The sequence below is a fragment of the Sphingobium sp. KKT206 genome (assembly GCF_055640555.1).
In genome coordinates, this window is sequence record NZ_CM145764.1 from 3,627,198 (window position 1) to 3,681,063 (window position 53,866).

The 53,866-nt window shown below is 63.8% G+C and carries 57 protein-coding genes and 1 tRNA gene (2 of these 58 only partly in view); 34 read left to right on the forward strand and 24 right to left on the reverse strand.

Annotated elements, in window-relative coordinates:
* The 19 genes from ACZ2HM_RS17595 to queE form a co-directional block, all read left to right on the forward strand.
* Positions 1-328, forward strand: the 3' portion of a protein-coding gene (locus ACZ2HM_RS17595; protein WP_037474048.1) for a hypothetical protein. Its footprint begins 98 nt before the window's first position; only the last 328 of its 426 coding nucleotides appear in the window; its start codon lies beyond the left edge, outside the window; it ends in the stop codon at positions 326-328.
* Position 329: 1 nt separating this feature from the next.
* Positions 330-2,522: a hypothetical protein gene (locus tag ACZ2HM_RS17600; RefSeq protein ID WP_470425829.1), complete on the forward strand. Its 2,193-nt coding sequence runs from the start codon at positions 330-332 to the stop codon at positions 2,520-2,522.
* Positions 2,523-2,550: 28 nt separating this feature from the next.
* The gene (locus tag ACZ2HM_RS17605; protein ID WP_470425830.1) at positions 2,551-3,171 is read left to right on the forward strand and encodes a flagellar basal body-associated FliL family protein; all 621 of its coding nucleotides are present in this window, start codon (positions 2,551-2,553) and stop codon (positions 3,169-3,171) included.
* A gap of 51 nt (positions 3,172-3,222) precedes the next feature.
* Positions 3,223-4,107: a flagellar motor switch protein FliM gene (locus ACZ2HM_RS17610; RefSeq protein WP_470425831.1), complete on the forward strand. Its 885-nt coding sequence runs from the start codon at positions 3,223-3,225 to the stop codon at positions 4,105-4,107.
* Positions 4,104-4,439, forward strand: a complete 336-nt coding sequence (fliN, locus tag ACZ2HM_RS17615) for a flagellar motor switch protein FliN (protein WP_037476210.1) — start codon at positions 4,104-4,106, stop codon at positions 4,437-4,439. The genes ACZ2HM_RS17610 and fliN overlap by 4 nt, the downstream gene beginning before the upstream one ends.
* 88 nt (positions 4,440-4,527) lie before the next feature.
* Complete coding sequence (locus ACZ2HM_RS17620) at positions 4,528-4,791, forward strand: FliO/MopB family protein (protein ID WP_069065221.1); 264 nt, start codon at positions 4,528-4,530, stop codon at positions 4,789-4,791.
* 94 nt (positions 4,792-4,885) lie between these two features.
* Positions 4,886-5,647, forward strand: coding sequence for a flagellar type III secretion system pore protein FliP (fliP, locus tag ACZ2HM_RS17625; RefSeq protein ID WP_470425832.1), 762 nt, complete (start codon positions 4,886-4,888; stop codon positions 5,645-5,647).
* 106 nt (positions 5,648-5,753) lie between these two features.
* Positions 5,754-6,026 carry a flagellar biosynthesis protein FliQ gene (gene fliQ / locus ACZ2HM_RS17630; protein WP_037476216.1) on the forward strand — a complete coding sequence of 91 codons (273 nt, stop codon included), beginning with the start codon at positions 5,754-5,756 and terminating at the stop codon, positions 6,024-6,026.
* Positions 6,023-6,805: a flagellar biosynthetic protein FliR gene (gene fliR, locus ACZ2HM_RS17635; RefSeq protein WP_037476218.1), complete on the forward strand. Its 783-nt coding sequence runs from the start codon at positions 6,023-6,025 to the stop codon at positions 6,803-6,805. The genes fliQ and fliR overlap by 4 nt, the downstream gene beginning before the upstream one ends.
* 2 nt (positions 6,806-6,807) lie before the next feature.
* Entirely contained in the window at positions 6,808-7,944 is a 1,137-nt protein-coding gene (gene flhB / locus ACZ2HM_RS17640; RefSeq protein ID WP_470425833.1) for a flagellar type III secretion system protein FlhB, read from the forward strand.
* Positions 7,945-8,021: 77 nt separating this feature from the next.
* Complete coding sequence (locus ACZ2HM_RS17645) at positions 8,022-8,474, forward strand: hypothetical protein (protein WP_470425834.1); 453 nt, start codon at positions 8,022-8,024, stop codon at positions 8,472-8,474.
* Positions 8,475-8,545: 71 nt separating this feature from the next.
* Positions 8,546-9,949, forward strand: a complete 1,404-nt coding sequence (gene fliD / locus ACZ2HM_RS17650; protein ID WP_470425835.1) for a flagellar filament capping protein FliD — start codon at positions 8,546-8,548, stop codon at positions 9,947-9,949.
* 17 nt (positions 9,950-9,966) lie between these two features.
* Positions 9,967-10,362 carry a flagellar export chaperone FliS gene (locus ACZ2HM_RS17655; RefSeq protein WP_037476222.1) on the forward strand — a complete coding sequence of 132 codons (396 nt, stop codon included), beginning with the start codon at positions 9,967-9,969 and terminating at the stop codon, positions 10,360-10,362.
* 156 nt (positions 10,363-10,518) lie between these two features.
* Entirely contained in the window at positions 10,519-11,715 is a 1,197-nt protein-coding gene (locus ACZ2HM_RS17660) for an aspartate aminotransferase family protein (RefSeq protein ID WP_037476223.1), read from the forward strand.
* A 104-nt stretch (positions 11,716-11,819) separates the two neighbouring features.
* A complete protein-coding gene (gene argF, locus ACZ2HM_RS17665) occupies positions 11,820-12,749 on the forward strand; it encodes an ornithine carbamoyltransferase (protein WP_470425836.1) in 930 nt (309 codons plus the stop codon).
* A 46-nt stretch (positions 12,750-12,795) separates the two neighbouring features.
* Positions 12,796-13,749 (forward strand): Hsp33 family molecular chaperone HslO, encoded by a 954-nt coding sequence (gene hslO, locus ACZ2HM_RS17670; protein WP_470425837.1) that lies wholly within the window; start codon positions 12,796-12,798, stop codon positions 13,747-13,749.
* Positions 13,750-13,890: 141 nt separating this feature from the next.
* Complete coding sequence (locus tag ACZ2HM_RS17675; protein WP_037476227.1) at positions 13,891-14,295, forward strand: DUF3617 domain-containing protein; 405 nt, start codon at positions 13,891-13,893, stop codon at positions 14,293-14,295.
* A 49-nt stretch (positions 14,296-14,344) separates the two neighbouring features.
* Positions 14,345-15,037 carry a 7-cyano-7-deazaguanine synthase QueC gene (gene queC / locus ACZ2HM_RS17680; protein ID WP_037476229.1) on the forward strand — a complete coding sequence of 231 codons (693 nt, stop codon included), beginning with the start codon at positions 14,345-14,347 and terminating at the stop codon, positions 15,035-15,037.
* Between the two features lie 11 nt (positions 15,038-15,048).
* Positions 15,049-15,696 (forward strand): 7-carboxy-7-deazaguanine synthase, encoded by a 648-nt coding sequence (gene queE / locus ACZ2HM_RS17685; RefSeq protein WP_037476232.1) that lies wholly within the window; start codon positions 15,049-15,051, stop codon positions 15,694-15,696.
* Between the two features lie 6 nt (positions 15,697-15,702).
* Here queE and ACZ2HM_RS17690 read toward each other — a convergent pair whose 3' ends face one another.
* The 3 genes from ACZ2HM_RS17690 to lipB all read right to left on the reverse strand — a co-directional run bounded on the left by ACZ2HM_RS17690 (position 15,703) and on the right by lipB (position 17,506).
* Positions 15,703-16,386: a hypothetical protein gene (locus ACZ2HM_RS17690; RefSeq protein WP_037476233.1), complete on the reverse strand. Its 684-nt coding sequence runs from the start codon at positions 16,384-16,386 to the stop codon at positions 15,703-15,705.
* A 95-nt stretch (positions 16,387-16,481) separates the two neighbouring features.
* Positions 16,482-16,751 (reverse strand): hypothetical protein, encoded by a 270-nt coding sequence (locus tag ACZ2HM_RS17695; RefSeq protein ID WP_470425838.1) that lies wholly within the window; start codon positions 16,749-16,751, stop codon positions 16,482-16,484.
* 59 nt (positions 16,752-16,810) lie between these two features.
* A complete protein-coding gene (gene lipB / locus ACZ2HM_RS17700) occupies positions 16,811-17,506 on the reverse strand; it encodes a lipoyl(octanoyl) transferase LipB (RefSeq protein ID WP_470425839.1) in 696 nt (231 codons plus the stop codon).
* Between the two features lie 77 nt (positions 17,507-17,583).
* Between lipB and ACZ2HM_RS17705 the strand changes: the two genes are divergently transcribed.
* The gene (locus ACZ2HM_RS17705; protein WP_470425840.1) at positions 17,584-18,378 is read left to right on the forward strand and encodes a DUF7847 domain-containing protein; all 795 of its coding nucleotides are present in this window, start codon (positions 17,584-17,586) and stop codon (positions 18,376-18,378) included.
* Here ACZ2HM_RS17705 and ACZ2HM_RS17710 read toward each other — a convergent pair.
* Genes ACZ2HM_RS17710 through ACZ2HM_RS17720 form a run of 3 tightly spaced genes read right to left on the reverse strand, consistent with a single transcriptional unit; the run spans position 18,360 to position 20,306 of the window.
* Positions 18,360-18,959, reverse strand: a complete 600-nt coding sequence (locus ACZ2HM_RS17710; protein WP_470425841.1) for a GNAT family N-acetyltransferase — start codon at positions 18,957-18,959, stop codon at positions 18,360-18,362. The genes ACZ2HM_RS17705 and ACZ2HM_RS17710 overlap by 19 nt on opposite strands.
* Before the next feature lie 4 nt (positions 18,960-18,963).
* Positions 18,964-19,851 carry an oxygen-dependent coproporphyrinogen oxidase gene (hemF, locus tag ACZ2HM_RS17715; protein WP_470425842.1) on the reverse strand — a complete coding sequence of 296 codons (888 nt, stop codon included), beginning with the start codon at positions 19,849-19,851 and terminating at the stop codon, positions 18,964-18,966.
* Positions 19,848-20,306 carry a tRNA (cytidine(34)-2'-O)-methyltransferase gene (locus tag ACZ2HM_RS17720; RefSeq protein ID WP_470425843.1) on the reverse strand — a complete coding sequence of 153 codons (459 nt, stop codon included), beginning with the start codon at positions 20,304-20,306 and terminating at the stop codon, positions 19,848-19,850. Before ACZ2HM_RS17720 ends, hemF begins: the two co-directional genes overlap by 4 nt.
* 208 nt (positions 20,307-20,514) lie before the next feature.
* Between ACZ2HM_RS17720 and petA the strand changes: the two genes are divergently transcribed.
* From petA to ACZ2HM_RS17740, 4 genes are all read left to right on the forward strand, one after another.
* Complete coding sequence (gene petA, locus ACZ2HM_RS17725; protein ID WP_037476238.1) at positions 20,515-21,081, forward strand: ubiquinol-cytochrome c reductase iron-sulfur subunit; 567 nt, start codon at positions 20,515-20,517, stop codon at positions 21,079-21,081.
* An 11-nt stretch (positions 21,082-21,092) separates the two neighbouring features.
* The gene (locus tag ACZ2HM_RS17730; protein ID WP_037476240.1) at positions 21,093-22,385 is read left to right on the forward strand and encodes a cytochrome b; all 1,293 of its coding nucleotides are present in this window, start codon (positions 21,093-21,095) and stop codon (positions 22,383-22,385) included.
* Positions 22,386-22,399: 14 nt separating this feature from the next.
* On the forward strand, positions 22,400-23,248 hold the full coding sequence (locus ACZ2HM_RS17735; RefSeq protein ID WP_470425844.1) for a cytochrome c1: 849 nt from the start codon (positions 22,400-22,402) through the stop codon (positions 23,246-23,248).
* Between the two features lie 82 nt (positions 23,249-23,330).
* Complete coding sequence (locus ACZ2HM_RS17740; protein WP_470425845.1) at positions 23,331-23,867, forward strand: adenine phosphoribosyltransferase; 537 nt, start codon at positions 23,331-23,333, stop codon at positions 23,865-23,867.
* Here ACZ2HM_RS17740 and ACZ2HM_RS17745 read toward each other — a convergent pair.
* Both ACZ2HM_RS17745 and ACZ2HM_RS17750 read right to left on the reverse strand, forming a co-directional pair.
* Entirely contained in the window at positions 23,864-24,487 is a 624-nt protein-coding gene (locus ACZ2HM_RS17745; RefSeq protein WP_470425846.1) for a 5'-methylthioadenosine/S-adenosylhomocysteine nucleosidase, read from the reverse strand. The two genes, ACZ2HM_RS17740 and ACZ2HM_RS17745, sit on opposite strands and share 4 nt — an antisense overlap.
* 102 nt (positions 24,488-24,589) lie before the next feature.
* Positions 24,590-24,664, reverse strand: a tRNA-Val gene (locus ACZ2HM_RS17750).
* Between the two features lie 128 nt (positions 24,665-24,792).
* On the opposite strand from ACZ2HM_RS17750, the gene ACZ2HM_RS17755 reads away from it, so the two are divergent.
* On the forward strand, positions 24,793-26,124 hold the full coding sequence (locus tag ACZ2HM_RS17755) for a dicarboxylate/amino acid:cation symporter (protein WP_069065202.1): 1,332 nt from the start codon (positions 24,793-24,795) through the stop codon (positions 26,122-26,124).
* A gap of 4 nt (positions 26,125-26,128) precedes the next feature.
* On the opposite strand, the gene cpdR is transcribed toward ACZ2HM_RS17755, so the two are convergent.
* Complete coding sequence (gene cpdR / locus ACZ2HM_RS17760; protein WP_037476250.1) at positions 26,129-26,506, reverse strand: cell cycle two-component system response regulator CpdR; 378 nt, start codon at positions 26,504-26,506, stop codon at positions 26,129-26,131.
* Positions 26,507-26,629: 123 nt separating this feature from the next.
* Here cpdR and ACZ2HM_RS17765 point away from each other — a divergent pair, with 123 nt between their 5' ends.
* Positions 26,630-27,523: an N-formylglutamate amidohydrolase gene (locus ACZ2HM_RS17765; protein ID WP_470425847.1), complete on the forward strand. Its 894-nt coding sequence runs from the start codon at positions 26,630-26,632 to the stop codon at positions 27,521-27,523.
* On the opposite strand, the gene ACZ2HM_RS17770 is transcribed toward ACZ2HM_RS17765, so the two are convergent.
* From ACZ2HM_RS17770 to ACZ2HM_RS17780, 3 genes are all read right to left on the reverse strand, one after another.
* On the reverse strand, positions 27,524-29,365 hold the full coding sequence (locus ACZ2HM_RS17770; protein WP_470425848.1) for an acyltransferase family protein: 1,842 nt from the start codon (positions 29,363-29,365) through the stop codon (positions 27,524-27,526).
* Positions 29,366-29,739: 374 nt separating this feature from the next.
* A complete protein-coding gene (locus tag ACZ2HM_RS17775; protein ID WP_069065199.1) occupies positions 29,740-30,756 on the reverse strand; it encodes a class 1 fructose-bisphosphatase in 1,017 nt (338 codons plus the stop codon).
* A gap of 106 nt (positions 30,757-30,862) precedes the next feature.
* The gene (locus tag ACZ2HM_RS17780; protein ID WP_470425849.1) at positions 30,863-31,780 is read right to left on the reverse strand and encodes a tetratricopeptide repeat protein; all 918 of its coding nucleotides are present in this window, start codon (positions 31,778-31,780) and stop codon (positions 30,863-30,865) included.
* Positions 31,781-31,923: 143 nt separating this feature from the next.
* On the opposite strand from ACZ2HM_RS17780, the gene ACZ2HM_RS17785 reads away from it, so the two are divergent.
* Positions 31,924-32,709, forward strand: coding sequence for a TerC family protein (locus ACZ2HM_RS17785; RefSeq protein WP_076605509.1), 786 nt, complete (start codon positions 31,924-31,926; stop codon positions 32,707-32,709).
* A gap of 315 nt (positions 32,710-33,024) precedes the next feature.
* On the opposite strand, the gene ACZ2HM_RS17790 is transcribed toward ACZ2HM_RS17785, so the two are convergent.
* From ACZ2HM_RS17790 to hemN, 5 genes are all read right to left on the reverse strand, one after another.
* Entirely contained in the window at positions 33,025-33,273 is a 249-nt protein-coding gene (locus ACZ2HM_RS17790; RefSeq protein ID WP_470425850.1) for a hypothetical protein, read from the reverse strand.
* Positions 33,274-33,757: 484 nt separating this feature from the next.
* A complete protein-coding gene (locus ACZ2HM_RS17795) occupies positions 33,758-35,128 on the reverse strand; it encodes a class II 3-deoxy-7-phosphoheptulonate synthase (RefSeq protein WP_037476258.1) in 1,371 nt (456 codons plus the stop codon).
* Positions 35,129-35,255: 127 nt separating this feature from the next.
* The gene (locus ACZ2HM_RS17800) at positions 35,256-35,618 is read right to left on the reverse strand and encodes a Rap1a/Tai family immunity protein (protein WP_037476260.1); all 363 of its coding nucleotides are present in this window, start codon (positions 35,616-35,618) and stop codon (positions 35,256-35,258) included.
* Positions 35,619-35,718: 100 nt separating this feature from the next.
* Complete coding sequence (locus ACZ2HM_RS17805) at positions 35,719-35,934, reverse strand: hypothetical protein (protein WP_037476261.1); 216 nt, start codon at positions 35,932-35,934, stop codon at positions 35,719-35,721.
* Positions 35,924-37,231 (reverse strand): oxygen-independent coproporphyrinogen III oxidase, encoded by a 1,308-nt coding sequence (hemN, locus tag ACZ2HM_RS17810; protein ID WP_470426883.1) that lies wholly within the window; start codon positions 37,229-37,231, stop codon positions 35,924-35,926. The genes ACZ2HM_RS17805 and hemN overlap by 11 nt, the downstream gene beginning before the upstream one ends.
* A gap of 126 nt (positions 37,232-37,357) precedes the next feature.
* Between hemN and ACZ2HM_RS17815 the strand changes: the two genes are divergently transcribed.
* Positions 37,358-38,020, forward strand: coding sequence for an OmpW/AlkL family protein (locus ACZ2HM_RS17815; RefSeq protein WP_470425851.1), 663 nt, complete (start codon positions 37,358-37,360; stop codon positions 38,018-38,020).
* 118 nt (positions 38,021-38,138) lie between these two features.
* Here the strand turns inward: ACZ2HM_RS17815 and ACZ2HM_RS17820 are convergent, their stop codons facing one another.
* The 3 genes from ACZ2HM_RS17820 to ACZ2HM_RS17830 all read right to left on the reverse strand — a co-directional run bounded on the left by ACZ2HM_RS17820 (position 38,139) and on the right by ACZ2HM_RS17830 (position 43,300).
* Positions 38,139-39,365, reverse strand: coding sequence for a YceI family protein (locus ACZ2HM_RS17820; protein WP_470425852.1), 1,227 nt, complete (start codon positions 39,363-39,365; stop codon positions 38,139-38,141).
* 86 nt (positions 39,366-39,451) lie between these two features.
* Positions 39,452-40,795 (reverse strand): alkaline phosphatase family protein, encoded by a 1,344-nt coding sequence (locus ACZ2HM_RS17825; protein ID WP_470426884.1) that lies wholly within the window; start codon positions 40,793-40,795, stop codon positions 39,452-39,454.
* 198 nt (positions 40,796-40,993) lie between these two features.
* The gene (locus ACZ2HM_RS17830; protein ID WP_470425853.1) at positions 40,994-43,300 is read right to left on the reverse strand and encodes a TonB-dependent receptor; all 2,307 of its coding nucleotides are present in this window, start codon (positions 43,298-43,300) and stop codon (positions 40,994-40,996) included.
* Between the two features lie 258 nt (positions 43,301-43,558).
* Here ACZ2HM_RS17830 and ACZ2HM_RS17835 point away from each other — a divergent pair, with 258 nt between their 5' ends.
* Positions 43,559-43,996, forward strand: coding sequence for an acyl-CoA thioesterase (locus ACZ2HM_RS17835; RefSeq protein WP_069065189.1), 438 nt, complete (start codon positions 43,559-43,561; stop codon positions 43,994-43,996).
* A 96-nt stretch (positions 43,997-44,092) separates the two neighbouring features.
* Here the strand turns inward: ACZ2HM_RS17835 and ACZ2HM_RS17840 are convergent, their stop codons facing one another.
* Entirely contained in the window at positions 44,093-44,488 is a 396-nt protein-coding gene (locus ACZ2HM_RS17840; protein ID WP_310221945.1) for a DUF983 domain-containing protein, read from the reverse strand.
* 94 nt (positions 44,489-44,582) lie between these two features.
* On the opposite strand from ACZ2HM_RS17840, the gene pabB reads away from it, so the two are divergent.
* The 5 genes from pabB (at position 44,583) to msrA (ending at position 49,048) form a co-directional block, all read left to right on the forward strand.
* Positions 44,583-45,758, forward strand: a complete 1,176-nt coding sequence (gene pabB, locus ACZ2HM_RS17845) for an aminodeoxychorismate synthase component I (RefSeq protein ID WP_470425854.1) — start codon at positions 44,583-44,585, stop codon at positions 45,756-45,758.
* Positions 45,759-45,805: 47 nt separating this feature from the next.
* Complete coding sequence (locus tag ACZ2HM_RS17850) at positions 45,806-46,429, forward strand: aminotransferase class IV (protein WP_069065187.1); 624 nt, start codon at positions 45,806-45,808, stop codon at positions 46,427-46,429.
* A 186-nt stretch (positions 46,430-46,615) separates the two neighbouring features.
* On the forward strand, positions 46,616-47,818 hold the full coding sequence (locus tag ACZ2HM_RS17855) for a pyridoxal phosphate-dependent aminotransferase (protein ID WP_069065186.1): 1,203 nt from the start codon (positions 46,616-46,618) through the stop codon (positions 47,816-47,818).
* Positions 47,819-48,237: 419 nt separating this feature from the next.
* Complete coding sequence (locus ACZ2HM_RS17860; protein WP_470425855.1) at positions 48,238-48,390, forward strand: hypothetical protein; 153 nt, start codon at positions 48,238-48,240, stop codon at positions 48,388-48,390.
* Positions 48,377-49,048, forward strand: a complete 672-nt coding sequence (gene msrA / locus ACZ2HM_RS17865) for a peptide-methionine (S)-S-oxide reductase MsrA (RefSeq protein ID WP_470425856.1) — start codon at positions 48,377-48,379, stop codon at positions 49,046-49,048. Before ACZ2HM_RS17860 ends, msrA begins: the two co-directional genes overlap by 14 nt.
* A gap of 33 nt (positions 49,049-49,081) precedes the next feature.
* On the opposite strand, the gene ACZ2HM_RS17870 is transcribed toward msrA, so the two are convergent.
* From ACZ2HM_RS17870 to thrS, 3 genes are all read right to left on the reverse strand, one after another.
* A complete protein-coding gene (locus tag ACZ2HM_RS17870; RefSeq protein ID WP_202807691.1) occupies positions 49,082-51,157 on the reverse strand; it encodes a TonB-dependent receptor domain-containing protein in 2,076 nt (691 codons plus the stop codon).
* Positions 51,158-51,413: 256 nt separating this feature from the next.
* Positions 51,414-51,947: a translation initiation factor IF-3 gene (gene infC / locus ACZ2HM_RS17875; RefSeq protein WP_037479690.1), complete on the reverse strand. Its 534-nt coding sequence runs from the start codon at positions 51,945-51,947 to the stop codon at positions 51,414-51,416.
* Positions 51,948-52,076: 129 nt separating this feature from the next.
* Positions 52,077-53,866: the 3' portion of a threonine--tRNA ligase gene (gene thrS, locus ACZ2HM_RS17880; RefSeq protein WP_470426885.1), read on the reverse strand. 220 nt of this gene lie beyond the right edge of the window; only the last 1,790 of its 2,010 coding nucleotides appear in the window; the start codon falls outside the window, past its right edge; its stop codon occupies positions 52,077-52,079.

A 53,866-nucleotide genomic window follows, 5' to 3' on the forward strand; every position in this document is an offset into this window, starting at 1 on the left:
CGATGGCCTGGCGCGCAATATCGAGCGGCTCAACAAGGTCCGCTACGAACTGTTCGAAACGCAAGGGGCCGCCACCGGCGCGTCTTTCGCCGCGATGCAGGAACTCGCCACCCGGCTGGAACAGGCGGGCCGCCAGCTCGACGGCGCGCTCTACGACGCGCGGCGCAAGGTGGAGAGCAAGGAAGGCGTGACGCTCGCCGCCAACCGCGAAAAGGAAATCGCCACCCGCCTCAAGGACCGCGCCCGCGCGAACCTGGAAGAATGGCGCGAAAACAAGCTGGCGGCCTTGCCGCGCTATCGCCGCATGCAGCGGACGGGGGATGCCTGACATGACGATGCTCGCCTCTATCAAGGCCTTGCTCTTCCCGACACCCGCCGGAGTGGCAGGGAAGGGCACAGGCGTCGCGCCGATGCCCGGCACCCCCGACTTCGCGCAGATGCTCGACGCAGCGACCGCAGCGCCGGGGGCGTCATCTTCGACGCCAAGCGCCGTAATTGCAGCGCCCAGCGGACAGAGCCTAGCGTCGGGAGCAGCGTCTGCGACGCCCAGTGCCGTCATCTCGGTGCCAGGCACACCGGTCTTGGTGGCAGAAGCCGTGCCTGCCCCGCCCCGCGCCGCGCCTTCGGTTCCAGACGCTACGACCCCTGCGCCTGCCGCTGCGTTTGCGGCGACGCCCGTTCAACCGCCCCGGCCTCAGCAGAGCGGACAGTCTCCATCCGCACCTGTCCAGCCTGAACAGCCGCAATCGGCTAAGCCGACCATGGCGCATTCCAGCCCTATGGCGCCAGCCTTGCCCGGCGTCCCCGCCAAAGATTCGCGTATCACACCGGCACCGGCAGCGACGGACACACGGCCCCAGGAAACGCAAGGCGCGTCCGTCGCGCCGCAGCCTGAGGCCGCGCCCGTCGCGGCACGACCTGACGCCGCGCCCGCACGTCCATCGCCGGTCGATCGAACGCCGATCGAGGCGACGGCGGACAGCCCTTCGATGGTCACAACGCCCGCGTCGCCTGCGATCCAGTCGGCCACCGCACCCAATGCCGCCGCGCCCGCTTCGCCCGTAAGGGCGGGCGCGGCGCCAGTCCGCACACCGATAACGGATAGCGAAACGGACAAAGAGTCGGACGCGGCCGCCGGGCCTGAAAAGGCCGAACCTTTGTCCGCTTCGCTGTCCGTTTCCGACGCGGCAGAACCGTTGCAGAACGCGGCAATCCCTTTCACGACGCCGGTCCGGCCATCCCCTCAAGCCCCGATCCGATCGACCGAACCGGTCCGGCAAACCAGTCCCGTCCCGCCCGCGCAACCGGACGGCGCTGCGCCGCTGGCCGATGCCAGCGCGGATCGCCCGTTGCCTAAGGACGTCGTGGCCGAACAGCCCGCTGATCCTCTGCCGCTGCCGGACCCGATGGCCGCCCCGACCGGCATGGCTACACCGCCGACTATCGTTGCAGACGCCTTGCCTGCGGACGCCAAGGCTTCGGCACCCCTCGCAGCGCGCATCACGACCGCTACGCCCGCGCAACCGACCACTCCAATGGAAGCTGGTGCCGCACCGGCACCGGCACCGGCGATGGCACCCGCCGCACCAGAGGCGGTGCAGTCCGTACCCGTGCCTCCCGCTACACCCGCTTCAACGATGACGGTCAGCGATCCAGGCCCGGCTCCGGTCGCCAGCCCCGTCGCGTCCACCGCACCGCAGAGCATCGCGACCACTGACGTTGCCGCCGCTCCGCTACCGACACTGACCCCCGCTGCCCAGCCACCGGTGCAAGCCCCCGTCAAAGCCGAGGCAGTATCGCTGCTGCAACTGGTGCGCGATCATATGACTGGCCGGGCCGCGTCTCCGCAACCGACGGAAGCCGTGCAGCGCCCGGACACCGATCGGGATACCATGGCTCTGCTGTCGAGCATGCCGCGCGCCGACACTGCAGCCGTGCCGACGCCGATCACGCTCCAACCCGTCGCACTCGCCCCGGTCCTGCCCACGGCACCCGTCGCCGACCTGTCCGCCAGCCTTGGCGCGCAAATGGTGGACATGGGGGTGTCGGGCCAGTGGATCGACAGTCTGGCCCGCGACATTGCGGGCCTGTCGGCCAATGGCGCGCAGGGCCGGTTTCAGATCAACGCCGACACGCTCGGCCCGATCCAGGTCGACATCCAGCAGGGCGACAAGGGCGCAATCGTCGCCCTGACCGTCGCCTCCGACCTTGCCGAACAGGCGCTGCGCCAGGATGGCGACCGCCTGCGCCTCGATGCAGGGCTTGCCGCCGTGAAGATCAGCGAAGTGAAGATCGAACGTGCGCCCGCCGCCACGGACGCTGCCCGACCCGATCCGTCGGGACAGAATGCGCCGAGCCAGCAGCAGGCAGGCCAGCCCGCCTTTCAGGGCCAGGGCCAGGGCCGCTGGCAGGCGCGCGAAAATATCGCGCAATCGCATAAAGCAGCCGACGACGCGGCCGTTCTTAACCATGCGGAGGCGGGCGACAACACCCGCGATGCCGTTCGCGCGCGCTACGCATGATCGGCCTTGAGCCTGGGGGACAGGAAGAATGAGCGACGAACCAAAGGCGAAGAAGAAAAAGGGCGGGGGCATGAAGATGATCCTGCTGGTCGTCATCGCCATGCTGATCGGCGGCGCGGGCGCGGCAGGCGGTCTCTATGCCGCCGGTTTCTTCAGCCCCAAGGATGAAGGGCCAAAGGAAGATCCCAGCAAGCCCGTTCTGGTGCTGGCCGGCGAAAGCGCCGAAGAGATCGCCAAGGCGCATGCCGTGCCCCATGGCGATGCGGCATCGGCCCATGGCGGCGCGCATGGCAAGGGCATTGATCTGCCCCCGCCAGCCAACCCCACCGCCTATCAGGCGACCTATTTCCAGTTGCAGACGCCCTTCACGTCCAACATGACGGACACCGACGCTTTTGCCCAGATTTCGCTGGCGGTATCGACCTATTATGACCTGCGGGTGATCGACGCGATCAAGACGCACGAGATGGCGATCCGCAGCCAGGTGCTGATGATGCTCGCCCAGCAACCCGAAGAGATGCTGGCGACGCCCAAGGGCAAGCAAGCCCTCCAGGCGAAGATCAAGGTGATAATTAACGATATTTTGAAGCAAAAAACCGGTTATGGCGGCGTCGATAACGTTTATTTTACCAATTTCGTTATTCAATAGCACTGTCCAAACGGCCGGGAAGTCCCCCGGCCCGCAGGGCAGGGGACAAAGATGGACGACGTTCAAACCTACGCCTTCGGGCGGGGGGATTCACAGGCACCGGTGATGCTGTCGGGGCTGGACCGGCTGGGCGACAAGCTCGCCCGGCGCATGCGCACGCTCATCGAACCGATATCGGGCACGCGCCCCCACGTCGCCGCGCATGAGACGCAGCTGATGGACATGGGCGCCTGGTCGGCTGCCATGCCCGCCTTTGCCAGCCTGTCCGTCTATCGCCTGCTCCCGCTCAAGGGGCAGGTGTTGCTGCATATGCACGCCGCTATGATCTCGACGCTGGTCGATTGCTTCTATGGTGGTCTTGGCAACCGGCCCTTGCCCTCGCGCGGCGAGTTCACACCCACCGAAGACCGGCTGATCGTCCGCCTGGCCGACGCCATCATCGCGCGCGTCGTCGAGACCTGGAACGATGTGCTGCCGCTCGATGCCAGCCTCGTCATGCGCGAAACCGGCGTCGGCTTCACCGCCAGCGCCCAGCCCGGTGACCAGATGGTCGTTCAGCGTTTCACCGTCAGCCTGACCCGTGAGCAGGAATGGCCGATCGACCTCGTCTTTCCGCTGTCCGCCCTGCGCGCGGTCGAAGCGCTGATGGGGTCGAAGCTTCCTACCGATGCCGAACAATGCGATCCCGTTTGGCAAGGGCGCATCGCCCGGCGGATGCGCGACATTCGCCTGCCCGCGCGCACCGTGCTGGCCCGGCCCCATCTTTCCGTCTCCGACCTCATGGAATTGAAGGTCGGCGATGTCATTCCCGTCACGATCGGCCGCTCGCTGCCGCTGATCGTGGGCAACCGCATTGTCGCCCATGGCAGCATCGGCGAACAGGATGGCCGCGCCGCCTTCCAGATTGAAAAACTCGTACAAGGATCCGACCAATGAGCGACATGAGCGAAGCCCCCCGGATGGAGCGCGCCGAAGATCCCGTCAGCCGCATGACGAATAATCGTCATTTCAAGCTGCTGGCCGACATTCCGGTCCGCATGTCGGTCGAGGTCGGATCGACTTCGCTGCGCCTCGCCGAAGTCATGGACCTTGCCGAAGGCAGCATCGTGGAACTGGATCGCCAGGCCGACGACCTGCTCGACATCATGGTCAATGGCGCGCTGATCGCCAAGGGCGAGGTGGTGACGGTCAATGGCCGCTATGGCATCCGCATCGTCGATATCGCGGCGACCGAAACCCGGCTTGCGGGCATCGAACGGCGCGGCTGATCGCACCGCATCGATTTTGCGCTTGCCTTGCGGATCGAAACTGCGGATCGCTTGGGCCAATTAACCATGAAGCGCGGGCGGCTCCATCATGTTCTGGTATTTCGTTAAACTGCTGATCCTCCTGCCGCTGGTCGGTGGCATGGCCTTTGGTGCGCTGTGGCTGTGGCGCAAATATCAGCCGGGCATGATGGGCCAGCAGGGCGACCGTTCGCTCAAGCTGCTCGAAGCCCTGCCGATGGGTGCCTTCGGCAAGCTCGCGGTGGTCGAATTCGAGGGCAAGAAGATATTGCTGTCGGTCACCCGCGGCCGCATTGAAAAGATCGCGGAAGGCGACGCTGTTCGTGTTCGCTAACCCTTTATCCGTCATCCCCGCGCAGGCGGGGATCCATCTCCCGACGTTTGCCACCAGATGCAAGGTTGGGAGATGGATTCCCGCCTTCGCGGGAATGACGTTGTTGGTTGTGCTGGCGTTGCTCTTTGTCAGCAACCCCGCCTTCGCCCAGGCGGCGCCTGCCGTCCCCGCCGACAATGGCGGCGCGCTGGGCCGGGCCATGGGCCAGATTTCGGGCGACGGCCGCTCGCTCTCGCTCTCCCTGCAAATTCTGATCCTCATGAGCCTGCTGACGGTGTTGCCGTCGCTCGTGCTGATGATGACCAGCTTCACCCGTATCATCATCGTCCTGTCGCTGCTGCGCCAGGCGCTGGGCCTGCAACAGACGCCGCCCAACCAGGTGCTGGTCGGCCTTGCCCTCTTCCTGTCGCTGTTCGTGATGCGTCCGGCGATCGACCAGATTAACGGCCTCGCCTTCGATCCCTATGGCAAGGGCCAGATCACGATCGAGGAAGCGGTCGGCCGGTCGGGCAAGGTGCTGCACGGTTTCATGACCAAGCAGACCCGCGAGAGCGACCTCAAACTGTTCGCCAACCTCGCCGAAGCCCCCGCCTTCCGCACGCCCGCCGACATTCCTTTCACCATCCTGCTGCCCGCCTTCGTCACCAGCGAACTCAAGACCGCCTTCCAGATCGGCTTCATGATCTTCCTGCCCTTCCTCATCATCGATCTGGTCGTGGCCTCCACGCTGATGGCGCTTGGCATGATGATGTTGTCCCCGACCATCATCTCCATGCCGTTCAAACTCTTGCTGTTCGTGCTGGTCGATGGCTGGGCGCTGACGATGGGCAGCCTGGCAGGCTCGTTCGCGACATGACCGTGGGTCGTCACCTGTTTCCGTTCGGTTCGAGCGAAGTCGAGAACCGTTCGCGCAATCGCTTCTCGACACGCTCGAAGCGAACGGGGCGGGGGTTCTAGTCCCGATGGACAACGCCGATTTTTTCATGGGCCTCGCCCAACAGGCGCTGTGGATCACCGCACTCGCCGCGGCACCCATCCTGCTGCCCGCACTGATCGCGGGTCTGATCATCGGCATGGTGCAGGCCGCGACCTCGATCAACGAACAGACATTGAGCTTCATCCCCAAGATTCTGGTGGTCGGGGCCATGCTCGCCTTGTTCGGCGGTTCGATCATGGTGCTGATCGCCGATTTCACCCGCGAGATATTCGATCGCATCCCGGACCTGTTGCAATGATAGCCCCCGGCTTTGCGGGGGTGGAGGCGCAGCTGTGGGTTTGGCTGATCGCGATGATCCGCCCCGGCGCGGCCTTCATCGCCGCGCCCGTCTTCGGCGCGCCCGCCGTGCCGCTCCAGCTTCGCCTGATCCTCGCGCTCGCGCTCGGCCTCGCAGCGCTCAACAGCGTCACCATCACCCTGCCGCAGGATGGCGTCGCCAGTTTCGAAGGCGTGATGATGGTCGCGGGCGAAGTGATGGCGGGTCTTGCGCTCGGCTTTGCGGTCCAGATCGGCTATGCCGCCGCCTTCGTCGCGGGGGAGACGATCGGCAATGCGATGGGCCTCAACTTCGCGGCGATGGTCGATCCTTCGTCGGGCCAGTCGACCCAGGTGCTGGGCACCTTCCTCTCCATCCTCGCCACCTTCCTGCTGCTCGGCATGGACGGGCATCTGCTGCTCGCCAGCTTCGTGGTGCAAAGCTATCAGGCCATCCCGCCGGGCGCGGCGATGCTGTCCAACGATACGATCTGGCGGATGATCGAATTTGGCGGAGCATTACTGGGCGCGGGCGTCACCGTCGCCCTGCCAGTCGCCTTTGCGCTGGTGCTGGTGCAGATTGTCATGGGCATGTTGGCGCGCGCTGCCCCCTCGCTCAACCTGTTCGCCGTCGGCATGCCGGTCGCGATGATGGCGGGCCTCATCCTCCTCGCCATGGCCGTGCCCATCATGGCCGAAGGCATGACCGCCTCGATCAAGGCGGGACTTGAACAGGCCCGCATGATCGCGGAGGGGCAATAGCCATGGCGGGCGGCAATGAGGGCGGTGAAAAGACCGAGAAACCGACCCAGAAGAAGCTGGATGATGCCGCCAAGAAGGGCGACATTCTCCAGTCGCGCGAACTGGGCACCGCAATGGTGGTCATGGCGGGCATCGGCTGGCTGGCGGTCACCGGTCCATCGCTGATCGACTCCCTGTCCGACATGCTGGTCGAAGCGCTGCGCTTCCGGCGCGAGGACATTACCGATTTCTCCCCGGCACAACGCGGGCTGGACCTGCTGACCGGCATCGCGCTGCCGGTGGCGGGCGTGATGCTGGCGACCTTCCTGGCCGCGATCGCCGCCCCGGCCTTGCTGGGGTCGCTCGGCTTCCGCCCCGGCGCCTTCGCGCCCAAGGCGTCGAAGATGAACCCGGCATCGGGCCTCAAGCGCATGTTCGGCGCGCAGGGATTGATCGAATTGGTGAAGTCCATCGCCAAGATCGGCCTGCTCGGCGCGATCGGCATCTGGATGGTCTGGGACCGGCTGACCGAAATTACGGGGCTGGGCAAGATGGGCATCGGTCCTGCCATCGCCGACCTTGGCAATATGTTCATCCTCACCTGCCTGGTCATGGCGGGCGGCCTGTTCCTGATCGCGGGGATCGATGTCCCGGCGCAGATCATGCAGCGCGCCAAGCGCCTGGGCATGTCGAAACAGGATGTGAAGGACGAGCATAAGGAAAGCGAAGGCTCGCCCGAACTCAAAGGGCAAATCCGCCGCCGCCAGTTCGAGGTGCTGAACGGATCGACACGCCAGGCGGTGGCCGAAGCCAGCGTCATCATCACCAACCCGACCCATTTCGCGGTCGCGCTGCGCTACAAGCCGGGCGTCGATGCCGCGCCGGTCGTGGTCGCGCGCGGCAATGATGCGATTGCGGCCGCCATCCGCGAACTGGCGGAGCAGAATGGCGTCACCATCCTGCAATATCCGGACCTCGCCCGCGCCATCTATTTCACCTCACGCGCCGGGCAGGTCGTCAATGAAGGCCTCTACATGGCCGTCGCCACCGTCCTCGCTTTCGTCTTCCGTGTCGAAAATCGCATGGCGAGTGAAATGGATCGCCCCTTCATCACCGTACCCGACGATCTGCGCTTCGATGCCGATGGTCGCAAGCCGTGACGAAAGCGTAATGGTGAATTAAAGTTTAGCCGCGCTCGTCCGTATTCTCTTCATGGGGACGCATTAGGATATGCGTCATGAGCGACTATTTTACCCGTATCGAGTTGCCGCCGGTCGATCGGACCGCGCCACGCGTCATCTCGTCAGTGCAGGCCGTTCAGCCGATTGCAGCAGGGCGATCCGCCCCATCACCCGATCGCGACACCCGTGCGTCCATGCCACAGGTCGATGTGGCCGGCGTGGACGAGGATGTCGCCAGCGCTGCCGAATATGTCGAAATCCATGCCCGCATCGCCGATATATTGGCGGACCTCGACAGCGGCACGTCGGTCGATGGCGCGGCGCAATCCATCGACGCGATGCTGGCCCGGCCCATCATCCTGGTGCCGCTGCCCCCTGCCAGCAAGGAAGCGATCGAACATGCCGCCGTGATCGCCCGTCGCATGGTCGATCGTGCCGCCTACAGCCATGCCGCGCAGGCTCATGTTTCGCGTGGTGTCGTCGATCAGATCGTCGCTTCCGCCAACTGATCGGCTTCCTCGCAAATCATTCCTAAAGGTCTTCGCGCTAGCGCCGTTCTCTCCTCTGAAAGGACGACGCAATGGCATCGGTCAGCAGCAGCATTACCACGGCGCTCGGCGTCGGATCGGGTATCGACACCAAGGCGCTGGTCACCAGCCTGGTCGCTGCGACGCGTGATCCCAAGCAGGAGGTCATCACCAACCGTCAGAGCCTGAACAGCGCGCGCATCTCCGCGCTCGCCTCGGCCTCCAGTTCGATCGACACCTTCGCCGATGCGCTCAACAGCTTGCTGGCCGGCACCGGCTATGCCGGTACGCCTACGTCCAATGACCCCAGCGTCGCGACGGTCGCGCTGCTTCCGGGCGGCGTACCCAAGGGGCTGCCTGCGCAGCTAGAGGTCAAGCAACTCGCATCGGCCCGCACATTGGCATCGACCCCGGTCGTGGGCGCAACCGCGGCGACGGCGGTGGGTGAGGGCGAAATGACGCTGACCGTGGGTGGCCAGACCGCCACGATCAGCATCACCGCCGATAATAATAGCTATTCCGGCCTTGCCGCCGCGATCAACGCATCGGGCCTGGGCGTTACCGCCTCGGTCGTCACCGATACGCAGGGCACGCGGCTTGTCATGAAGGGTGCGACTGGCGCGGCCAATGATTTCTCACTGGCTTCGGTTAGCGGCGCGGAGCTTGCGCAATTCGCTTGGGAAGGCACGGACAGCGCGACCATGGCGTCCATGGCGACGCCCAAGGATGCGATCATCAGCCTCGATGGCGTGGAGCAGCGCTATGCCAGCAACACGATCGACACGGCGATCGCCCATCTGCGCATCGACCTGAACAAGGCTGCGCCGGGCACGCTGGTCACGCTCGCCTCGACCGAGCCGACGACCACCATGCGCGACCTGATGGTCGAATTCGTCGATGCCTATAATACGCTGATGAAGGCGCTCAACACATCGACCAGCACGGGCGCGGATTCCGCCTCGTCCGGTGTCCTGAACGGCGAAGCGTCGATCCGGGACATGAAGCGGCAATTGTCACAGATGACCTCCACCGCGCTGACCAGCAGCGGCACCTATCGCACCTTGTCGGACATCGGCGTCGCCACCAATCGCGATGGCACGCTCAAGCTCGACACCGACGTCCTCGACAAGGCGATTGCCGCCGATCCGTCAGCGATCACCCAGATGCTCAATCCGGCGGTCGCGACCGCGACCAATCCAGGCCTCGCCGGGATGATGGATGCGGTGCGCGACCGGGTGCAGGTCAAGGACGGTGCGCTGGCGCAGGCGCAGGTCAAATATGAGGCGCTGGCCAAATCCTTGAGTGAACAGCTCGAAAAGCTCGACACGCAGATGACCAGTTACGAAGCGCAGCTCACGACCGTCTATTCCAAGATGGAAACGCGCCTGACGGCGCTCAAAGCTACGCAAAGCTATCTCGAACAGCAGATCGAGATGTGGAACAACAGCGACAGTTAACGGGGACGAACGGGACCATGTTCTACAATCAGGGTTATGCAGGGGCCAGCGCCGCGCGCCGCTATGCAGCGGTGCATTCGGGCAGCCGGACCGAAGGGGCAACGCCGCATGCGTTGGTCAGGATATTGTTCGACGAACTGCTGTTGGCGCTGGATGCTGCTGCGCTCGCCGAACGGCAGGCCGACCGGATGCAGGTGTCGGACAAGCAGGCGCGTGCCATGTCGATCCTCTTCGCGCTCGAATCGAGCCTGGACCATGACAAGGGCGGCGACGTCGCGCTGGGCCTCGCGCAAATTTATCGCGAGGCGCGCCGCCTGTTGCTGGTGGGGGCCAAGGAACGGACGGCAGAACCGGTCGATCAGGCCCGCGCCATGATCGCCGAGATTGCCGACGCCTGGAACCAGATCGGCTAAGGCCAGCGCGATCGGAGTGGCCCGGTTGCGGGGTTGCACCCCTTCCAAGCCGCCTGTATAGGCGATGCTCGCAGAGGGCGGCCCGGCGGGGTCGCCTTTTTGCGTTATATCTCCTGCGCCCAGGACGCGCAGCATCAAGCCAGAAAGGGAAGGCTCATGTCGATTACGCCGCTCATGCCCGTTTACCCCCGGTGCGATGTCCGTCCGGTGCGAGGCGAAGGCTGCTATCTGATCGGTGAACGCGGCGAACGCTATCTCGATTTCGCGAGCGGCATCGCGGTCAACCTGCTGGGCCATGGTCACCCCAAGCTGGTCAAGACGATCGCTGATCAGGCCGCGACGCTGATGCATGTGTCGAACCTCTACGGCATGCCGCTGGGGGAGAAGCTGGCGCAGAAGCTGGTCGACAACACATTCGCCGACACCGTCTTCTTCACCAATTCGGGTGCGGAAGCGGTCGAGTGCGCGATCAAGACCGCGCGTCGCTATCATTATGCCAATGGCAACGCCCATCGGCATAACATCATTAGCTTCGACAATGCCTTTCACGGGCGGACGCTGGGGACGATCTCGGCCACCAGCCAGCCCAAGATGCGCGATGGATTCGAACCGTTGCTGCCCGGCTTTTCCGTCGTGCCGTTCAATGATCTCGACGCAGCGCTGGCGCAGATCGATGACAACACGGCCGGTTTCCTGCTGGAGCCGGTGCAGGGCGAAGGCGGCGTGACGCCAGCGACCAAGGAATTCCTGGTCGGCTTGCGCAAGGCGTGCGACGAGCATGGCCTGTTGCTGATTCTGGACGAGGTCCAGTGCGGCTATGCCCGCACCGGCACCTTCTTCGCGCATGAACAGTTCGGCATCACGCCGGATATCATGGCCGTCGCCAAGGGCATTGGCGCGGGCTTCCCGCTGGGTGCCTGCCTCGCCACCGAGGACGCGGCCAAGGGCATGGTGTTCGGCACCCACGGCACCACCTATGGCGGCAATCCGCTCGCCATGGCGGTGGGCCTGACGGTGATCGAGGAAGTGCTGACCGACGGGTTTCTGGACCATGTCACCGCGATGGGGGCACGTCTGCGCGCCGCGCTGGAACAACTCATCCCCAATCATGACGACATGTTCGAGGATGTGCGCGGCATGGGGCTGATGCTGGGCGTAAAGCTCAAGGACAGCCATGACGCCCGCAGCTTCGTGGGGCATCTGCGCGACCATCATGGCCTGCTGACCGTGTCGGCGGGGCAGAATGTGCTGCGCATCCTGCCGCCCCTCGTCATTGAGGAAAGCCACATCGCCGAAGCCATCGAGAAAATCTCCGCCGGTGCGCGGACATTTGTCGAAGCCAAGGCGGCTTAAGACTGACCTCCGTTCGCCCTGAGCTTGTCGAAGGGCTGCACTTGTCTTTTAGGAAAGTGCAGGGCTTCGACAGGCTCAGCCCGAACGGCTGATGGGTGTTTACCATGACCAAGCATTTTCTGAATCTCTCCGACGCAGGCGGCGATGCCATTGCCGCCATGATCGCTGACGCCATCGACCGGAAGGCTGCGCGAGCGTCCTGGCCCAAGGGGCGCGTCGATGCCGATGCACCGCTCGCGGGTCATACACTGGCGATGATCTTCGAGAAGAATTCGACCCGTACCCGCGTATCCTTCGACATGGCGATCCGCCAGTTGGGCGGCACGTCGCTGATCCTCGATTCGGCCACGACGCAGCTTGGCCGTGGTGAGACGATCGCCGATACGGCGCGCGTCCTGTCGCGCATGTGCGACGCCATCATGATCCGCACTGACGATCATGCCAAGATTGAGGAAATGGCGCATCATGCGACCGTCCCCGTCATCAACGGCCTGACCGACCTGTCTCACCCCTGCCAGATCGTCGCCGACCTGCTCACCGTGGTCGAACATGGCGTGGCCTTGCCCGGCAGCCAATGGGCGTGGCTGGGCGATGGCAATAATGTGCTGCACTCGATCATCGAAGCGGCGGGGCTGCTCAAGTTCGACGTGCGCGTTGCCGTGCCGGAGGGCTATGAACCCGACGCATCTTTCGCGGCGGCGGCGCAGGCGCTGGGTGCGCGCATCAGCCTGACCCGCGATGCGGCAGAGGCGGTCGCAGGCGCGGACATCGTCGTCACCGATACCTGGATCTCGATGGGGCAGGCCCATGCCGAGGAAAAACTGGCTGCGATGATGCCCTATCAAGTGACACCCGCGCTGATGACCGGCGCGAAGCCGCAGGCCAAATTCCTCCACTGCCTACCTGCCCATCGCGGCGAGGAAGTGACCGCCGACGTGATCGACGGCCCGCAATCGCTGATCTGGGACGAGGCGGAAAACCGCATTCATGCCCAGAAATCGGTACTGCTCTGGGCCATGGGGCATCTTGGTTGAGTTTACGGGCGGGCTTCCTATCTAGGCGGCTCGCCCGCATCGTCCGATGCGGCCTTACGCCCCGCGCCATCGCCTGCGGGATCACCGGAGCCTTGATGTGACTATCGCCCCCCATGTCGACCATGCCATCGGCTTCACCATAGCCTCGCGCCATGCGCGCGGTCGTCTCGTGCGGCTCGGCCCGGTGCTGGACGAGGTGCTGGCCGCCCATGCCTATCCCCCGGCGATCGAGCGGCTGCTGGCGTCGGCGCTGGTGCTGGCGGCGCTGCTCGGCGCGACGCTCAAGCAGGCCGACGGGCAATTGACGATGCAGGCGCAGACCGAACATGGCGTCGTCCGCCTGCTGGTCGCCGATTACAAGAATGGCGATCTGCGCGGCTATGCCAAATTCGATGCCGACCGGCTCGCAGAACTTGGCCCCGACCCGACCTTGTTCGGCCTCTTTGGCAAGGGCTATCTCGCCATCACCTTCGACCAGTCCGTCACCGGCGAGCGCTATCAGGGCATCGTGCCGCTGGACGGCGAATCGCTGGGTGCGGCGGCCGAACATTATTTCTTCCAGTCCGAGCAGATCCCAAGCGTCATCCGCATCGCTACCCGGCACGAACCGGGCGAGGGTTGCTATGCCGCCGGATTGTTGCTTCAGCATCTGCCCGAAGGCGAAGTCGGCCGCGAACGGCTGCACGTCCGCCATGATCACCCCGAATGGGAGCATGTGCAGGCGCTCGCGGTGACGCTCAAGGACGAGGAACTGACGGACACGTCGCTCCCCTTGAGCGACATCGTCTGGCGGCTGTTCCATGAGGAAGAGGAAGTCCGCGCAACCGATCCCACGCCGCTGGCCAAGGGATGTCGCTGCGACCTGTCGCATATCCGCGACGTCATCGGCCGCTTCTCGCCCGATGATCGCGCCGAAATGGCCGACGAGCAGGGCATTATCGGCGTCGATTGCGCCTTCTGCTCACGGCTCTTCCCGCTTCGGGTCGACAGCTTCGCCTGACGCGGTGTCGTTACGCTAACGATATTTGTAATTTGGGCAGCGCAGCCGGTTCGCGCTATCAAAATGCCGTAATCCTACGGCATGGCGGACAGGGATGGTTGCGGCCCAGATGGCGCGTGACCCTTGATGGGAATATAGATCATGGGAAAGGCGGTTTGGCGCACGCTCGCAATAGCGGCAGCGATGACGGCAGCAAGCTGGGCCGGTGCGGCGGATGCGCCAAAACTCGCGGCGCTCCAGACGCTGGAACCGGGCGAATGGGAATTGCGCGGCCGGGGCAAGGGCGCGGAGACCCGCAAGCTGTGCGTATCGGACGTGCGCCAATTGCTGCAGATACGCCATGCCCGCGCCTCCTGCCGCAGCTTCGTGGTGAGCGATGAAGCCCAGGCCGCCAGCATCACCTATGATTGCGCGGCGGCGGGCAATGGCCGCACCGACCTGCGCGTCGAAACCGCGCGGCTGATACAGATCAGCTCGCAAGGTGTGGCCGATGGCGCGCCCTTCGTCTTCGTGGCGGAGGGGCGCCGCATTGGCGCCTGCCGCTAAGCGCAGCGCCATGCTTGCGCTGGCGCGATTGGGGCAGTAGCGCGAAACCATGGTTGCCAATCAAGGAAAATTCGCCGTCGTCCTGCTTTCGGGCGGACTGGATTCGATGGTCGCGGGTGCATTGGCGCGCGAGGCGGGCTATCGTCTGCTCGCCTTGTCGATCGATTATAATCAGCGGCATCGCGTGGAACTGCAGGCTGCGTCGCGCGTCGCGAAGTCCTTGAACGCGATGCGTCACATCGTCCTGCCGCTTGATCTGACTGCGTTCGGCGGTTCGGCGCTGACCGCCGACATCGCCGTGCCCAAAAGCGGGGTCGGCGACGACATTCCCATCACCTATGTCCCGGCGCGCAACACCATCTTCCTGTCGCTGACCCTGGGGCTGGCCGAAGTTGCCGGGGCCAGTGACATCTTCATCGGCGTCAACGCGCTGGATTATTCGGGCTATCCCGATTGCCGCCCTGAGTTCATCGACGCCTTCCAGACGATGGCGGCGCTGGCGACTAAGGCGGGGGTGGAAGGCCACCCGATCCGCATCAACGCTCCGCTCCAGCATATGAGCAAGGCCGACATCGTGCGGGAGGCGGATCGGCTGGGGCTCGACACCGGGATCAGTTGGTCCTGCTATGACCCGACGCCGGACGGCAAGCATTGCGGCCTGTGCGACAGTTGCCGCCTGCGGTCAAAGGGGTATCAGGAAGCGGGCCTTCCCGATCCCACCCTCTACGCCGCGCGGCCCTGAAAGGGCGTGCGATGAGCTATGCGGTCAAGGAAATGTTCCTCACGCTCCAGGGCGAGGGCGTGCAGGCCGGGCGGCGCGCGGTGTTCCTGCGCTTTGCCGGATGCAATTTGTGGAGCGGGCGCGAGCAGGACCGGGCTACCGCCATCTGCCGCTTTTGCGATACGGATTTCGTCGGCACCGATGGCGATGGCGGCAGCAAGTTCGCCGATGCCGATGCACTGGCCGATGCCGCGCTTGCCTTTTGGGGCACGGCCGAGGCGGGCCACTATATCGTTCTGACCGGCGGCGAGCCGATGTTGCAGGTGGATGATGCGCTGGTCGAGGCGCTCCACGCGCGCGGATTCACGATCGCGATCGAAAGCAATGGCACGCTGCCCGTCCATCCCGCTATCGATTGGGTCTGTATCAGCCCCAAGGCGGGGAGCGAGGTCGTGCAGACGTCAGGCGATGAGTTGAAGCTCGTCTGGCCGCAACCGGGCGGCGGGCACAGCGTCGCCGATGTCGCGGCGATGGAGCTTTGGGCCTTCACCCATCATCTGCTCCAGCCGCTCGATGATCCCCAGGCCCAGGATAATGCCCGCGCCTGTATCGCACTGGTCATGGATCGGCCGCGCTGGCGCTTGACGGTGCAGGCCCATAAATATCTGGGCCTGCGCTGATCCGTTTTAAGGTTTCGCAACCCCGATCTTGTCGTTCCACGCCTGATGGCAGACGGGTTGCAGCACGCCCTTTTTCCAGCATTTGGGATCGAAGGAGGGCAGGGCGGTCACATAGTCATAGCCCGGCGTGCCATAATATTGCTCGCCCGCGGCAACCAGCGACTTTTTGATCGAAGCCAGACCGCTGCGCGCTACCTCATGCAACTTGCCCCGATCGGCGAAGATCGCCTTGCGCCCGACCTCGGCCGTCGCCAGGCAAAAGCCCTTTTGCGCCTGTACGGTCGAATAGCCCGAATAGATGCGCGTACCATATTGGTCGGACGCGGCCTGCCCCGGCCGTCCCTTGCCCACGGTGCGCTGGAAATAGCTCAATATACCGGCCTGCGCCGCATCCAGTTCGGCGTCATGATGCGCGATCATCGCGTTATAGTTGCCGATGGCGAGCAATGTGGGTTCGAACTGGCATTGCAGCGCTGCGACATTGAGCGCCGCGCGCAGGTTCCACACCAGCCCGGCCTTAATCTCTGCCTCCGTAGCCCCCGGCAGGCCAAGCGCGGTAGCGGCGGCCGAATCGGTCAGGGGCGGGGCGGACAGGTCAGGTGGCGACCAGAAAAATTGGGCGGCGGCGGGTTGCGCCAGCATCGGCGCAACGGCCAGGGCAAGGCCAGTCAGCGCGGTACGGAACGTCATGCAATAAGGGCCTTTTACGAACGGGTGCGATGAATGGGCATCGCCCGAATATGTGTCTAAGCCGACTGTATCAGGGCTGAATGATTGCGCCAGCCCTATTGGTCGGAGAGGACTTCCGCTTCCGCCCCGGCTGGTTCGGCGGCGGGTTGTGCCGCGCTGCTGGCATTGGCAGCCGCGTTGCCGGGCGAGGCGATCGCCGTGCCTTCGCTCTGCACTCCGTCCAGGTCGGTCATGGCGTCGCTGGTGGTGCCATCGACAACTTCCATGTCCTTCATCTCGACCTTGGTCTCGGTCTTGTCCGCGCCGCCGCACGCGGCCAGCGGCAGCAGCGACAGGGTCAGGGCGGCAAGTATGTGGCGGCGCATCCGGGTCTCCTTGCGATCATCGATGCCCGGCAATCCCCCGCCCGGCGAAAGGCGTGACCCTAGCGACCGGCTTCGCATTGCTCAAGTCCCGTGCCGCACCGCGACAAGCGGTTGAGAAAGGCAGGGAAATGCGCCTTGAGCGCGGCGTCGAGCGCGGCCATGGAAGCGTCGCCCCCCAGCGCTACGACGCTGGTCACGGGATAGTCGCTGATCCCGCATGGCACGATGCCGGTAAAATGGCTGAGGTCAGGATCGACATTGATCGCGAAGCCATGGAGCGTCACCCAGCGGCGTACCCGGATGCCCAGCGCGCCGATCTTGGCCTCCCGCCCTTGCGCGTCATCGGTCCAGATACCGATCCGACCGTCCGCGCGCCGTGCCGCTATGCCCAGATCGCCAAGCGCCGCGATCATCCAGCCTTCGAGATGATGCACGAAATTGCGGACATCCTTGCCGCGTTCGCCGAGGTTGATGTTGAGATAGCCGATCCGCTGCCCCGGCCCATGATAGGTGTAGCGGCCGCCGCGCCCGGCATCATAGACCGGAAAGCGCGCGTCAATCAGTTCGGCCGGGTCTGCGCTGGTTCCAGCGGTGTAGAGCGGCGCATGCTCCAGCAGCCACACCCGTTCGCGCGCCTCGCCAGCGTAGATCGCGGCAGCGCGTGCCTCCATCTCGGCCAGGGCTGCAGGATAATCGACAGGCGCGGTTTCGGTGCGCCACTCGACGCTGTCGGGGAAGGGAAGGGGAGCCGTCATGACGCTTCCTTGACTTGGAGACAGCGAGCGATCAAGTCTCCGCGATATTTTCGGGAACAGGTCAGGCGTTACAAGATATGGCGACAATGTCGATCGGCAAGGCGTGGCAGGAAGCGGTGGCCTTCGTCGCCCGCGAAGCCACATTGCTGTTTCCCGTCGCGCTGCTGTTCGTGGCGCTGCCTGGCCTTATCCTTCAGGAAATGACGCCACCGGAATTGGCCGCATGGTCGCTCGCGCCCAAGATGGACACGATGCCCGATGTCCCGGCCAGTTATGGCATTGGCCTCATGATCGCCATTGTCCTGATCTGGTTCGGATCGCTCAGCCTGTTTGCGCTCGCGCTGCGCCCCGGCATTTCGGTGGGGGAGGCGCTGCGGCTCAGTCTGAACCGCCTGCCCGTGCTGCTTGGCACCGCGCTGGTGGTGCTGGGGGCATTGTTCGGCCTGCTGATGACGATCATCCTCGTGGCGGTGATCGTCTCGCTGGCATCGAAGGCGGCTGGTGCCTCACTTGGGCTTTTGCTTGGCTTCGTCATGGTCGGCATCGCGCTTTTCGCCAGCGTGCGGCTGATGCTGCTCAATCCGGTCGTTCTGGATAGCGGCGCAGGGGTCAAGGAATCGCTCCGCCGCGCCTGGGCGCTCACGCGCGGGCATTTCTGGCGGCTGCTGGCCTTCATCCTGATCCTGACCTTGCTGTCCGCCATCGTCGCATCGGCGGCGCAGTCGATTTTAGGTTTGCTGGGCAGCTTGCTTGCAGGGCCTGACGGCGCGCGGCTGGCTGGCGGGATTGCCGGGGCGATCGTCTCGACGGTGATCCAGGTCTATATGCTGGTGATGCTCGCGCGCCTTTATCGTCAGGCGACCGCGGGCTGATCCAGCAGCGGTACATGGGGCGCTGCGTCGCGCGGCAATATCCCGGCGAGGCGTGGGTCGGCGAAGGTCTCGATTTCGCGCTTATAGGCGACGAACCCCGCCTTGATATAGAAGCCAAGGGCCGCTGGACTGTCGAGCGTGCAGGTGTGGACCCATAGACGTTCGACGCCCTTGCGCCAGGCGAGCGCCTTGGCCTGCGCCATCAGCCATTGTCCGTGACCCTTGCCGTTCAGTTGCGGCACCAGCCCGAAAAAGCCCAGTTCGCAATTGGGCATCGAGCGGAAATCCAGTTCGAGCAATCCGACCTCGATCCCGCGCGGGTCGGTGACGGCATAGACCTCGACTGCCGGGTCATGGATGATCGCGGCGAGCGATTCGTCCGGCATGATCAGCCGCGAAAACCAAAGCCACGGCTCCCCCACCCGGCGGAACAGCGCGCGATAGCTGTCGAGCTTGGGCACCTTCCATCGCACGAGTCGCAGGGGCGAGGGCGGGATCGGCGCAGGGCGCGGCTTCTGCCGCATCTCCAAATGGGTGACGATCGCCGCCACCATGGCCGGATCGACCGGGATCAGCGCCATGGCGTCAGCTCCAGCTCGCCATCGGCGGCAGGCTCATCAGGATGGCGTCGATATTGCCGCCGGTCTTGAGGCCGAACAGCGTGCCGCGATCATGCACCAGATTGAATTCGGCATAGCGGCCCCGCCATTCCAGCATCGTGGCATAGTCCGCTTCGGTCCAATCTTCATCCATGCGCCGCCGCACGATCGGCGGATAGGCGTCGAGAAAGGCGTCGCCGACGGCGCGGGTAAAGGCGAAATTCGCGTCGAATGCCGCATCATCGGCACATTCGAGATGATCGTAGAAAATGCCGCCGACCCCGCGATGGACGCCGCGATGGGGGATGAAGAAATACTCGTCGGCCCAATCCTTGAACCGGGGATAATGGTCCGGGTCATGCGCGCCGCAGGCGGCCTTGAGCACTTCATGGAAATACGCCGTATCTTCTTCGCGCGGCAATGGAGGGTTGAGGTCTGCCCCGCCGCCGAACCAGCTTTTGGTCGTCACCAGATAGCGCGTATTCATATGCACGGCGGGCACATGCGGATTGGCCATATGCGCGACCAGGCTGATTCCGGTGGCGAAAAAGGCTGGATTCTCCGCCGCGCCATGGATGCTCTGCGCAAAGCCAGGGGCGAACTCGCCACCCACGGTCGAGATATTGACCCCGACCTTCTCGAAAACCTTGCCCTTCATCACGCCACGCACACCACCGCCGCCTTCGCCCGGTGCCTGATCCTTGGCCTCGCGGTCCCAGGGGGTGTAGGCGAAGCTGGCGTCGCTGCCCGCCTCCCGCTCGATCGCTTCGAACGCGGCGCAGATGCGGTCCCGGAGCGATTCGAACCAGGCGCGGGCGGCCTGCTGACGAGAATCGAGGGTGAAGGGAACGATAGGCGTGGGAGCGGGGGTCATTGCGGGAACTTTCCGGTCTGGCGCAGGGCTTCGGCGACGGCGATGCCCGTGGAAACGGCGATGTTCAAGGATCGAAAGCCCGGTGCCATGGGAATCCGCACCCGGATATCGGCCATATCCCGCACGGCATCGGGGACGCCCGCGCTTTCGGACCCCATCAACAAGACATCGTCACCGCGAAATGCAACGTCGGGCAGCCGCTGCGAGGCATGGCTGCTCATCAGCAGAAGCCGGCGCCCATTGGCGCGACGATCCGCATCGAAGGCCTCGAAATTGGCGTGCCGCACGACCTCCGCCGCTGCACCATAGTCCATCGCCGCGCGCTTCAGGCGAGCGTCGGAAAAGGCGAATCCGGTCGGCATGATGATGTCCACGGGCACGGCGAAACAGGCCGCCAGACGCAGGATGGCACCGACATTGCCGGCGATTTCGGGCTGATAAAGGGCGATACGCATGAGGGAGCCCATAATGCACTGCGGCAAATTGTCATAGCTTGCGTGACTTTGCTGTTGGCAAAGAGCGCGCACTGGGGTTATCAGGCCCGCGAACCACGCCGGGGGGACGGCGGGGGCCATATCATATGGTTACCCATCACCCTTGATAAACAGGGCCGTTCACGGCATTGCGGCGGGACCAGGGACGTTCTTGCAAGGGTTGAGGTGCATGGCCAGCGTTGAACATACAGACAGCACGGGTCTACCCGGCGAAGATGGGGTCCGCCGTCGCGACTTCATCAATATCGCTGCGGTGAGTTTTGCAGGGGTCGGCGCGGTTGCCGTCGTGCTGCCGCTGATCGACCAGATGAACCCCAGCGCGGACGTGCTGGCGCTGGCATCGACGGAAGTCGATCTCTCGGCGATCCAGCCGGGGCAGGCGATCAAGACGACATTCCGCAGCCAGCCGCTGTTCGTGCGCCAGCTGACGGAAAAGGAAATCGCCGAAGCCGACAAGGTCGATCCTTCCACGCTGCGCGATCCGCAGACGCTCGAAGAGCGCACGGTCGATGGCAAGAAGCAGTGGCTGGTGACCATGGGTGTCTGCACGCATCTGGGCTGCGTGCCGCTGGGCGCTGGCGAAGGTGAGAATAAGGGCGAATATGGCGGCTATTTCTGCCCCTGCCATGGTTCGTCCTACGACACCGCCGCGCGCATCCGTAAAGGCCCCGCGCCGACCAACCTGGAAGTGCCGAAGTTCAGCTTCACTTCCGACACCGCCATTCTCGTAGGCTGAGGTAAGAAACGATGAGCTTTCCCTGGGCTGAGCAATATACGCCGAAAAATCCGGTGATGGTGTGGATCGACGAGAAGCTGCCGCTTCCGCGTCTTGCCTATAACGCTGTGGGTGCGGGCTATCCCGTTCCGCGCAATCTCAATTATTTCTGGAACTTCGGCGTCCTGGCCGGCCTCGCCTTGATGATCCAGATCATCACCGGCGTCGTCCTGGCGATGCATTATGGTGCCAATGACCTGGTGGCGTTCAGCACCGTCGAACAGACGATGCGCGACGTCAATGCGGGCTGGCTGATGCGCTATGCCCACGCCAACGGGGCCAGCTTCTTCTTTATCGTCGTCTATCTCCACATCTTCCGCGGCCTCTATTTCGGCTCCTACAAGGCGCCTCGCGAGATGGTATGGCTGCTTGGCCTCGTCATCTTCCTGCTGATGATGGCGACCGCTTTCATGGGCTATGTGCTGCCCTGGGGTCAGATGTCCTATTGGGGCGCGAAGGTGATCACCGGCCTGTTCGGCGCGATCCCGGTCGTCGGCGAACCGATCCAGACCTGGCTGCTGGGCGGCTTTGCCCCTGGCAACGCCTCGCTCAACCGTTTCTTCTCGCTGCACTTCCTGCTGCCGTTCGTGATTGCCGGGGTCATCATCCTGCATATCTGGGCGCTGCATATTCCCGGTTCCTCGAACCCGACCGGCGTGGAAGTGAAGGGGCCGCAGGACACTGTGCCGTTCCATCCCTATTACACGGCCAAGGACGGCTTCGGCGCGGGCATCTTCCTGATCGCCTTCTGCACCCTGCTGTTCTTCGCACCCAACTTCCTGGGCCACCCGGACAACTATATCGAGGCGAACCCGCTCTCGACGCCCGCGCATATCGTGCCGGAATGGTATTTCTGGCCCTTCTACGCGATCCTGCGCGCCTTCACCGTGGACTTCTTCTTCGTCCCCGCCAAGCTGCTGGGCGTGTTGGCGATGTTCGCATCGATCCTGCTGCTCTTCTTCCTGCCCTGGCTCGACACCTCGCCGGTGCGGTCGGGCAAGTATCGGCCCACCTTCAACAAGTTCTTCTGGATCCTGATCCTCGACGTGTTGATCCTGGGCTATTGCGGCGGCGCGCCGGCTGAAGAGCCTTTCGTGATGATCTCGCAGGTCGCGTCGGCCTATTATTTCGCGCACTTCCTGATCATCCTTCCGCTGATCTCGCGCTTTGAAAAGCCGCTGCCGCTGCCCGGTTCGATCACCGAGGCCGTGCTGGCGAAATATGGCAAGACCGACGGCGCAACCGTCGCGGTCCCGGCCGAATAAGGGGTAGACGTAACATGGTACGCATCGGCGCATTTCTCGTCGGCCTCTTCTTCGCGGGCTGGCTGCTGGTCTCCTTCCTCATGGGGGCGGTGGCTTATGTCTCCGAACCACCAGTACCCACTGTGGAAAAGGCGTTTCACGAGCTTCCCAAGCATGTGGCCTTCTCGTTCGATGGACCGCTTGGTGGCTATGACAAGCAGCAGCTGCAGCGCGGCTTCCAGGTCTACAAGGAAGTCTGCTCGGCCTGCCACAGCCTCAAGTTCGTGGCGTTCCGCGATCTCGAAGCGCTGGGCTATAACGAAGCCGAAGTGAAGGCGATCGCCAAGCAGTGGGCGATCAAGGCTCCTTCGGTCGATCCGGCAACGGGCGAAGCCTCGACCCGCGAGCCGATGCCGGCGGACTATTTCCCCAAGCCCTTCGCGAACAATGTCGCGGCGGCTGCGGCGAACAACAATGCGATCCCGCCAGACCTGTCGCTGATGACCAAGGCTCGCCATCACGGCAGCGCCTATGTCTATTCGCTGCTGACCGGTTATCAGGCGCAACCCGCCGCGCTGCTCAAGGAGTTCCCGGACTCCAAGACGCCGGAAGGGCTGCACTACAACCCCTATTTCGCGAACCTGAACCTCGCCATGGCGCCGCCGCTGACGGCCGAAGGCCAGGTGACCTATAGCGACGGCACCAAGCCGACGGTGGACCAGATGGCGAAGGATGTTTCGGCCTTCCTGACCTGGACCGCCGAACCCAAGCTGGAAAATCGCCGCCGTGCGGGTCTGGCGACGATCATCTTCCTGCTGATCGCCACGGGCCTCGCCTATATGTCCTACCAGAATATCTGGGCGGAGAAGAAGAAGGCGGCCTGACGGACTGGTCCGCAAGAACAAGGATTATGAAGGGGGCGCGGTTTCATCTGGGAACCGCGCCCTCTTTCCTTATGGAGACAGCATGAGCATCGACACGCTGGCGGGCCTCGTCCGCACGATCCCCGATTTTCCCAAACCCGGCATCCAGTTTCGGGACGTCACGACCTTGCTGGCGGATAGCGCAGGGCTGACGGAACTGGTCGAGCGCATGGCGTCGATCGCGCGGCCGCTGGACCCAGACCTGATCGTCGGCATCGAAGCGCGCGGCTTCATCCTGGGTGCCGCGCTCGCCCTGGCATTGGGCAAGGGCTTCGTGCCCGTGCGCAAGGCGGGCAAGCTGCCGGGCAAGACGGTCGGCATCGATTATGTGTTGGAATATGGCACGGATCGGCTGGAACTGCATGAAGGACAGGTTCCAGCGGACACGCGCGTTCTCTTGGTCGATGATTTGATCGCCACGGGCGGCACCGCGCTCGCCGCTGCGCAATTGCTGCGTGAGCAGGGGGCGAGCGTGTTGATGGCGCTTTTCGCGATCGACCTGTCCGATCTTGGCGGGATGGCGGCGCTGGAAGCCGACGGCATCGCCGCGCAGGCGATCATCGCGTTCGAGGGCGACTAAAGACCTTTCGCGAGGGCCTCCGGCAGCAGGTCCACCGCTGCCGCAAGTCGCTCATCCAACAATCCCAATAATTCCATCCAGCCATGGATATGCGCCAGTTCGCCCGGCCCATCGGAAATGCCGCGCAAGCCCATCAGCGGCACGTCGAAGCGGGCGCAGGCCCGCGCCACCGCAAAGGTCTCCATGTCGACCATGTCGGCGTCGATCGCGGCATATTCCTCGCCCCCGACGATATTCGCGCCCGTTGAAAGCCGCGCGCTCGGCACCGCCAGCGGCGTCATCAGCGGCACATCAACGGGATGGTCAATGAAGGGCGTCACGCCTTTGGTAAAGCCCAGGCGCGAAGCATCCATGTCACGCCAGGAGACGCTGGCGACCTGAACCACCTCGCCCAAGCCGCAGTTTCGCGATCCGGCCGAACCGAGGCAGACGACCAGATCGGGAAGCGCATTTTGGCGCGCCATATCCTGAAGGGCGATCCCCGTCGCCAGTGCGGCCTCTACCGGTCCCACGCCTGTCATCAGCGGCGTAAACCGGCTGCGCAGATGTGCGCCATATTCCGCTTCCGCCGCCATCACGAACAGCAGGCGCTTGCCCGAAACGATCTCGCAGCCTGCCATCTTTGTTCGCCCCTTGCCCATGCCGCACCGCCCATAGCCCGGCGGCAGCGGCACCGCAAAAGAGAAAGCCCGCCACCTGAAAACAGGTGACGGGCTTTGTCATGGTGGGCGTGGCAAGGATTGAACTTGCGACCCCTGCGATGTCAACACAGTGCTCTACCACTGAGCTACACGCCCACGGGAGTTGGGCCTTTAGCCGGGCGAATCGGATGGCGCAAGCGGGAAAATGCCTGGCCTCGATATTCTTCTGGACAGCGCAGGGGTGGCCCATATGCTGCGGCGCAAACAGGGGGACGCCAAGACTTATGCTGCCATCGCCATCCTCGCCGATTCAGACGACGCCGCGCCTGCCCTGGTACCGGCAGCTTTATGTCCAAGTGCTGATCGCCATCGCGCTGGGTGTGACGATCGGCCATTTCTTTCCTGACGCCGGGGTCCAGCTCAAGCCCTTGGGCGAGGCCTTCATCAAGCTGGTGAAGATGATCATCGCGCCGGTCATCTTCCTCACCATCGTGACCGGCATTGCGGGCATGAAGGAACTGGGTGCGATCGGCCGGGTCGCGGCCAAGGCCTTTGGCTACTTTCTGACCTTTTCGACGCTGGCGCTGATCGTGGGCTTGATTGTCGCCAATGTGGTGCAACCGGGGGCCGGCCTCAATATTGATCCGGCGACGCTGGATGCTAATCAGGTCGCCGATTATGCGAACAAGGCGCATGAGAGCAGCCTGACCGGCTTCCTGATGAACATCATTCCGGCGACCATGGTGTCGGCGGTGGCGGACGGCAATATCCTGCAGGTGCTGTTCGTGGCGATCCTGTTCGGCATCGCGCTGACTCTGATCGGCGACAAGGCTGCGCCGCTGATGACCGTGCTCGAATCCGCCAGCCATGCGGTGTTCAAACTGGTGTCGATCCTGATGAAGGCCGCACCGATCGGGGCGTTCGGCGCGATGGCCTTCACCATTGGCGAATATGGCGTCGGGACGCTCGCCAATCTAGCCGGGCTGGTCGCGACCTTCTATCTGACGTCGCTGTTGTTCGTGTTGGTGGTTCTGGGTGGTGTGTGCTGGGCGGTGGGGTTCAATATCCTTCATCTCATCCGCTATTTGAAGGCCGAACTACTCCTGGTTCTTGGGACATCCTCCTCGGAGGCGGCCTTGCCCAGCCTCATCGAGAAAATGGAACGGGCCGGGTGCCGCAAGTCGGTGGTGGGTCTGGTCGTGCCGACCGGATACAGCTTCAACCTCGACGGCACCAATATCTACATGACGCTGGCGGCGCTGTTCATCGCGCAGGCCTGCAATGTCGATATCAGCCTGGAGCAGCAGATATTGCTGCTGCTGGTGGCGATGATCTCCTCCAAGGGCGCGGCCGGCGTAACCGGGGCAGGCTTCATCACATTGGCGGCAACGCTGTCGATCGTGCCAACGGTGCCGGTCGCGGGCATGACGCTGATCCTGGGCGTCGATCGCTTCATGAGCGAATGCCGTAGTCTCACCAACTTCATCGGCAATGCTGTGGCGACCGTCGTGGTTTCGGCGTGGGAAAAGGGGTTGGACCGCGAGCGGTTCAATGCCGCGATGGCCGGGATCGCGCTCGATCCCACGCCCGACATGGAAGAAGTCGTCCCCGACTAGAGGATCACGTCAGTCCGGTCAGGCTTTCGCTGCTGAACATCCGCTCGACCTCCAGCACCAGGTCGCGCAGGTGGAAGGGCTTGGACAAGACCTTGGCCTGCGGCACAGCCTTGCCCGCGCGCAAGGTGACGGCGGCAAAACCGGTGATGAACATGATTCGCATGTCCGGTGCCACTGATGCGGCATGCTGGGCCAGTTCGATGCCGTCCATTTCCGGCATGACGATATCGGTCAGCAACAGGTCGAACCGGTCGGTGCGGATATGCGGCACCGCCTCTGTCCCCGTCGAGACCGCGACGACCTCATATCCCGACCGTTCCAGCGCGCGGGCCAGATAGACGCGCATGCTCTCATCGTCTTCGGCCAATAATATGCGAACCATCGCCCCCACTCTCATATCCTCCGCGACCCCCACGGGTGGCGCGAAGCCGTGATATATGCGACAAGGTGTAAATATTATCCAGCCAAGCCACGATTTTTGCCCGGATCGTTGAAAGGAGCGCCATTGGACGACAGCCCGCCGCGCGCGCCGACGCACAGCGACCCGGCCTTCGATCTTTATGGCCCCGCGATTCCCGATCGCCCGCTTATCCTGTCCGTCCCCCATGCCGGGCGGCTCTATCCGCCCGCCTTGCTGGCGCAGGCGCGTGTCCGGGCGGAAATGCTGCGGCGGCTGGAGGATCGCTGGGTCGACCTGTTGGTGCATCCATTGATCGCGCAGGGCTTTACCGTGCTGGTGGCGCGTGCGCCGCGCGCGTTGATCGACCTTAACCGGCACGATCGGGAGGTCGATCCGGCGATGCTCTCCGACCTGCCGCATATGGTGGCCTTGCAGACGAGCGCGAAACTGCGGGGCGGGCTTGGCCTGTTGCCGCGTTGGTTGCCTGGCGCACCGGAATTGTGGCGCGGGCCGATCAGCTGGGCGGAGGTGCAGCGGCGGATCGATATGGTCCACCGGCCCTATCATGCGACGCTCGCGCAATTGATGGCGGCGGGGCGGGATGCCCATGGTCATGCCGTCCTGGTCGACCTTCATTCCATGCCGCCGCTACCGCCGTCGTCGCCGAGCTGTCCCGCGCCGGGGTTGGTGCTGGGCGACCGGTTCGGTCGCAGCGCGTCGAGCCGATTGACGACGCTGGCGGCGGATGTGGCGGCGGGGCACGACATGCTGGTGGCGATCAATAGCCCCTATGCGGGCGATTATCTGATCGAACGGCATGGGCGACCGGAGCGCGATCTGCATGCGCTGCAGATCGAGATCGACCGGACGCTCTATCTGGACGCGACATTGGACCGGCCGGGGCCGGGGATCGCGCGGATGCGCGCGCTGGTGCAGGCGATTGCCCAGGCGCTGGCAGTCGAACTGCCGCGTGCCGACTATGCGCTGGCGGCCGAATGATCAGCCAATGACGGCGCGCGCACCGGCAACGCTCAGATGGTGCGAATCGAAGTAGAGCGGTTGGCCGTTCCGCTCGATGGCGCAGACGCGCGCGTCGCATAGCCGCGCCACGGGATCGATCAGCGTCACACCCTGCGCCTGCCAGCGGGTGAAGAGCGCGCGAAGATTGACGATGCGCGCTTCCACTTGCGCCCGCTCAACCCCTTGTGCGCTGTCCAGCATGTTGGCCCGTGCCAGATGGGCGAGGTGACGGGGAACGTCGAAGGGTTGGGGTGGGACCGCGCCGATCAGCACGACCTCCCGCCCTTCGGCGCGGATGGCGGCGATGGTGCGGTCGAGTTTCGCCACGAAAGCGGGATCGTCAAATATCCCGTTGGCCCAGAAGGCGGCGAGGTAGATGCGGCGCAGTCTTGGGTCGGCGCGGATTGCTTCGAAAGCGGCCCGGTTTGCCGCGGCGCAGCGGGCATCCTTCGCCTCATAGCCCAACACAGGCGGGCAACTCGACGTCGTCCGCTCGATCAGCGACTGGCCCTGTGCGCGCGCGTCCTGCGCCAGCACATGCGCCAGTTCCACGCCATGACTGTCGCCCCACAGCATGGCGTCGGGCCGGACCGTTGCGCCGAGGACGCAGGGGTTGGCACCCCGCATATAGGTGTCGTGGCAGCGCTTGCGGTCCGGGCTGATGTCGCTGCGTCCGGCGATCTGCGCCAGAACGGTGGATGAAAATCGTGAGGACCATGGTCCCATCGCCAGCAGGGCCAGCGATAGGGCGCAGAGCAGCGCCATGGCCGCGCCGGTGAAGCGGAAGATGGTGCGGGGCGGCATGCGGGCCGAATCGCGGAACGGTTGTTCGACGAAGCGCCAGGATAGCGACGCGATGGCCAGCGATGCGGCGATGACGGCGAGCTGGGTTCCGCCCGAAAGCGGCAGGTCGGTCGCATATTCCGTGAAGACGATCAGCGGCCAGTGCCACAGATAGAGCGAGTAGGAGATCAGGCCTATGCCGACCAGCGGGGGCAGGGCAAGGGCGCGGCCTGCGATCGTTCCCGGCGCGCAGTGGAGCAGCGCCATTGCGCCCAGCACGGGTGCCAGGGCTGCGACGCCGGGGAATAGCGTGTTGCGGTCATAGAGGAGGACCGCACTGCCGATCGCCAATAGGCCAGCCCAAGCGACGGCTTCGCGCAGCCAGCGCGCCCGGATTGCCGGAACGACCCCCAGTGCCAGGAGCGCGCCCGCGAGCAATTCCCAGGCGCGGGTGGGGAGCAGGTAGAAGGCGAGGCCTGTCGTGTCGCGCTGCATGACTATGCATAGGGTCAGCGATGCTATTCCGATGGCCGCCACGACGCCTGCGCGCGTGCGCGTTCCGAAGCGGGCGAGCAGCATCAGCAGGATCGGGAAGCCGATATAATATTGTTCCTCCACCGCCAGCGACCAGGTCTGGAGCAGGGGCTTCACGTCCGCACCGCCAGCGAAATAGCCGGTGTCGGTGAAGAACCACAGGTTGGAGACGAACAGCGTCGCGGCCAGCGCGGATTTGGGTACGCCCTCCAGATCGCCGGGCAGGTAGAGCCAGGCCGACAGGCCCAGCACGGCGAGGATCATCAGGGCGAGGGCGGGCATGATTCGCCGGAAGCGCCGCTCATAGAAGCGCAGCAGCGAGAAGCGGCCGTCATCGACGTCGCGGGCGATGATGCCGGTGATCAGATAGCCCGAAATCACGAAGAAGATGTCGACGCCGACATAGCCGCCCGAAAAGCCCGGCACATGGGCGTGGAAGAACAAGACCGGCAGGATGGCGAGCGCGCGCAGGCCGTCTATGTCGCGGCGGTGGGGCCGGGTCATGCGCGCGCCTATCTGTTCTGCCTTTCCATGCATGGCGCGGGCCTACGCCCAAAGCCCTGATATTTGCTTTACCCGATTCGCGGCGAGGAGACGGGACACGATTGCAGTTTACGCAATTGCAGCTTCACCCTTCGCATTTGCGAAGAATACGCCCCGCTGGCACTAAGACTGTGCCTTTCAGGCATCCTCTCCTAAACTTTTCAGGCTGGTCTCACGATCAGCCTTTTTTTTGTCTTCGGCTTGGGCTAGGCATCCCTCGCTGTTGCCGCGCCATATAACATGTTTCTGGAGAGGGGCCGCCGGTAAGACCGGCAGGCGGGGCATAGTTGGGGGATCGAGCGCTTGCGTGCGCTCTCCCCCATTTTCTTTTTATCCTATGCGGTGGCCATTTCGCGGCCATAAGCGACCACCGCTTCCACTTCGGCCCGATCGCCCAGCACCACGCCGACGCGCTGGTGCAGGCTGGTTGCGGGCACGTCCATGATCGGCTGGAACCCGTCGCTCGACGCGCCGCCCGCCTGCTCGATCAGATAGCTCATCGGATTGGCTTCATACATCAGCCGCAGCTTGGCCTTGCCCGGATTGCGATGGTCGTAGGGATAGAGGAATATCCCGCCGCGCTTGAGGATGCGATGCACGTCCGCCACCATGGAGGCGGTCCAGCGCATGTTGTAATCCTGGCCGCATGGCCCTGCGCCGCCCATGACGCGCTCTTCGACATAGCGGGCCACGGCGGGCGACCATTGGCGGCGGTTCGACATATTGATGGCAAATTCGCACTTGCCCTGCGGCATCTGCATATTGGCGTCGGTCATCACCCAGCTGCCGACTTCGCGGTCGAGCGTGAATTCATAGACGCCCGTGCCGACGCTCAGCACCAGCAGAGTCTGCGGCCCGTAAATGGCATAGCCCGCCGCGACCTGTGCGCGGCCGTCCTGCAGGAAATCCTCCTCCGTCACTTCGCGACCGGCGCAGGCCTCAGGGGCTTTGAGCACGGAGAAGATCGTGCCGACCGACAGGTCGACGTCGATATTGCTGGACCCGTCGATCGGATCGAACAGCAACAGATATTCGCCCTTGGGATAGCGATTGGGGATGCGGTGAATCGTCTCCATCTCCTCGGACGCCATGGCGGCGAGATGGCCGCCCCATTCATTGGCATCGAGCAGCATTTCATTGGCGATCACGTCCAGCTTCTTCTGGACCTCGCCCTGCACATTTTCGCTGTCCAGGCTGCCCAGCACTTCGCCCAGCGCGCCCTTGCTGACGGCATGGCTGATCGTCTTGCACGCGCGCGCCACGGTTTCGATCAGCAGGCGCAATTCGGCGGGCAGGGCTTCGGCCAAGCGCTGTTGTTCGATCAGGAAACGGGTGAGGGTGGTTCTTGCCATGGGCCGCCTTTCGTAAAGGGCAGGCGCCGCGACAGGACGCCGCGGCGCTTGAAAATCGGAACGCGCCTTCGCTACGGGAGTCGCCCCGTCAAGTCCAGCCGCCGCGTCACTCGCCGCGTGCGCGTGCCGCAGCGTCGGCGCGGCCCACCGAGAGGGCGCGGACCCGCTCGACCCCTTCGGCAAAAGCGCCACCTTTGGGGCCTTGGGCATAGAGGCGTTCCGCGCCGTCATAGTCGCCATCGCGTTCGGCGCAGAGGCCAAGGTTGAACAGGAGCGAGGGATGACCCGGCCGGTCGCCGTCCATCGCCGCCCATTCGCCGCAGGCGGCGACCGGATCGCGCTGCGACGATTTGATGCTGTCGCGGAAGCGCTGGACCATGGCCTTGTCCATCCCGTCGCGTTCTTCGCGCAGGCGGATGCGGTAATTTTCGTGGCGCGGGATGATGTCGTCGGCCAGTCGATCCGCCGCAGTACGGACCATGCGATCGATGCTCTGGCGCGGGGTGCGCTTGGACTTGTCCTTGGGGCAGGTGACGATCGTGTCGGTTTGCGTGCGGGTTTCGCTATAGAGGATCTGGCCGTCTGTGACGCGGGCGATCCGCAAGGTCGGGGCGAAGGTCACCGTTTCCTGCAGGCACAGGGCCTCGACCTTCTCCTTCTTGGTGCATTTCTGGTCAGTGCCCTCGGCACAGACTTCGACCTGCCGCTTCACATCGGTTTCGCGCACGCTGGCATCGGCGAGGCCGGTGATGATGCCATCCGCATCGGGGCCGCGCCGCGACAGGGCGATGACGGCATAATAGGGGCGTCCATCCGGCCCGGCGCGGCTCAATTTCTGTTCGATCGCCAAGGCCAGTGCGGTGCCGTCGCGCCCGGCGATGCGATCGACGCCGATGCTGCGCAGCAGGCTGACGGCGCGATAGGGGGCCGGGAAATGGCCGGTCATCGCAAAGACCTCCGCCTGAACCGGCGTACTGGCCGCCATGGCTGCCGCTATGATGGTGAACCCGACGATTGGCCGCACGATATTTCCCCCCTTTTTTGCCCGGCTCTCCTGTAAGCTCGTGCCTGCATGCGATCAAGCGGATGACGGTGCATCTTGATGGGAACCGGTCGCGCGATCGACCGTTTCGGTGGCGTGCCAAATGGCAGCGTGGAAGGATCATCATGGACAGTCTGATTGCCGCTTTTACCGACCCCACCGCCATTGCCGCGCTGATTGCGCTGGTGGTGATGGAAGTGGTGCTGGGCATCGACAATCTGGTGTTCATATCCATCCTGACCAACAAGCTGCCGGTCGAGCAGCGGCAGAAGGCGCGGCGCATCGGCATCGGCCTGGCGCTCGGCATGCGCTTGGTCTTGCTGTCGATGATCGCCTGGATCGTCGGGCTGACCGCGCCGGTGTTCGATCTGGGCATCAGCGGTCCGTTGAACGAATATGGCGCTCCGACGTTCGAAACCGAATTTTCCTGGCGCGACCTCATCCTGATCGTCGGTGGCCTGTTCCTGATCTGGAAGGCGACCAAGGAAATCCATCACACTGTCGATCCGGCGGGCGGCGACGATGTGCTGGACAAGAAAAGCGTCGCCACCATCACATTCGGCAGCGCGATCGTGCAGATCATCCTGCTCGACATGATCTTCTCGCTCGATTCGATCCTGACCGCCGTTGGCATGACCGACAATCTGGCGATCATGGTGATTGCGGTGCTGGTCGCGGTGACGGCGATGGTGCTGGCGGCCGATCCGCTGGCCAATTTCATCGCCAAGAACCCGACCGTGGTGATGCTGGCGCTCGGTTTCCTGCTGATGATCGGCGCGGTGCTGATCGCCGATGGCTTTGGCGTGCATGTGCCCAAGGGCTATATCTATGCGGCAATGGCGTTCTCGACGCTGGTCGAGTGCCTGAACATCTTTGCGCGGCGCGCGCAGAAGCGGAAGGGCGGGGCCTAAGGTCACGCCTGCTAAGGTCACAGCGGCGAAGTTCACACCGTCGTCGGGTTTTTCGGGGCAATCGTAACGGCGAAGCGGTTGCGAAGACGCGGTGACGCGCCGGTTGGGTAACGGGTGGGTCACAGCGACGCGACAGCGATGCAACGCTGACGCGACGGTCGCGCGGCAGTGCGGCGACAGGGGCCGGGCTGATGTGGGGGATTTAGAAAGGCGGCGCGGGGGTTCCATCTGGCAGGATAGATCAGAGATTATCCTACATTGGAAGGTTGTTGGATGGGGGAGGGGACCGGTGGCTGAAGCGACCATTTACGGACGTTAGTGGGCGAACGTGTAAAGCGCTCCGGGTGCTGCCAGTGAACAGATGATGAGCCAATGTTTCCACGTCAGCCGCTCCGATTTTCGGAAACCCAAGGCCACGCCGAATGCCGCCGTTCCGAATAAGAGAAGCCCACCTTGCAAAATATTAGCATCCTCAGAGTGATCCAACACACTGATAACGATGGCTGAACTAACAGCCATAAAGGCGCTAAGGAATAAAAAGCCCAAGACGGCAATGCGGATCATCGCATCCCACGCGTGGGCTTGTGCGTATTGGTTCGGCTTCATTGCATCGACGTAGCATGAGAGTGACGAACAGGAAAAGCCGCCCGTCCGCAAACCACCCCGTTCCGTCATGCCGGGCTTGACCCGGCATCCATTAGCTCACGGGTGCCAAGTCGTTGACAGGCTGAGGCTTATAGACCCCGGATCAAGTCCGGGGTGATGGCGTTGATGAGTGTCCGCAATCTACCCAACTTAGCCAGAAACTATTGTCCCTGAAACTTGGGGATTTTTGTGGCGGCTGTTCCCCCTCCTGCAAGGGGAGGGGGTTAGGGGGTGGGCTTGCGCGAGGGTGCGTTGGCCCACCCCGCTGCGACTAAGGCGCTGCGCGCCTAAGTCTCGCTGCCCAGCGTCGGGTGAACAGTCCCCCGGACTGTTCAGGTCATGCCGGGGGCATGACCGACCCGACGCTCGCTTGCGGGAGGGGTGTAAAACGCCAGCTATTCCCTCACGCCGCGGCGCGGCGTTCCTTCAGCTCTTCGTTGAGCATTTCGGCCAGCAGGAAGGCCAGCTCCAGGCTCTGCGCCGCATTGAGGCGCGGGTCGCAATGGGTGTGGTAGCGGTCGGCCAAGCCTTCGTCGGTGATGGCGATGGCGCCGCCGGTGCATTCGGTCACATTCTGCCCAGTCATTTCGGCATGGATGCCGCCGCCGAAGCTGCCTTCCGCCCGATGGACGGCGAAGAAGCCGCGCACTTCGGCCAGGATGCGGTCGAACGGACGCGTCTTATAGCCATTGGCGGCCTTGACGACATTGCCGTGCATCGGGTCGCAGGACCAGATGACCGGATGGCCTTCGCGCAACACCGCGCGGACCAGCTTGGGCAGGCCCGCCTCGATCTTGTCATGACCATAGCGGGTGATGAGCGTGATCCGTCCGGCTTCGCGCGCGGGGTTCAGCGTGTCGAGCAGGCGCAGCAGCGCGTCCGGCTCCAGGCTGGGACCGCATTTGAGGCCGATCGGGTTGCCGATGCCGCGCAGATATTCGACATGAGCCGACCCTTCGAACCGGGTGCGGTCGCCGATCCACAGCATATGCGCCGACGTGTCATACCAGTCGCCGGTCAGGCTGTCCTGCCGCGTCAGCGCCTGTTCGAACGGCAGCAGCAGCGCCTCATGGCTGGTGTAGAAGCTGGTCCCGCCAAGCTGCGGCACGGTTTCCGCCGACAGGCCGCAGGCGCGCATGAAGTCGAGCGCCTGGCCGATCTGGTCGGCCATTTGTTCGAACTTCGCGGCCCAGGGCGAGCGGCCCATGAAATCGAGCATCCAGCCATGCACCCGATCCAGGCTGGCATAGCCGCCGGTCGAGAAGGCACGCAGCAGGTTGAGCGTGGCGGCCGACTGGTTATAGGCCTGCACCATCCGCTGCGGGTCCGGCTCGCGGCCCTGCGCGGTGAAGGCGATGTCGTTGACATTGTCGCCGCGATAGCTGGGCAGTTCGACGCCATCGATCACTTCGGTGTCGGCTGAACGCGGCTTGGCGAACTGGCCCGCCATGCGGCCGACCTTCACCACCGGCAGTTTCGACGCGAAGGTCAGGACGACCGCCATCTGCAGCAGCACGCGGAACGTGTCGCGGATATTGTTCGGGTGGAATTCCGCGAAACTTTCCGCGCAATCGCCGCCCTGCAGCAGGAAGGATTCGCCGGCTGCGACCTTGGCGAGATCCGCCTTCAGGTTGCGGGCTTCGCCTGCAAAGACGAGCGGCGGAAACTGGCCAAGCTGTGCCTCCACGGCGGCCAGAGCCTCCGCATTACGATAGGCGGGCATCTGAATGCCCTTGTGCGCGCGCCAGCTATCCGGCGTCCATTTCGCCGCCACGACGAGTCTCCTACATGAACCAAAAAAACAGGGGCCGCACCTACGCCGCCGCGCCCTTCAAGGCAAGTTTATAGCAGCCGCACGGGCGCGCCGCGCAATGATCCTTTCGATCAGTGTGATCGATCGGCTATTTTTGGCAAGGATAGCGGTCGTTTAGCGCAACGCTGACCAGCACGGAGGCTGGGCTGCGTCGCTGGTCGGGCCAGCGTTCGAGATAGGCGACTACGGTGCGGCGGGCGTCGTCCGCGCTCATCTTGTCGGGCCAGCAGACTTGCCGACCGCGTCCGATGAACAGATCCTTGCGGATGCCATCGACCACGCCGACGATATAGGCGGTGCAGGCGAGGCCATATTCGGGGACCTTGTTGCGGCATTTGGCAAGCAGGCTGGTGCCGCTTTCGAACATGAATGCGCCGCCGCCGGGTTGGGCCGCCGGTGCGGGGGACGCGGCGAGCAGGGCAAATGGCAGGGCAAGGAAGGGCGCGCGCATGATGGCGGGGCATCCTGTGGGTGAGGGGCGTTGGGGGCGACCATGGCGCAGCCTTCCGGGCCTGTCCAGACGACCGGGCGCGGCTTAGCCACTATCCGGCTCAGGCCTCTTCGCGCTGGTCCTGGCGGCGGCATCCGGTCATGAGGTGACAGGCGATGTCGTGGCGGCTGGGGCCGGGCTGGGGCAGCCAGGGCGGCACCCATTGGCCCGCAAGGCCTGCGCCGCAATACCAGGCGGAGCTGGCATCCGCGCTGGCCAGCGGGGCATTGAGGAACAGGCAGGCCAGCGTGCTGGCGAGCGCCGCGCTAGACCGCATGGCTGAACCGCGTTTCGACCGGTTCGAGATAGGCATCGAAACAGGCGGCGATGCTGCGGGCATAGGGGAGGGCTTCGGGGGTTAACCGCAGACGGCCTGCGCTTTGTTCGACCAGTCCGCGTTGTTCGAAACGGTCGAGGTCGGGGCGGGGATCGCTGGCGTCCAGATGCACTTCGCCCTGGCAGAGCAAGGCTTCGATGATGCGGCCGCGACGGTGGTCCTCGGCGGTGCGGACGAGGCCGCGCGTGGTAGCGAGCTGGCCGGCTTCGATCGCCGTGCGCCAGGGACCGGCCTGTTTCGCATTCTGGACGATCAGGTCGGGGAATTGGCTGATCGCGCTGGCGCCCATGCCGATCAAGATTTCGGCGGGATCGTCGGTGAAGCCCTGAAAATTACGGCGCAGGCGGCCCTGCGCGGCGGACAGCGCCATGCCGTCGCTGGGCAAAGCGAAATGGTCGAAGCCGATCGCGCGATAGCCTGCCCGTGTCAGCGCATCATGCCCCATGGCGGCCATCGCGAATCGCAGGGCCACGTCGGGCAGGTTGCTGGCGTCGATCCGGCGCTGGCGCGGTAGAAGGCGCGGCATATGGGCATAGCCGAACAGGGCGATGCGCGCAGGCGCGAGGCGGATGGTGGCGTCGAGCGTGGCGGACAGATCATCCATGCTTTGGCCGGGCAGGCCGTACATCAGGTCAAAGCCCGTGGCGACGCCTGCCTTGTCCAGTCGTGCCACCGCGCGTTCGACCATGTCGAGCGGCTGGATGCGACCGATGCGCGTCTGGACATGGGGGCTGAAGGTCTGGACGCCCATATTGACGCGATCGACCCCCATGGCTGCCATCGCGTCGATCCAGTCCGCGTCCAGCCGACGCGGGTCCAGTTCGACCGAAAGTTCGGCATGATGGGCGTCGAAACAGCGTAATAATTGCTGCATCAGCCGGATGAAATCGACGAGCGGGAGCGAATTGGGGCTGCCCCCGCCAAAGGCGATGCGCGTCACCCGGCCACGTCCGTTCAGCCGGGCGGCGATCAGCGCGACTTCGCGCTCCAGCGCTTCGACATAGGCGGTCAGCCGTTGCGCCTTGTTCGCCGCGCCGGTGTTGCAGCCGCAATACCAGCAGATGTCGTGGCAATAGGGGATGTGGACATAGAGCGAGATCGGCGTGTCAGGCGCGAGCGCGTCCAGCCGCTGGCCCATCTCCGCCGCGCCGACGCTATCGGTGAACTGGGCGGCGGTGGGATAGCTGGTGTAGCGCGGCACCGGCCGGGCGAGCAGGTCAGGATGATAGGTCCACATGGGTTGGGTGATCGCAGCAAGTCGCCGCGACTGCATTGCGCCAGATCAAATTGCAGCTTGCGCCGCGTCAATGCCGCGCCGTGCCGGATGCGGCAGAGCGCTCCCCACCAGACAGGGAGATTTATCATGACCATCAAGACCATCCTGCTAGCCACGGCCTGCGCCGCCGCTGCCATGGCCGCCCCGGCGCAGGCCGCGCAGGGCGACGTGCTTGTCCGCCTGCGCGGCATCATGGTCGCGCCCAACGAGAAGAGCGGCAGCGTGCTGCCGGGCTTTCCGGGCGAAAAGGTGAAGGTGAACAATACGATCACGCCGGAAATCGACATCACTTACATGGCGACCGATAATATCGGTTTCGAACTGATCGCCGCGACCAGCCGCCATACGGTGAGCGGCAAGACCGGGACGACCGGATCGCTGGGCAAGCTGGCGGCGACCAATGCGCTGCCGCCGACGCTGACGGTGCAATATCATCTCGCACCGGGCAGCAAGATCCGTCCCTATGTCGGCGCGGGCGTCAACTATACGTTGTTCTTCAACAATGATGCGTCCAGCGCATTGGAAGGCGCGGTCGGCAAGACCAAGGTGCATCTGTCCGACAGCGTCGGCTGGGCCGGGCAGGCAGGCGTCGATATCGACCTGAACGAAAAATTGTTCCTGAACTTCGACGTCAAATATATCGACATCGACACGAAGGCACGCCTGACCACGGCGGCGGCAGGCGTGCAGCGGGTGAAGGTGAGCCTGGACCCCTGGGTGTTCGGCGTGGGTGTCGGGATGCGGTTCTGATCCTTATTAACCTGCGCTCCCACCATAGGGCCGTTCGGGCTGAGCCTGTCGAAGCCATGCACTTTGTTCAAAGAGGTGAGGCCCTTCGACAGGCTCAGGGCGAACGGAGGAAGGAAGGTTAAGGCTTCTCCTTCGCCGTGAAGGAGAAGGTGACGGTTACATTCGGAGCCAGGCTGCCGCTGCTGTCGCCATTGCCAACGTCGAAGGCGGCGCGGGCAATGGTGGCGGTGCCGGTGACCTTGCGGGTCGCGCCTTCGCCGGACAGGGTGAAGCGGATGGTCTGGGGCTTGCTCACGCCCTTGAGGCTGAGCGTGCCGCTGGCGCGATAGGCGTTCGCTCCCGTTTTCTCCGCGCCCTTGGCGGTGAAGGTAGCGGTCGGATGGGCGGCGACGGCGAAAAATTCGTCGCCAGGCAGCATCCCGTCCTGATAGGCGTCGCCGACGCTGGCGCTGGCCATGTCGATCGATACGCGGATGTCGGCGGTTTCGGGATGGTCGGGGTCCATGACGATCGCGGCGGTCCATTTGGCGAAGCTGCCGCTGATCGTCTGGCCGTCATTGCCGACGGCAAAGCCGATGCGGCCGCCGGGCTGCACGGTCCAGGCCGGGGGCGGGCCCATGAGTTCTTCTTCCTGCGCTACCGTTTCATTGGCGACGGCGCTATTGTCCGGCTCGGTTACATTGGCCACGGGCACCAGTTCTTCGGGTTGCGCCACGGGGGCCGAGGGTGCCGCCGCTGCCTCGACGGGGGCAGTCGCTGGCAGGAACACGCGCCCCAGCGCAAAGCCCAGCAGGATCAGCGCGGGCAGTCCGACCAGCAGCGCGGTCGAGCGGTTCGGGATCATGCGCCAGATGAGGCCGTCGCGCATCAGCAGATGGTGGCGCAGCGCGCCCGCGACATGGAGCAGGACGAGCGCGATGCCGAGCCAGGCGATCAGGCCATGGCCACCCTCGGCCAGGCCATGCGCGGACGCGGGCAGCTGCAGATGGGGCAGGGGGATGATCCCGAAGATGAGCGTCGGCACCTTGACCTTCGCGGTCGAAACGAGTGCCCAGCCGGTCAGCGGCGCGCCCAACATGAAGGCGTAGAGGCCGCCATGCACGGCCGAAGCCAAGGCACCCTGCCAGCCGCCCTCCAGTTTTGCCGGGCGCGGCTTCCAATAGCGGATGACGATCCGCAGCAGCGTCAGCGCGAGGATGGCGATGCCGACCGACTTGTGCAGTTGATAGAGCGCAAAGCCGCGCGCGCCCAGATCCTCCAGCGCCCAGCCGACGCTGATCTGAAAGGCGAGCAGGGCGGCGATCGCCCAGTGCAGGATGATGGCGGCAAGGCTGTAGCGCGGCATGGGAAACCCCCGGATCGATGAACCGGGGCAAAGCTATGTCGCCTGTGCAACGAAGTCCATTGCGCGCCGCGAAACGCTGCGTTGCCTTAGGGCTGGAGGTCGATCGCGGCCTTGTCCGCGTCGGGCAGCGATGCGCCCATGATGGTGGCCAGCGTCGGCGCGATGGCGCGCATGTCGATCATGCCCAGATCCCTGCCGCGCGGCACGCTTTTGCCCATCAGCAGCAAGCTCGCCTGGAGATTGGCGGGGCCGGGGAAATAGCCGTGCATGCCCTTGACCGAGCTATGCGCGCGCACCGGCGCGGTCGGGCCGCGATAGATGTCGGTGACGAAGCCGGGGGCGAGGTTGATATAGAAGGTCGCTTGCGGATTGCCGCCGATCGCCGCTGTCTGCGCCTTGCCCGCTACCTGCGCGATGCCATTGGCCGGGTTGGCGGCGAGCTTGTCCAGCAACGCTTTCACCCGCGCCGTCAGCGCCGCATCGTCGGGCCGTGCCAGCATGATCGCGGCCGATCCGCCCGAAATCCAGGGCATGGCGAGCCAGGAGGCGACCTTGCCATCGCTGCCGACGGTGATTAGCCCGGCGTCCATGAAGGGGCGATAGAGGTTGATCGCGGTGTGCGTCGCTTCAAAGCCATGGTCGCTGACGACGGCGACGACGGCGTCGGGATGGACCTGCATCTCGGCCGCCACCAGATCGCCGACGATGGCGTCGATCTTTTCCAGCACGGCCTTGGCAGCCGGGCTGTTGGGGCCGCTCGCATGTTCCTCATGATCGAGCGCGGCGAAATAGACGGTCAGGAATTGCGGCTTGTGCGTGGCGATCAGCGCGGTGGCGAATTTGCCACGCAGTTGGTCGCCGCTCAGGCTTTCGTCGATGCCAATCGCATAGGGCTGACCGACCTTGGCCGCCAGTTCGGCCGACAGCCCCGGCGTCGCCAGCGCGTCGAGCAATTTGGCGTCGTCGCCATGGCCGGTGTGCCAGATTTGCGGCAGGTTCCAGGTCACGTCCTTGGGCGCGACGCTGACCGGCCAGTGAATGTTGCCGGTGGACAGGCCCGCCTTGGTCGCGGCTTCCCACAGGGTCGGCACCTTGATGTCGGGGGCATACCAGTACCAGCCGCCCTGGTTGATCCCGGTGGGATCGAAACTGTTGTTGGCGACGATGCCATGTTTCGCCGGTGACACGCCTGTCATTAGCGTCGTGTGGCTGGGATAGGTCAGCGTCGGGGCGACCCCGGTGACGCCGGAGGCATGGGCACCGTCGGTCAGGAAGCGGCGCAGATTGGGGATGGCAAGGCCGCGCTTCTGCGCTTCGATCACGTCGCCGGGCCGCAGCCCGTCGATCGAGATCAGCAGCACCGGCTCCGCCAGCGCCGGGCCGGGAAGGCAGGCGGCGAGGGCGGTGGCAAGGAGAAGCGCGGCTTTGATCATGGGAATTACTGTCCTTCTTGAACCCCTCCCCTTGAGGGGAGGGGTGATCCATATTGGCTCCTCCCCCTTTAGGGGGAGGCTGGGTGGGGGTGTACTGCCGCTTGCGTAGACGCTCGGCTTCGCCTCGCTCCCCCTCCCCCGACCCCTCCCCGCCGGGGAGGGGAGATAAGTCACAGCCTTCCCGCCTATATTACGTCAGAACCCGGCCTTCACCGTGGCGAAGAATTGCTGGGGGGCGCCGACCAGCAGGGTCTGGGCGTCGCCGCTATTGCCGAAGCCGCCCGACCCGATGGTGCCGACATAGCGTTTGTCGAACAGGTTGGTGGCGTTGAGCTGCACTTCGATCTTGTCGGTGAAGCGATAGCCGAGCGAGGCGTCGACGATCAGACGGCCGGGGACCGAGGCGTCGTTGGTGTAGCTGTAGAAGCGACGCGACATATAGTTGAGGCCGACGCGGAAGAAGCGCTTGTCGTCGTCATAGTTGAGTTCGCCGCGCGCCATATGTTTGGGGCTGTCGACCACTGTCTTGCCTTCGATCGCCGCGACCACCACGCCGTTGCCGTTCACGACATCGTCGCGATAGGTGGCGTCGGTGTAGCTGTAGCTGGCATAGAGGCCAAAGCCGCCGCCCAGTTTCAGGTCGCCCGCCGCTTCGACGCCGATGGAGCGGACGCCGCCGACATTCTGGAGCGCCGACGGATTGCCCTGAATCGCCGATCCGACCTGCACAGCGAGCAGGCGGTTGCGGAAGTTGACGAGATAAGCGCCCAGCGTACCGTTGAACATCGGCGTGTTGTAGCGCAGGCCGAGTTCATAGGTGTCGGACTCTTCGGGTTTCAGATCATCCTTGATCGCGTCGAAACCGGCCTGGTTGGTCGAGAAGGGGCCGGTCGTGGTGGCGCTGGCAAAGGCGCGGGTCGACTGGCTGAAGCCGCCGAACACTTCCGCTTCGGGGCTGACTTCCACAACGAAGCCGGCCGTTGGCTGGAACCAGTCTTCGGCGCTGATCTTGCCTTGCGGGAAGGTCGCCTGCACGATGGCTTCGGCTTCGTTGGTGACCTTGAAGCCCTTCCAGCCCAAGTTGATCGTCACCATGCCAAGGTCGATCTTGTCCTGGACATGATATTGGAAGGTGTCTGTGGTGAAGTCGAATTCCCACTGGGTGAAGAAGGGATTTTTGGGATAGTCGCGGAACGACAGGCCCGGTTCGGCGCGGCTGGCAAAGGCATAGAAGCGGCGTGCCTGGTTGAACTTGTTATTTTCATACCATGCACCGACGCTCAGATTTTGCGCACCGATGACGAAATCGACGCTGCCGAATGCGCCGATACGGTCCATGTCATATTCGGTGGTGCGCATCGACATCGGCACGCCATTGGGGCTGGCGACATAAGGCGTGCCCCACAGGCCCATGCCGCTGTTATTGTGATAATAGCCCTTGAGCTTCAGATTGGCCTGCTCGCCGAGCGGGGTGGTGAAGCCGATCGCGCCCAGCCAGTCCTTGCGCAGGCCAGCCGCGTCATAATAGGCATCGTCGGCGCTGGTGACATTGCCGGGATAGGTCTGGCCGGTGGCGACGCTCGCGCCGCTATAGTCGAAGAGACCATCGGGGAAGGGCGATCCGCCGCTGTTGCTGATGAGGTCAACGTCGTTCAGGCGGTCGGCATAGTCGATCGCGCGGGCATAGTCGGGGAAGGTGTTGTCCCAGTCCCAGCCGAGGCGGTGGATCATGCCCATCGACATGTCCTGATAATCCTGTTCGCGGCGATCCGAATAGCTCAGCCAACCGTCGATCTTGGCTTCGCCGATGGGGATGATGACCTTGGCATTGCCCATATGCTGGTCCTGAACGCCAGTGCCCTTATATTTGTCGGTCGAACCATAGCCATAGGACACATAGCCGCGAATGCCGTCGGCGCTGCCGAGGTTGATGCGGCCGAAGGCGCGCATCGTGTCGTTGCTGCCATAGGTGAAATTGCCCTGCGCGCCCAGGCTGTCGGCCGGGTCCATCGAGAAGGTTTCGACAGTGCCGCCAATGTTGCCGGTCGCCTGCGTGCCCAGCGAACCCGCGCCCTGCGCCACGCGCACGCTGCCGATATTTTCGCTGCTGATCGCGCGGGTGATGTGCAGGCCGTTATGGTTGCCATAACTCATATCGCCGAGCGGGATGCCGTCGAAGGTGAAGCCCAGCTGATTCTGGTTGAAGCTGCGGATGGTGATGCGCTGCGACCATTCATAATTGCCGAACGGGTCGGCCGACTGGAAATTGACGCTGGGCAGCTTTTCGATCGCTTTCAGCGGATTGGTGCCGGGTGTCAGCACGACGATGTCGCGCGCTTTGATTTCCTGTACCTGGCGCGTTTCGCCACGGCCGAAGACGATGATCTCTTCGCCTTCCACGGCCGCCGCAGCGGCGGGGACGGCGAGCGAGGCCGTCTGAGCGAAGGCGGGTGTGCTGGCCAACATGGTGGAGGCGAGCAGCAAGGCTGTGGCAGGACGCATGTGAAAATTTCCCCCTTGGAAAAACCGGTAGTCGGCTTGGTCGGGGGCCGTAGGCGCGACATGTTGCACCGCAATGAGCGGGCATTGACATAACGGTGACGTAACGATGACGTTTTTGCGATGTTTCGGGCGACCCACGCAAAAGCGGGACTTTCATTGTGTCATAAAGGTCGCACTGCGCCCAATTTCGCGGGTGCGATTGCATCATGGGCCAGCAGGGCTATGGCAAGTGCAACATTGTTAGAGGGAAATCAGGACATGGCCAAACCCGAATCCTGGCGGTTCACTCCAGAAGCCTATCGCTTCGTCACCAGCATCGACACCCGCTTTCAGGATCTCGATACGATGGGCCACATCAACAATGTGGCGATATCGGGCATCTTTGAAACCGCGCGTATCCGGTTCCACCATCATCTGGGCCGCCATCCGCAGGAACAGGGGGTGCGCTGGCTGGTCGCGGCGGTGCAGTTGAACTTCATCGAGGAATCGCATTTTCCCTATCCGTTCGAAGTCCATTGCGCGATCGGCCATATCGGCCGGACCAGTTGGACGATCAGCTCGGCGGGATTCCAGAAGGGCGTGTGCGTCGCGACCTGCGACACCACGGTCGTCACCCATGGCGCGGAAGGGCGTCGCGAGATCGATGAAACGCTGCGCGAGGCGATGGAGCGGAATTTCCTGCGCCAGCCGGACTGATCGGTTTTCCAATCCTCGTTCGGTTCGAGCGTTTCTCGACTTCGCTCGAAACGAACGGAGGAGGGGTGTCTTGTCGGCCCCTAAAACCGGTGACCTTTACCGGAATCCGGCCATGCGTCGCGTCCATTGGAAGGCGATGACGCCGCCCTTGACCGGCTGGATCATCGCCACCGCCAGCAGGAAGGCCAAAGTCGGCCAGATCGCCGCCTGCCACCCAAGCGGAATGGCGAAGGCGCTGTTCACTTCGATCATCAGCGGCACCAATATATGGCCGAGCAGCAATATGACGATATAGGATGGGAAATCATCCGCCTGATGCAGATCCCAACGCTGGCCGCAGTGGGTGCAGGCGGGCACGGGTTTGAGGAAATGCGCGAACAGACGGCCCTCGCCGCAGGCCGGGCAGCGGCCCCGCAGCGCCAGCGCGAGCGCTGGTCCGAACGGGCGCGCCGCCACGGCGTCGGGGGCGGGATCGGGGAGGGGATCGGTCATGGCCGCATGGGGTAGGCCGTTCGTTGCGCTGCTGCAAGGACACTGCACCTTGGATCGGCCTTTCGCCGCGCGCAAAGCCTGTTAAGACACGCCCATGCGTCTTCCCGGCCCGACCGAAATCTTTGCCCTGTTCGATGATGCCCGCCCGCGCCACGCCGCGCCTGCGCGGCTCTATCGCGATCCCGTGTCGGTCATCGCCGCCCACCGGATGGAGGAGGTGCAGCCAGCGCTCGATCGTATCGCCGACGCGCGCGAGGCCGGGCTGCATGTCGCTGGCTATATGAGCTATGAAGCCGGGCTGGCGCTGGAGGAGCGACTGGCGCCGATCGGCCGTCGCCACGACCAGCGATCCGATGGGTCGCCGCTCTTGTGGTTCGGCCTGTTCGAAGGGGTGCGGCTGATCCCGCCCGGCACGCTGCCCGCAATGCTGCCCGATCCGACCGGCGCGCAGGTCGGGCCGTTGCGGCCGATGGTGGAGGCGGCGGACTATCGCGTCGCGTTCGACGCGGTGCAGGATTATATCTGCGCGGGCGACATCTATCAGGCGAACCTGACCTTCCCCTGCTATGTGCCGCTGACCGGCGATCCGATGGCGCTCTATGCCGCCGTTCGGCCGCGCGCGGCGGCGGGCTATGGCGGGGTGATCCGCACCGGCGACCATGCGCTGCTATCCTTTTCGCCGGAGCTGTTCTTTACCCAGGTGCGAGGGCAACTGACCGCCCGGCCGATGAAGGGGACGGCGGTGCGTGATGCCGATCCGCAGCGGGATGCGGACCTTGCGCGCTGGCTTGCCGCCGATCCCAAGCAGCGGGCCGAAAATCTGATGATCGTCGACCTGCTGCGCAACGACCTGTCGCGGGTGTCGCGCGCGGGCAGCGTGATCGTACCGGATCTGTTCAAGGTCGAGAGCTTCCCGACCGTGCATCAACTGGTGTCGACCGTGCGCGCGCGCATTCTGCCCGGCCTGTCGCCGGTCGATGTGCTGCGCATCCTCTTTCCCTGCGGTTCGATCACCGGCGCACCGAAGGTCCGGGCGATGGAGATCATCGATGCGGTCGAACCCCATCCGCGCGGCGTCTATACCGGCACAATGGGCTGGATCGACCCGGAGGGCGACGCGGCCTTCAATGTGTCGATCCGCACCTTATGCGTCGCGGAAGGCAGCGGCGTCGGTCGGCTGGGCCTTGGTTCGGGCGTCGTCGCGGATTCGCAGGTGGATTCGGAATGGGCCGAATGCCTGGCCAAGGGGCGCTTTCTTGCCCCGACTTGATGTCTCCAGCTTGACTCTCGCACCGGCAAGGGCTTGGAATAACGGCAATGTCACTGGCTGATCGACGCTTCGACCTTATTGAAACCATGGCCTTCGACCCGCTCGACGGGATCAGGTTGCTGGAACTGCATCTGACGCGGCTCAAGGCGAGCGCCGATGCGTTCGGCTTCGCCTTCGATCGCCATGCCGTCCGCAACGAATTGCAGGCCGCGACCTTCCGCCTGCGCGATCGCAGCCGGGTGCGGTTGATGGCATCGCGCAGCGGCGCGGTGGCGATCGAGGTGCGCGATCATATCGGCTGGCCCCAGGCGATCGTCCCGGTCAAGGTGGTGCCGCGCCATGCGCCCGCCGACGATTTGCGCCTGTTGCACAAAACCACCGACCGCAGCCTGTATCGCGATGCGCTCAAGCGCGGCGGCACCTATGAGGTCGCGCTGATCGACGCGAAAGGCTATCTGACCGAGGGCTGTTTTTCCTCGTTGTTCGTGGAGCGCGGCGACAAGCTGGTGACGCCGCCGCTGGCGCGCGGCTTGCTGCCGGGCATATTGCGTCAAAGCCTGATCGACATGGGCGAGGCGGTCGAGGGCGACCTGCGCGTGTCCGATCTGGAGCGGGGCTTTTTCATCGGCAATGCCGCGCGCGGCATGGTGGCGGCGACGCTGGCACCATAGCCGGGCTTTCCTGCCGAATAGCCATTGTCCGCCATCTGGCCGGTTGCCCCTTTGCCCGTTGCGCACTAAGGGACGCGGCATCCGTCCTATGGGCGGATGAGGGGATTCTACTATTTTTTGTCGCGATTTCCAGGATGGCGGGCTGTGCCGAGCGCTTGGACGTCGCTTTGAAGAAAGATTGTTGCCATGAGCCAGACTTCCGCCGCCTTGGGCCGTATCCAGCCGTCCGCCACGCTCGCCATGAGCGCCCGCGTGAACGCGCTCAAAGCCGAAGGCGTGGACGTTATTGGCCTGTCGGCGGGCGAGCCGGACTTCGATACGCCCGATTTCGTCAAGGAAGCGGGCATTGCCGCGATCCGCAACAACCAGACCCGCTATACCGACGTGGACGGCACCGCCGACGTCAAGGAAGCGGTGATGTTCAAGTTCAAGCGCGACAATGGGCTGGTCTACAAGCGCAGCCAGGTCACGGTAAACTCAGGCGGCAAGCATACTCTGTTCAATGCGCTGCTGGCGACGGTGGATGCGGGCGATGAGGTCATCATCCCGGCACCCTATTGGGTCAGCTATCCCGACATCGTGAATTTCGCGGGCGGCACGCCCGTCTTCATCGAAGGCCCGGCGAGCCAGGGCTACAAGATCACCGCCGCGCAGCTGGACGCTGCGATCACCCCGCGCACCAAATGGGTGATGCTCAATTCGCCGTCCAACCCTAGCGGTGCCGCCTATTCGGCGGAGGAATTGAAGGCGCTAGCCGACGTGCTGCTGCGCCATCCCCATGTGCTGGTCATGACCGACGATATGTATGAGCATGTCTGGTATGCATCGACGCCGTTCGCGACGATCGCACAGGTCTGCCCGGAACTGTACGACCGCACGCTGACCGTGAATGGCTGCTCCAAGGCCTTCTCGATGACCGGCTGGCGCATCGGCTTTGCCGGTGGTCCCGAATGGATCATCAAGGCGATGGGCAAGTTGCAGTCGCAATCGACCAGCAACCCCTGTTCGATCAGCCAGGCTGCCGCCGTCGCCGCGCTGACCGGCCCGCAGGATTTCCTGGAAGAGCGCAACGCCGTGTTCAAGAAGCGCCGCGACATGGTGGTGGCGATGCTGAACGATGCGCCGGGCCTGGATTGCCCGACGCCCGAAGGCGCCTTCTATGTCTATCCCGACGCCAGCGGCGTGATCGGCAAGATGACGCCCAAGGGCGTGCGGATCGATAATGACGAAGCGCTGATCGCCTATTTTCTGGACGAAGCGAAGGTTGCGGCCGTCCATGGTGCCGCCTTCGGCCTCTCGCCCGCCTTCCGCATCAGCTATGCGACGTCGGAAGATGTGCTGAAAAAGGCCTGCACGCGGATTCAGGAAGCCTGCGCCGCGCTGAAATAAGGGAAGGCGCACCGGCCGCCCAAATGGGATCATTACGATATTCGATGATCCTGTAAAATTTCGTCATTCCCGCGCAGGCGGGAATCTATCTCCCACCTTATCGCCTTGATTTAAGGTTCGGAGATGGATCCCCGCCTGCGCGGGGATGACGTTAAAATGAGCGCAGCGAGAATTTCGCGCAACGATGCTCGAAACAGAAACGGTCCTTTTCGACCCGTGCCGTCTTGTAGATAGCACGACGGGCGCTATATCCCGGTTTCAGAAAGAAACTGATTAAGGTTATAATCCGCTCGTCGTTCTATCCCTTGCTTTGGTCGAAGGCCGTTAACAGGCTGCCGGCTCATTCAGCAAAGGGCAAGACACGCAGATGTAACCAAACGGCACACCCAGCCGAAAGCAGAATAAGAAAGGCGCAGGCTATGTTGGCATTTTTGAAATCCGAATTGTTCCTGCGCTTTGCGGGCGGTTTTGCGATCGGTCTTGTTGGCATGGTCGTTTTGCAGCCCGACGAGCAGCCGATCCTGAGCACGTCTGCGATCGCGGCGACTGGCAGTTCCAGTGCGGCGCTCTAACCGCCTGATCTTGACGCTGTTGGCGGGCTTCGCGCTCGCCGCCCCTTTGCATGCCGAGCGCACGGTGCTGGCGCCGGTCGCCACGATCGACGCCGCGCCTACGCGCGCGCTGGAGACAGCCGTGTTTGCAGGTGGGTGCTATTGGGGTGTCGAGGGCGTCTTTTCCCATGTGAAAGGCGTGCAACTCGTCAAATCGGGCTTTACGGGCGGGCCGAATAACCGCCGCGTGGATTATGAGATGGTCAGCGGCGGCAATACCGGCTTCGCCGAAGCCGTGCGTGTCACCTACGATCCCAAGCAGGTCAGCTATGGCACGCTGTTGCGCGTATTCTTTTCGGTGATCGCCAATCCCACGACGCTGAACCAGCAGGGGCCGGATCGCGGCACGCAGTATCGCAGCGCGCTCTATCCGTTGAATGCCGAGCAGGGAAAGGCGGCGAACGCCTATCTCGCCCAGCTCGGCAAGGCAGGGCTATGGCGCGATCCGATCGTGACCAAGGTGGAGCGGTTCACCGGCTTTCAGGACGCCGACACCTATCACCAGGATTTCATGCGCAAGAACCCGCGCCACCCCTATATCCAGCGCTGGGACGCGCCCAAGCTGGCGGCGTTCAAGACGATGTTTCCGGCCCTGTATCGGGACAAACCGTCCGCCTGAATGGGCGACGCAGTTCGTCCCGACTATCCAGGCTTAGAAGTCCACCGTTGCCGACAGCCATAGCCGACGACCTTCCTGATTGATCGCATAGGCCGACGTGAACACGTCAGCGCCGTCACTGTCATAGGACAGATATTCGGCATAGTCGGTGTCCAAGATGTTGTTGACGGTGGCCGCCAGGCGGAAGGCGGGCGTGATCTGATACGAGCCGCCGATATGAAACAGCTCATAGCCCCGGAAGTCGCCAACGCCCGCCCGGTCATCAGCGTCGTTGCGGAAACGGCTCGACCGGATTTCGGCGCGCGCCCAGACACTGGCCTTGTCGCCCAGCTTCCAGCGTAGATTGCCGTTCAGCATATGTTTGGGCATGCCGACCAGGGGTTGTCCTTCATTCGGCCCGCTCAACTGCTCGCTGTCGGTATAGGTGTAATTGAGCACCAGCGAGACGGCGGGCGAGAAAGTGAACCGGGTCGCGACCTCTGCACCGCGTGTCCGGGCCTTGTCGATATTGATCGACTGACTGAACTGCTCGATCGTCGGGAAATTGCCGACATCGACGCAACCTGGCCGATTGGGGGATGCGGCGAACTGGCAGTTGGGTACGAAGACGCCGGAGGTGATCCGGTCATTAAAGTCATTGTTGAACAGGGTGACGTTGCCGCTGAAAAAGCCATGGCTATCATAATAGAGGCCAGCTTCGTAGCTGGTGCTGGTTTCGGGACTCAGGCCTGGCGTACCGAGCAAAGGTAGCGTGCCCTGCCTGCCGAAGCCGATGATCCCCTCGGCAATCTGTTCGACGCGCGGCGTTTTGAAGCCGCGGCTGACGCCGCCCTTGAGCGTCACATTGTCGTTGATGTTCCACACCGCATAGGCGCGCGGCGACCATTTGCTGCCAAAGGTCGAGTGATCGTCATAGCGCGCGCCGCCGGTCAGGTTGAAGCCGTCGACGATCGTCCAGGTGGCTTCGGCGAAGCCCGCCCATTGGGTGAAGGTGAAGGGTTCGGGCGCGACGCCCTCGACCATGCGGGCCTTCCAATATTGGCCGCCGACCGTGAAGGCGAGCGCGCCGACCTTACCCGCGAAGCGCGAGTCGATGATATCGTTGCGCGCTTCAAGCGTGCGGGCGCTGCCCGGCGTCGCGCCAGGCGTGCCGTTGGGGATGAGGCGGCCGATGGTTTCCGTGTCGTTGCGGGTCAGCGTCGTGTCGAGCTGGCCGAAACCCATACGCCAGCTATGGGCGAGGACATAATTGCTGCGGTTGAACTGCTGTTCCGGGGCATAGCCGCCTGATCCCAGCGTCCCCAGCCGCCCTTCGCTATTGTCATAGCTCTGCTCGTTGCGATCATATTCGATCCACAGGTCATGGTCGGCATGGGGGGTGAAGGTCAGGCGACCGCCATAGGTGTAGATGTCCGACCGCACCGGATTGCGGCCGAGCGTCAGCGCCGGATCGCCGGGAATGGGAATGTCCGATCCCTCGCGGTGGAACACGCTGCCGCGCAGGGTCAGGCCGACGAGATTGTCGATCACCGGACCCTGGGCAAAGCCGTTGATCGACTGGATATTGCCGAAGCGATCATCGCCCTGGATGGTGCTTTCGGCGGTGGCAGTGCCGACCCAGCGGTCCCCGACCTTGCGCGTGATGATGTTGACGACGCCGCCCATCGCGTCCGACCCGTAGAGGGTGGACATCGGCCCACGCACGACCTCGATCTGTTCGATGGCGGAGAAGGGCGGCAGGAAGCTGGTGGAGGTTTCGCCGAACCCATTGGGGGTGACGCCGCCCGGCGCATTCTGGCGGCGGCCGTCGATCAGCACCAGCGTATAGTCGCTGGGCATGCCGCGAATCGAGATGTTGAGGCCGCCGGTCTTGCCCGCTTCACCGCCGACATCGACACCCTGCACATCCTGCAGGGCTTCGGCCAGACTGCCGAACCGCTTTTCCTGCAACTCCTCGCGGCCCAGCACGGTGATGCTGGCGGGGGCCTCAACGATGTCCTGGGCGTAACCGGCGGCGGTGACGACGATCGCGTTCGACTGGTCTTCCGCCTCTTCGGGGGCCTGGGCCATGGCCGTCCAAGGCGACAATCCGGCGACCAGCGCCAGCATGCTGACGCGCAGCCGGTTGGATCGTGACGACAGCAAGGAACCCCGATTCATCAATATTCACCCCAGTTAATATTGCGAGTAAGTCGCAGTATATGGCGTGCCGATGAAGGGTGGGGGCGCTATCGTCAAGTGGGGGAGGTGCGCCAGACGGGCGCGGCAATACTTTGTTACAAAAGGCGCATTGGCCACGCGCAACCAAAAAGGGCGGCACCTTGCGGCACCGCCCTCTGTATCTTTCAAGCCCTGACGGACGCGCTTATTTCGGCGCGAGGACCATCAGCATCTGGCGGCCTTCCATGCGGGGATAGGCTTCGACCTTGGCGGTTTCGGCGACATTTTCCGCGACCCGCTGGAGCAGGGCCATGCCGAGCTGCTGGTGGCTGAGTTCGCGACCACGGAAGCGCAGGGTGATTTTCACCTTGTCGCCATCCTCGATGAAACCATGGACCTTCTTCATCTTCGTATCATAGTCATGATCGTCGATGTTCGGACGCATCTTGATCTCTTTGAGTTCCTGCGTCTTCTGGGTTTTGCGGGCGATATTCGCCTTTTTCTGGGCTTCGTATTTGAACTTGCCGATGTCCAGAAATTTGCAGACCGGCGGGTCCGCGGTCGGAGAGACTTCGACCAGGTCGAGGCCGACATCGGCCGCCTGTTCGATCGCTTCCTGCGTAAACATCACACCCAGATTCTCGCCTTCCCCGTCAATCACGCGGACTTTGGGGACCGTGATGAATTCATTGTAGCGAGGGCCGGATTTCGGCGGCGGCGCCAGTGGGCGGCGCATCATTGGGGGACGTATAGCAGTATCTCCTATGGTCGTTGCAAAAACGAGTGACTCTTAGCGGCTTTTTGGCAAAGCCGAAAGGGGTCCGTGGTCCTGCGCAAGCGGAATCACGAACCCTGTGGCATTGCTGCCTCAATATATATCGGGCGAGCGGACTTCATTTGCAAGGCGCGAAATCAGCTCGTCGAGCGAAAGGAAGGTCTGGCCATCGCTGCCCAGCACGCGCAGCGCGACCTTGCCTTCCTCCGCTTCGCGGCGTCCCACGACCAGCAGATTGGGGACTTTGGCGAGGCTATGTTCGCGCACTTTGTAGTTGATCTTCTCGTTGCGGATGTCGGCTTCGGCGCGGATTCCTGCCGCCCGTAGCTTGGTCAGCACCTCGGCGGCATAGTCGTCGGCGTCCGAGACGATCGTCGCGACCACTGCCTGGACTGGGGCGAGCCAGAGCGGGAAACGACCGGCATAATGTTCGATCAGGATGCCAATGAAGCGTTCATAGCTGCCGAAGATCGCGCGGTGAAGCATGACGGGGCGATGCCGTGCGCCATCTTCGCCGACATAGCTGGCGTCGAGTCGTTCGGGCAGCACGCGGTCCGACTGGATCGTGCCCACCTGCCACGTCCGCCCGATCGCGTCGGTCAGATGCCATTCGAGCTTGGGCGCGTAGAAAGCGCCTTCGCCGGGCAGTTCTTCCCAGCCATATTCCGGCGTGTTGAGGCCCGCGGCCGCCACCGCGTCGCGCAGTTCATTTTCGGCCTTGTCCCACATTTCTTCGCTGCCGAACCGCTTTTCGGGGCGCAGCGCCAGCTTGATCGAGTAGGTGAAGCCGAAATCCTTGTAGATGCGATCAGCCAGCGCGCAGAAGGCGCGGACCTCCTCGACAATCTGGTCTTCGCGGCAAAAGATATGCGCGTCGTCCTGCGTGAACTGGCGGACGCGCATCAGGCCGTGGAGCGCGCCATGCGGCTCGTTGCGGTGGCAGCAGCCATTTTCGTAGAGGCGCATCGGCAGGTCGCGATAGCTTTTGATCCCCTGGCGGAAGATCAGCACATGCGCCGGGCAGTTCATGGGCTTGAGCGCCATCCAGTCGGCATCGTCGGGCACCAGCGGGCCTTCATCCTCGACATTGGGCACTTCGTCGGGGATCACGAACATATTTTCGCGATATTTGCCCCAGTGGCCCGAAATCTCCCACTGGCGCGCGTCCATCACCTGCGGCGTCTTGACCTCGCGATAGCCGGCATCGTCGATCGCGCGGCGCATATAGGCTTCGAGCTGACGCCAGATGAGATAGCCTTTGGGGTGCCAGAAAACGCTGCCATGCGCTTCCTGCTGCAGGTGGAACAGGTCCATTTCCGCGCCCAGCTTGCGATGGTCGCGCTTGGCCGCTTCTTCGAGGCGCGTCAGATGCTCGGCCAACTGCTTCTTGTTGAGCCAGCCGGTGCCGTAGATACGCGTCAATTGCGCGTTCTTTTGATCGCCACGCCAATAGGCACCTGAGACGCGCATCAGCTTGAACGCTTGCGGGTCCAGCTTGCCGGTAGACGCCAGGTGCGGTCCACGGCACATGTCCATCCACGCATCTACGCTGTTCGGCTGGCCGGACCAGTAGACCGTCAACTCCTCGCCTTCGGGCAGTTCTGCCGCCCATTGCGCCTTGAACGCCTCGCCTTGCTTTTCCCAGCGCGCGATAAGATCTTCTCGGTTCCAAACCTCGCGCACCAGCGGCTTGTTCGCACGGATGATCTCGCGCATCTTTTCTTCGATGGCGGGAAGGTCGTTGTCATTGAACGGCCCGCGGTGACGATCAGCCGGCGCCATCACGTCATAATAAAAGCCGTCGTCGGTGGACGGACCGAAGGTGATCTGCGTTCCGGGGAACAGCGATTGCACCGCTTCGGCCAGCACATGGGCAAAGTCAT

What these genes read in the sequence shown, in the direction of transcription:
- petA (WP_037476238.1), top strand. Translation starts at nt 20,515, where the DNA reads ATGGCCAGCGTTGAACATACAGACAGCACGGGTCTACCCGGCGAAGAT.
- ACZ2HM_RS17710 (WP_470425841.1), bottom strand. Translation starts at nt 18,959, where the DNA reads ATGGCGCTGATCCCGGTCGATCCGGCCATGGTGGCGGCGATCGTCACC.
- ACZ2HM_RS17695 (WP_470425838.1), bottom strand. Translation starts at nt 16,751, where the DNA reads ATGCGCCGCCACATACTTGCCGCCCTGACCCTGTCGCTGCTGCCGCTG.
- ACZ2HM_RS17660 (WP_037476223.1), top strand. Translation starts at nt 10,519, where the DNA reads ATGTCGATTACGCCGCTCATGCCCGTTTACCCCCGGTGCGATGTCCGT.
- ACZ2HM_RS17605 (WP_470425830.1), top strand. Translation starts at nt 2,551, where the DNA reads ATGAGCGACGAACCAAAGGCGAAGAAGAAAAAGGGCGGGGGCATGAAG.
- ACZ2HM_RS17790 (WP_470425850.1), bottom strand. Translation starts at nt 33,273, where the DNA reads ATGATCCGCATTGCCGTCTTGGGCTTTTTATTCCTTAGCGCCTTTATG.
- ACZ2HM_RS17815 (WP_470425851.1), top strand. Translation starts at nt 37,358, where the DNA reads ATGACCATCAAGACCATCCTGCTAGCCACGGCCTGCGCCGCCGCTGCC.
- ACZ2HM_RS17775 (WP_069065199.1), bottom strand. Translation starts at nt 30,756, where the DNA reads ATGGCAAGAACCACCCTCACCCGTTTCCTGATCGAACAACAGCGCTTG.
- ACZ2HM_RS17755 (WP_069065202.1), top strand. Translation starts at nt 24,793, where the DNA reads ATGCTGCCATCGCCATCCTCGCCGATTCAGACGACGCCGCGCCTGCCC.
- ACZ2HM_RS17735 (WP_470425844.1), top strand. Translation starts at nt 22,400, where the DNA reads ATGGTACGCATCGGCGCATTTCTCGTCGGCCTCTTCTTCGCGGGCTGG.
- queE (WP_037476232.1), top strand. Translation starts at nt 15,049, where the DNA reads ATGAGCTATGCGGTCAAGGAAATGTTCCTCACGCTCCAGGGCGAGGGC.
- ACZ2HM_RS17600 (WP_470425829.1), top strand. Translation starts at nt 330, where the DNA reads ATGACGATGCTCGCCTCTATCAAGGCCTTGCTCTTCCCGACACCCGCC.
- ACZ2HM_RS17830 (WP_470425853.1), bottom strand. Translation starts at nt 43,300, where the DNA reads ATGCGTCCTGCCACAGCCTTGCTGCTCGCCTCCACCATGTTGGCCAGC.
- pabB (WP_470425854.1), top strand. Translation starts at nt 44,583, where the DNA reads ATGCGTCTTCCCGGCCCGACCGAAATCTTTGCCCTGTTCGATGATGCC.
- fliR (WP_037476218.1), top strand. Translation starts at nt 6,023, where the DNA reads ATGATAGCCCCCGGCTTTGCGGGGGTGGAGGCGCAGCTGTGGGTTTGG.
- flhB (WP_470425833.1), top strand. Translation starts at nt 6,808, where the DNA reads ATGGCGGGCGGCAATGAGGGCGGTGAAAAGACCGAGAAACCGACCCAG.
- infC (WP_037479690.1), bottom strand. Translation starts at nt 51,947, where the DNA reads ATGATGCGCCGCCCACTGGCGCCGCCGCCGAAATCCGGCCCTCGCTAC.
- ACZ2HM_RS17720 (WP_470425843.1), bottom strand. Translation starts at nt 20,306, where the DNA reads ATGCGTATCGCCCTTTATCAGCCCGAAATCGCCGGCAATGTCGGTGCC.
- fliD (WP_470425835.1), top strand. Translation starts at nt 8,546, where the DNA reads ATGGCATCGGTCAGCAGCAGCATTACCACGGCGCTCGGCGTCGGATCG.
- hslO (WP_470425837.1), top strand. Translation starts at nt 12,796, where the DNA reads ATGCGGCCTTACGCCCCGCGCCATCGCCTGCGGGATCACCGGAGCCTT.
- ACZ2HM_RS17655 (WP_037476222.1), top strand. Translation starts at nt 9,967, where the DNA reads ATGTTCTACAATCAGGGTTATGCAGGGGCCAGCGCCGCGCGCCGCTAT.
- fliQ (WP_037476216.1), top strand. Translation starts at nt 5,754, where the DNA reads ATGGACAACGCCGATTTTTTCATGGGCCTCGCCCAACAGGCGCTGTGG.
- ACZ2HM_RS17610 (WP_470425831.1), top strand. Translation starts at nt 3,223, where the DNA reads ATGGACGACGTTCAAACCTACGCCTTCGGGCGGGGGGATTCACAGGCA.
- fliN (WP_037476210.1), top strand. Translation starts at nt 4,104, where the DNA reads ATGAGCGACATGAGCGAAGCCCCCCGGATGGAGCGCGCCGAAGATCCC.
- lipB (WP_470425839.1), bottom strand. Translation starts at nt 17,506, where the DNA reads ATGACGGCTCCCCTTCCCTTCCCCGACAGCGTCGAGTGGCGCACCGAA.
- ACZ2HM_RS17820 (WP_470425852.1), bottom strand. Translation starts at nt 39,365, where the DNA reads ATGCCGCGCTACAGCCTTGCCGCCATCATCCTGCACTGGGCGATCGCC.
- argF (WP_470425836.1), top strand. Translation starts at nt 11,820, where the DNA reads ATGACCAAGCATTTTCTGAATCTCTCCGACGCAGGCGGCGATGCCATT.
- ACZ2HM_RS17800 (WP_037476260.1), bottom strand. Translation starts at nt 35,618, where the DNA reads ATGCGCGCGCCCTTCCTTGCCCTGCCATTTGCCCTGCTCGCCGCGTCC.
- ACZ2HM_RS17840 (WP_310221945.1), bottom strand. Translation starts at nt 44,488, where the DNA reads ATGACCGATCCCCTCCCCGATCCCGCCCCCGACGCCGTGGCGGCGCGC.
- ACZ2HM_RS17770 (WP_470425848.1), bottom strand. Translation starts at nt 29,365, where the DNA reads ATGACCCGGCCCCACCGCCGCGACATAGACGGCCTGCGCGCGCTCGCC.
- ACZ2HM_RS17785 (WP_076605509.1), top strand. Translation starts at nt 31,924, where the DNA reads ATGGACAGTCTGATTGCCGCTTTTACCGACCCCACCGCCATTGCCGCG.
- fliP (WP_470425832.1), top strand. Translation starts at nt 4,886, where the DNA reads ATGACGTTGTTGGTTGTGCTGGCGTTGCTCTTTGTCAGCAACCCCGCC.
- ACZ2HM_RS17675 (WP_037476227.1), top strand. Translation starts at nt 13,891, where the DNA reads ATGGGAAAGGCGGTTTGGCGCACGCTCGCAATAGCGGCAGCGATGACG.
- ACZ2HM_RS17690 (WP_037476233.1), bottom strand. Translation starts at nt 16,386, where the DNA reads ATGACGTTCCGTACCGCGCTGACTGGCCTTGCCCTGGCCGTTGCGCCG.
- hemF (WP_470425842.1), bottom strand. Translation starts at nt 19,851, where the DNA reads ATGACCCCCGCTCCCACGCCTATCGTTCCCTTCACCCTCGATTCTCGT.
- hemN (WP_470426883.1), bottom strand. Translation starts at nt 37,231, where the DNA reads ATGTGGACCTATCATCCTGACCTGCTCGCCCGGCCGGTGCCGCGCTAC.
- ACZ2HM_RS17870 (WP_202807691.1), bottom strand. Translation starts at nt 51,157, where the DNA reads ATGCTGGCGCTGGTCGCCGGATTGTCGCCTTGGACGGCCATGGCCCAG.
- ACZ2HM_RS17850 (WP_069065187.1), top strand. Translation starts at nt 45,806, where the DNA reads ATGTCACTGGCTGATCGACGCTTCGACCTTATTGAAACCATGGCCTTC.
- ACZ2HM_RS17855 (WP_069065186.1), top strand. Translation starts at nt 46,616, where the DNA reads ATGAGCCAGACTTCCGCCGCCTTGGGCCGTATCCAGCCGTCCGCCACG.
- cpdR (WP_037476250.1), bottom strand. Translation starts at nt 26,506, where the DNA reads ATGGTTCGCATATTATTGGCCGAAGACGATGAGAGCATGCGCGTCTAT.
- ACZ2HM_RS17740 (WP_470425845.1), top strand. Translation starts at nt 23,331, where the DNA reads ATGAGCATCGACACGCTGGCGGGCCTCGTCCGCACGATCCCCGATTTT.
- queC (WP_037476229.1), top strand. Translation starts at nt 14,345, where the DNA reads ATGGTTGCCAATCAAGGAAAATTCGCCGTCGTCCTGCTTTCGGGCGGA.
- ACZ2HM_RS17745 (WP_470425846.1), bottom strand. Translation starts at nt 24,487, where the DNA reads ATGGCAGGCTGCGAGATCGTTTCGGGCAAGCGCCTGCTGTTCGTGATG.
- ACZ2HM_RS17805 (WP_037476261.1), bottom strand. Translation starts at nt 35,934, where the DNA reads ATGCGGTCTAGCGCGGCGCTCGCCAGCACGCTGGCCTGCCTGTTCCTC.
- ACZ2HM_RS17860 (WP_470425855.1), top strand. Translation starts at nt 48,238, where the DNA reads ATGTTGGCATTTTTGAAATCCGAATTGTTCCTGCGCTTTGCGGGCGGT.
- ACZ2HM_RS17620 (WP_069065221.1), top strand. Translation starts at nt 4,528, where the DNA reads ATGTTCTGGTATTTCGTTAAACTGCTGATCCTCCTGCCGCTGGTCGGT.
- ACZ2HM_RS17645 (WP_470425834.1), top strand. Translation starts at nt 8,022, where the DNA reads ATGAGCGACTATTTTACCCGTATCGAGTTGCCGCCGGTCGATCGGACC.
- ACZ2HM_RS17705 (WP_470425840.1), top strand. Translation starts at nt 17,584, where the DNA reads ATGGCGACAATGTCGATCGGCAAGGCGTGGCAGGAAGCGGTGGCCTTC.
- ACZ2HM_RS17730 (WP_037476240.1), top strand. Translation starts at nt 21,093, where the DNA reads ATGAGCTTTCCCTGGGCTGAGCAATATACGCCGAAAAATCCGGTGATG.
- ACZ2HM_RS17835 (WP_069065189.1), top strand. Translation starts at nt 43,559, where the DNA reads ATGGCCAAACCCGAATCCTGGCGGTTCACTCCAGAAGCCTATCGCTTC.